This is a genomic window from Mesorhizobium sp. 1B3 (assembly GCF_050958605.1).
GTDB lineage: Bacteria > Pseudomonadota > Alphaproteobacteria > Rhizobiales > Rhizobiaceae.
In genome coordinates this window covers 343,890-399,574 of the sequence record NZ_JBJHDO010000002.1, presented here as the reverse complement: position 1 = coordinate 399,574, position 55,685 = coordinate 343,890, and the positions used below count along the sequence as shown (strand labels likewise).

57 protein-coding genes (1 of these 57 only partly in view) are annotated in these 55,685 nt (G+C 62.8%); 29 read left to right on the top strand and 28 right to left on the bottom strand.

Features of this window, described 5'->3' with window-relative positions; translation table 11 throughout:
- Window positions 1-246: the beginning of a YbjN domain-containing protein gene (locus ACCO56_RS06970; protein ID WP_433638987.1), read on the bottom strand. 255 nt of this gene lie to the left of the window's left edge; the window shows 246 of its 501 coding nt (coding positions 1-246); the start codon lies at window positions 244-246; its stop codon lies off the left edge, out of view.
- Window positions 247-562: 316 nt separating this feature from the next.
- Window positions 563-877, bottom strand: coding sequence for an accessory factor UbiK family protein (locus ACCO56_RS06965; RefSeq protein ID WP_433638984.1), 315 nt, complete (start codon window positions 875-877; stop codon window positions 563-565).
- Between the two features lie 162 nt (window positions 878-1,039).
- Here ACCO56_RS06965 and lgt point away from each other — a divergent pair, with 162 nt between their 5' ends.
- From lgt to ACCO56_RS06935, 6 genes are all read left to right on the top strand, one after another.
- Window positions 1,040-1,906 (top strand): prolipoprotein diacylglyceryl transferase, encoded by an 867-nt coding sequence (gene lgt, locus ACCO56_RS06960; protein WP_433638982.1) that lies wholly within the window; start codon window positions 1,040-1,042, stop codon window positions 1,904-1,906.
- 87 nt (window positions 1,907-1,993) lie between these two features.
- Window positions 1,994-3,064, top strand: coding sequence for a class I SAM-dependent methyltransferase (locus ACCO56_RS06955; RefSeq protein ID WP_433638979.1), 1,071 nt, complete (start codon window positions 1,994-1,996; stop codon window positions 3,062-3,064).
- A gap of 192 nt (window positions 3,065-3,256) precedes the next feature.
- Complete coding sequence (pgeF, locus tag ACCO56_RS06950) at window positions 3,257-4,036, top strand: peptidoglycan editing factor PgeF (RefSeq protein ID WP_433638978.1); 780 nt, start codon at window positions 3,257-3,259, stop codon at window positions 4,034-4,036.
- Between the two features lie 2 nt (window positions 4,037-4,038).
- A complete protein-coding gene (locus tag ACCO56_RS06945) occupies window positions 4,039-5,190 on the top strand; it encodes a M24 family metallopeptidase (RefSeq protein ID WP_433638977.1) in 1,152 nt (383 codons plus the stop codon).
- 37 nt (window positions 5,191-5,227) lie between these two features.
- Window positions 5,228-5,815 carry a hypothetical protein gene (locus ACCO56_RS06940; protein ID WP_433638976.1) on the top strand — a complete coding sequence of 196 codons (588 nt, stop codon included), beginning with the start codon at window positions 5,228-5,230 and terminating at the stop codon, window positions 5,813-5,815.
- Between the two features lie 140 nt (window positions 5,816-5,955).
- Window positions 5,956-6,891 carry a ribose-phosphate pyrophosphokinase gene (locus ACCO56_RS06935; protein ID WP_433638974.1) on the top strand — a complete coding sequence of 312 codons (936 nt, stop codon included), beginning with the start codon at window positions 5,956-5,958 and terminating at the stop codon, window positions 6,889-6,891.
- A 28-nt stretch (window positions 6,892-6,919) separates the two neighbouring features.
- On the opposite strand, the gene chrA is transcribed toward ACCO56_RS06935, so the two are convergent.
- From chrA to ACCO56_RS06920, 3 genes are all read right to left on the bottom strand, one after another.
- Entirely contained in the window at window positions 6,920-8,245 is a 1,326-nt protein-coding gene (gene chrA, locus ACCO56_RS06930) for a chromate efflux transporter (RefSeq protein ID WP_433638972.1), read from the bottom strand.
- The gene (locus ACCO56_RS06925) at window positions 8,242-9,060 is read right to left on the bottom strand and encodes a chromate resistance protein ChrB domain-containing protein (RefSeq protein WP_433638970.1); all 819 of its coding nucleotides are present in this window, start codon (window positions 9,058-9,060) and stop codon (window positions 8,242-8,244) included. The genes chrA and ACCO56_RS06925 overlap by 4 nt, the downstream gene beginning before the upstream one ends.
- Window positions 9,061-9,214: 154 nt before the next feature.
- Window positions 9,215-10,087, bottom strand: a complete 873-nt coding sequence (locus tag ACCO56_RS06920; RefSeq protein ID WP_433638968.1) for a LysR family transcriptional regulator — start codon at window positions 10,085-10,087, stop codon at window positions 9,215-9,217.
- Between the two features lie 334 nt (window positions 10,088-10,421).
- Here ACCO56_RS06920 and ACCO56_RS06915 point away from each other — a divergent pair, with 334 nt between their 5' ends.
- From ACCO56_RS06915 to ychF, 4 genes are all read left to right on the top strand, one after another.
- Window positions 10,422-10,802 (top strand): hypothetical protein, encoded by a 381-nt coding sequence (locus tag ACCO56_RS06915; protein ID WP_433638966.1) that lies wholly within the window; start codon window positions 10,422-10,424, stop codon window positions 10,800-10,802.
- Window positions 10,803-11,356: 554 nt separating this feature from the next.
- A complete protein-coding gene (locus ACCO56_RS06910; RefSeq protein WP_433638964.1) occupies window positions 11,357-11,989 on the top strand; it encodes a 50S ribosomal protein L25/general stress protein Ctc in 633 nt (210 codons plus the stop codon).
- 17 nt (window positions 11,990-12,006) lie between these two features.
- Entirely contained in the window at window positions 12,007-12,711 is a 705-nt protein-coding gene (gene pth, locus ACCO56_RS06905) for an aminoacyl-tRNA hydrolase (RefSeq protein ID WP_433638963.1), read from the top strand.
- Between the two features lie 87 nt (window positions 12,712-12,798).
- Window positions 12,799-13,902: a redox-regulated ATPase YchF gene (gene ychF, locus ACCO56_RS06900; RefSeq protein WP_433638961.1), complete on the top strand. Its 1,104-nt coding sequence runs from the start codon at window positions 12,799-12,801 to the stop codon at window positions 13,900-13,902.
- 136 nt (window positions 13,903-14,038) lie between these two features.
- On the opposite strand, the gene ACCO56_RS06895 is transcribed toward ychF, so the two are convergent.
- Window positions 14,039-14,245: a YgaP family membrane protein gene (locus ACCO56_RS06895; RefSeq protein WP_433638959.1), complete on the bottom strand. Its 207-nt coding sequence runs from the start codon at window positions 14,243-14,245 to the stop codon at window positions 14,039-14,041.
- Between the two features lie 428 nt (window positions 14,246-14,673).
- Between ACCO56_RS06895 and corA the strand changes: the two genes are divergently transcribed.
- The 5 genes from corA (at window position 14,674) to ACCO56_RS06870 (ending at window position 18,448) form a co-directional block, all read left to right on the top strand.
- On the top strand, window positions 14,674-15,648 hold the full coding sequence (gene corA, locus ACCO56_RS06890) for a magnesium/cobalt transporter CorA (protein ID WP_433638957.1): 975 nt from the start codon (window positions 14,674-14,676) through the stop codon (window positions 15,646-15,648).
- Window positions 15,649-15,754: 106 nt separating this feature from the next.
- On the top strand, window positions 15,755-16,216 hold the full coding sequence (locus ACCO56_RS06885; RefSeq protein ID WP_433638956.1) for a MaoC family dehydratase: 462 nt from the start codon (window positions 15,755-15,757) through the stop codon (window positions 16,214-16,216).
- The gene (locus ACCO56_RS06880; RefSeq protein WP_433638954.1) at window positions 16,213-16,683 is read left to right on the top strand and encodes a MaoC family dehydratase; all 471 of its coding nucleotides are present in this window, start codon (window positions 16,213-16,215) and stop codon (window positions 16,681-16,683) included. Before ACCO56_RS06885 ends, ACCO56_RS06880 begins: the two co-directional genes overlap by 4 nt.
- A gap of 135 nt (window positions 16,684-16,818) precedes the next feature.
- Complete coding sequence (locus ACCO56_RS06875) at window positions 16,819-17,214, top strand: YciI family protein (RefSeq protein WP_433638952.1); 396 nt, start codon at window positions 16,819-16,821, stop codon at window positions 17,212-17,214.
- 4 nt (window positions 17,215-17,218) lie between these two features.
- The gene (locus ACCO56_RS06870) at window positions 17,219-18,448 is read left to right on the top strand and encodes an RNA polymerase sigma factor (protein ID WP_433639791.1); all 1,230 of its coding nucleotides are present in this window, start codon (window positions 17,219-17,221) and stop codon (window positions 18,446-18,448) included.
- 86 nt (window positions 18,449-18,534) lie between these two features.
- On the opposite strand, the gene ACCO56_RS06865 is transcribed toward ACCO56_RS06870, so the two are convergent.
- The 7 genes from ACCO56_RS06865 to ACCO56_RS06835 form a co-directional block, all read right to left on the bottom strand.
- Window positions 18,535-19,080: an adenine phosphoribosyltransferase gene (locus tag ACCO56_RS06865; RefSeq protein ID WP_433638951.1), complete on the bottom strand. Its 546-nt coding sequence runs from the start codon at window positions 19,078-19,080 to the stop codon at window positions 18,535-18,537.
- Between the two features lie 95 nt (window positions 19,081-19,175).
- Window positions 19,176-20,039: a cytochrome c1 gene (locus ACCO56_RS06860; protein ID WP_433638949.1), complete on the bottom strand. Its 864-nt coding sequence runs from the start codon at window positions 20,037-20,039 to the stop codon at window positions 19,176-19,178.
- 31 nt (window positions 20,040-20,070) lie between these two features.
- Window positions 20,071-21,360, bottom strand: a complete 1,290-nt coding sequence (locus ACCO56_RS06855; RefSeq protein WP_433638947.1) for a cytochrome b — start codon at window positions 21,358-21,360, stop codon at window positions 20,071-20,073.
- Window positions 21,361-21,372: 12 nt separating this feature from the next.
- On the bottom strand, window positions 21,373-21,936 hold the full coding sequence (gene petA, locus ACCO56_RS06850) for a ubiquinol-cytochrome c reductase iron-sulfur subunit (RefSeq protein ID WP_433638946.1): 564 nt from the start codon (window positions 21,934-21,936) through the stop codon (window positions 21,373-21,375).
- 309 nt (window positions 21,937-22,245) lie between these two features.
- Window positions 22,246-22,560, bottom strand: a complete 315-nt coding sequence (locus ACCO56_RS06845) for a DUF6665 family protein (RefSeq protein WP_433638945.1) — start codon at window positions 22,558-22,560, stop codon at window positions 22,246-22,248.
- A 5-nt stretch (window positions 22,561-22,565) separates the two neighbouring features.
- Window positions 22,566-24,434, bottom strand: a complete 1,869-nt coding sequence (locus ACCO56_RS06840; RefSeq protein ID WP_433638943.1) for an ABC transporter ATP-binding protein — start codon at window positions 24,432-24,434, stop codon at window positions 22,566-22,568.
- 75 nt (window positions 24,435-24,509) lie between these two features.
- A complete protein-coding gene (locus ACCO56_RS06835) occupies window positions 24,510-26,411 on the bottom strand; it encodes an ABC transporter ATP-binding protein (RefSeq protein ID WP_433638941.1) in 1,902 nt (633 codons plus the stop codon).
- 529 nt (window positions 26,412-26,940) lie between these two features.
- Between ACCO56_RS06835 and ACCO56_RS06830 the strand changes: the two genes are divergently transcribed.
- Entirely contained in the window at window positions 26,941-27,399 is a 459-nt protein-coding gene (locus ACCO56_RS06830; protein WP_433638939.1) for a tRNA (cytidine(34)-2'-O)-methyltransferase, read from the top strand.
- Between the two features lie 206 nt (window positions 27,400-27,605).
- Here the strand turns inward: ACCO56_RS06830 and ACCO56_RS06825 are convergent, their stop codons facing one another.
- A complete protein-coding gene (locus tag ACCO56_RS06825) occupies window positions 27,606-27,863 on the bottom strand; it encodes a hypothetical protein (RefSeq protein WP_433638937.1) in 258 nt (85 codons plus the stop codon).
- Window positions 27,864-27,973: 110 nt separating this feature from the next.
- Between ACCO56_RS06825 and hemF the strand changes: the two genes are divergently transcribed.
- Both hemF and ACCO56_RS06815 read left to right on the top strand, forming a co-directional pair.
- The gene (gene hemF, locus ACCO56_RS06820) at window positions 27,974-28,888 is read left to right on the top strand and encodes an oxygen-dependent coproporphyrinogen oxidase (protein ID WP_433638935.1); all 915 of its coding nucleotides are present in this window, start codon (window positions 27,974-27,976) and stop codon (window positions 28,886-28,888) included.
- A gap of 127 nt (window positions 28,889-29,015) precedes the next feature.
- Window positions 29,016-29,201 (top strand): DUF1059 domain-containing protein, encoded by a 186-nt coding sequence (locus ACCO56_RS06815; protein ID WP_433638934.1) that lies wholly within the window; start codon window positions 29,016-29,018, stop codon window positions 29,199-29,201.
- 34 nt (window positions 29,202-29,235) lie between these two features.
- Here the strand turns inward: ACCO56_RS06815 and ACCO56_RS06810 are convergent, their stop codons facing one another.
- Genes ACCO56_RS06810 through ACCO56_RS06800 form a run of 3 tightly spaced genes read right to left on the bottom strand, consistent with a single transcriptional unit; the run spans window position 29,236 to window position 31,762 of the window.
- On the bottom strand, window positions 29,236-30,501 hold the full coding sequence (locus ACCO56_RS06810) for a CCA tRNA nucleotidyltransferase (protein ID WP_433638932.1): 1,266 nt from the start codon (window positions 30,499-30,501) through the stop codon (window positions 29,236-29,238).
- Window positions 30,498-31,130 (bottom strand): CoA pyrophosphatase, encoded by a 633-nt coding sequence (locus tag ACCO56_RS06805; RefSeq protein ID WP_433638929.1) that lies wholly within the window; start codon window positions 31,128-31,130, stop codon window positions 30,498-30,500. The genes ACCO56_RS06810 and ACCO56_RS06805 overlap by 4 nt, the downstream gene beginning before the upstream one ends.
- 2 nt (window positions 31,131-31,132) lie before the next feature.
- Window positions 31,133-31,762: a DUF1285 domain-containing protein gene (locus tag ACCO56_RS06800; RefSeq protein ID WP_433639789.1), complete on the bottom strand. Its 630-nt coding sequence runs from the start codon at window positions 31,760-31,762 to the stop codon at window positions 31,133-31,135.
- 137 nt (window positions 31,763-31,899) lie between these two features.
- Here ACCO56_RS06800 and ACCO56_RS06795 point away from each other — a divergent pair, with 137 nt between their 5' ends.
- The 4 genes from ACCO56_RS06795 to ACCO56_RS06780 are packed head-to-tail and all read left to right on the top strand — an operon-like array spanning window position 31,900 to window position 38,737.
- Window positions 31,900-32,907, top strand: a complete 1,008-nt coding sequence (locus ACCO56_RS06795) for an AAA family ATPase (protein ID WP_433638928.1) — start codon at window positions 31,900-31,902, stop codon at window positions 32,905-32,907.
- Window positions 32,908-32,935: 28 nt separating this feature from the next.
- Window positions 32,936-33,853 carry a DUF58 domain-containing protein gene (locus tag ACCO56_RS06790; RefSeq protein WP_433638926.1) on the top strand — a complete coding sequence of 306 codons (918 nt, stop codon included), beginning with the start codon at window positions 32,936-32,938 and terminating at the stop codon, window positions 33,851-33,853.
- On the top strand, window positions 33,850-36,669 hold the full coding sequence (locus ACCO56_RS06785) for a DUF4159 domain-containing protein (protein ID WP_433638924.1): 2,820 nt from the start codon (window positions 33,850-33,852) through the stop codon (window positions 36,667-36,669). The genes ACCO56_RS06790 and ACCO56_RS06785 overlap by 4 nt, the downstream gene beginning before the upstream one ends.
- 1 nt (window position 36,670) lies before the next feature.
- Window positions 36,671-38,737, top strand: coding sequence for a hypothetical protein (locus tag ACCO56_RS06780; protein WP_433638922.1), 2,067 nt, complete (start codon window positions 36,671-36,673; stop codon window positions 38,735-38,737).
- 33 nt (window positions 38,738-38,770) lie between these two features.
- On the opposite strand, the gene ACCO56_RS06775 is transcribed toward ACCO56_RS06780, so the two are convergent.
- From ACCO56_RS06775 to ACCO56_RS06765, 3 genes are all read right to left on the bottom strand, one after another.
- Window positions 38,771-40,237: a Na+/H+ antiporter NhaC family protein gene (locus tag ACCO56_RS06775; RefSeq protein ID WP_433638920.1), complete on the bottom strand. Its 1,467-nt coding sequence runs from the start codon at window positions 40,235-40,237 to the stop codon at window positions 38,771-38,773.
- Window positions 40,234-40,368 carry a hypothetical protein gene (locus tag ACCO56_RS06770; RefSeq protein ID WP_433638917.1) on the bottom strand — a complete coding sequence of 45 codons (135 nt, stop codon included), beginning with the start codon at window positions 40,366-40,368 and terminating at the stop codon, window positions 40,234-40,236. The genes ACCO56_RS06775 and ACCO56_RS06770 overlap by 4 nt, the downstream gene beginning before the upstream one ends.
- 275 nt (window positions 40,369-40,643) lie before the next feature.
- A complete protein-coding gene (locus ACCO56_RS06765; RefSeq protein WP_433638914.1) occupies window positions 40,644-41,162 on the bottom strand; it encodes a GNAT family N-acetyltransferase in 519 nt (172 codons plus the stop codon).
- 288 nt (window positions 41,163-41,450) lie between these two features.
- Between ACCO56_RS06765 and ACCO56_RS06760 the strand changes: the two genes are divergently transcribed.
- Window positions 41,451-42,437, top strand: a complete 987-nt coding sequence (locus tag ACCO56_RS06760; protein ID WP_433639787.1) for a glutathione S-transferase family protein — start codon at window positions 41,451-41,453, stop codon at window positions 42,435-42,437.
- 97 nt (window positions 42,438-42,534) lie between these two features.
- On the opposite strand, the gene ACCO56_RS06755 is transcribed toward ACCO56_RS06760, so the two are convergent.
- Complete coding sequence (locus ACCO56_RS06755; protein ID WP_433638913.1) at window positions 42,535-43,083, bottom strand: NUDIX domain-containing protein; 549 nt, start codon at window positions 43,081-43,083, stop codon at window positions 42,535-42,537.
- Here ACCO56_RS06755 and ACCO56_RS06750 point away from each other — a divergent pair.
- The gene (locus ACCO56_RS06750; RefSeq protein WP_433638911.1) at window positions 43,082-44,020 is read left to right on the top strand and encodes a metallophosphoesterase family protein; all 939 of its coding nucleotides are present in this window, start codon (window positions 43,082-43,084) and stop codon (window positions 44,018-44,020) included. The genes ACCO56_RS06755 and ACCO56_RS06750 overlap by 2 nt on opposite strands.
- Here ACCO56_RS06750 and ACCO56_RS06745 read toward each other — a convergent pair.
- Entirely contained in the window at window positions 44,010-44,612 is a 603-nt protein-coding gene (locus tag ACCO56_RS06745) for a hypothetical protein (protein ID WP_433638909.1), read from the bottom strand. The two genes, ACCO56_RS06750 and ACCO56_RS06745, sit on opposite strands and share 11 nt — an antisense overlap.
- Before the next feature lie 274 nt (window positions 44,613-44,886).
- On the opposite strand from ACCO56_RS06745, the gene ACCO56_RS06740 reads away from it, so the two are divergent.
- The 3 genes from ACCO56_RS06740 to ACCO56_RS06730 all read left to right on the top strand — a co-directional run bounded on the left by ACCO56_RS06740 (window position 44,887) and on the right by ACCO56_RS06730 (window position 47,462).
- Entirely contained in the window at window positions 44,887-45,321 is a 435-nt protein-coding gene (locus tag ACCO56_RS06740; RefSeq protein ID WP_433638907.1) for a TlpA family protein disulfide reductase, read from the top strand.
- Window positions 45,322-45,330: 9 nt separating this feature from the next.
- Window positions 45,331-46,059: a cytochrome c biogenesis CcdA family protein gene (locus ACCO56_RS06735; protein WP_433638905.1), complete on the top strand. Its 729-nt coding sequence runs from the start codon at window positions 45,331-45,333 to the stop codon at window positions 46,057-46,059.
- Window positions 46,060-46,181: 122 nt separating this feature from the next.
- Window positions 46,182-47,462 carry a rhodanese-like domain-containing protein gene (locus tag ACCO56_RS06730; protein ID WP_433638902.1) on the top strand — a complete coding sequence of 427 codons (1,281 nt, stop codon included), beginning with the start codon at window positions 46,182-46,184 and terminating at the stop codon, window positions 47,460-47,462.
- A 3-nt stretch (window positions 47,463-47,465) separates the two neighbouring features.
- Here the strand turns inward: ACCO56_RS06730 and ACCO56_RS06725 are convergent, their stop codons facing one another.
- The 3 genes from ACCO56_RS06725 to leuA all read right to left on the bottom strand — a co-directional run bounded on the left by ACCO56_RS06725 (window position 47,466) and on the right by leuA (window position 51,945).
- The gene (locus ACCO56_RS06725) at window positions 47,466-48,233 is read right to left on the bottom strand and encodes an alpha/beta fold hydrolase (protein ID WP_433638900.1); all 768 of its coding nucleotides are present in this window, start codon (window positions 48,231-48,233) and stop codon (window positions 47,466-47,468) included.
- 20 nt (window positions 48,234-48,253) lie between these two features.
- A complete protein-coding gene (locus ACCO56_RS06720; protein WP_433638897.1) occupies window positions 48,254-50,020 on the bottom strand; it encodes a tetratricopeptide repeat protein in 1,767 nt (588 codons plus the stop codon).
- A gap of 260 nt (window positions 50,021-50,280) precedes the next feature.
- On the bottom strand, window positions 50,281-51,945 hold the full coding sequence (leuA, locus tag ACCO56_RS06715; RefSeq protein WP_433639784.1) for a 2-isopropylmalate synthase: 1,665 nt from the start codon (window positions 51,943-51,945) through the stop codon (window positions 50,281-50,283).
- A 486-nt stretch (window positions 51,946-52,431) separates the two neighbouring features.
- Here leuA and ACCO56_RS06710 point away from each other — a divergent pair, with 486 nt between their 5' ends.
- A complete protein-coding gene (locus ACCO56_RS06710; protein ID WP_433638896.1) occupies window positions 52,432-53,034 on the top strand; it encodes a TetR/AcrR family transcriptional regulator in 603 nt (200 codons plus the stop codon).
- Window positions 53,035-53,329: 295 nt separating this feature from the next.
- Here the strand turns inward: ACCO56_RS06710 and ACCO56_RS06705 are convergent, their stop codons facing one another.
- Complete coding sequence (locus tag ACCO56_RS06705) at window positions 53,330-53,629, bottom strand: HlyU family transcriptional regulator (RefSeq protein ID WP_433638893.1); 300 nt, start codon at window positions 53,627-53,629, stop codon at window positions 53,330-53,332.
- A gap of 285 nt (window positions 53,630-53,914) precedes the next feature.
- Here ACCO56_RS06705 and ACCO56_RS06700 point away from each other — a divergent pair, with 285 nt between their 5' ends.
- On the top strand, window positions 53,915-54,346 hold the full coding sequence (locus tag ACCO56_RS06700; protein ID WP_433638891.1) for a VOC family protein: 432 nt from the start codon (window positions 53,915-53,917) through the stop codon (window positions 54,344-54,346).
- A gap of 55 nt (window positions 54,347-54,401) precedes the next feature.
- On the opposite strand, the gene ACCO56_RS06695 is transcribed toward ACCO56_RS06700, so the two are convergent.
- Together ACCO56_RS06695 and ACCO56_RS06690 are read right to left on the bottom strand one after the other, a co-directional pair.
- Entirely contained in the window at window positions 54,402-55,058 is a 657-nt protein-coding gene (locus ACCO56_RS06695) for a PadR family transcriptional regulator (protein ID WP_433638888.1), read from the bottom strand.
- A 123-nt stretch (window positions 55,059-55,181) separates the two neighbouring features.
- Window positions 55,182-55,475 carry a GYD domain-containing protein gene (locus ACCO56_RS06690; RefSeq protein WP_433638886.1) on the bottom strand — a complete coding sequence of 98 codons (294 nt, stop codon included), beginning with the start codon at window positions 55,473-55,475 and terminating at the stop codon, window positions 55,182-55,184.
- Window positions 55,476-55,685: the final 210 nt, after the last annotated feature.

Genomic DNA, 55,685 nt, shown 5'->3' with positions numbered 1-55,685 from the left:
AAGACGCAGGATCTCGAGTGTACGGGCCTCCGGAACCTTGATGTCGAAGGCGCAGGCAAGATGCAGGGCTTCGAAGTCCTCCATCCAGGAGAAGGAGACGTGATAGTCGGTCCAGCTTCCTGCGACCGAGATCGAGATCTCGTCGTCACCGTTCCGCTCGAAGGACCATTCATTTGCGTCCGCAACCTGCTCGATCACGTCCACGGGATGGGAATCGCGTGCAATGTCGAGTTCAACGAGTTCCATCAAAAATTTTTCCTGTCGTTCTGGGAGCGCCGGCTCCACTGGAGGGCACACGACAACAATTAAAAAACGCGGACGGGAGAAGGGTGGTACGATACGAGGTTCCCCTGCCGGGCCTCCCGTCGCCCGGCGCATGATCCCGTTTCCGAATCATGCAACAAATTCAGTCTATTGATGGAGAGTCGCGGCGCCAGCCCCTTTTTGCTGCGGGCGGCTGTCGGATGTGGATAGCGGCCTCTGTGCTCAATTCAGGCGGCTACCGTAAGCGATTCATGGCAAAGCGTTTTTCGACTCTGCGCAGATGTGGAAAAGTTCCAGATTATTTTTTTGTGCGAGGCCTGGATGTGGAGGAAGAAGCCGCCTTCGCGGGCGCCGGGCCATCCCGCTCTGCGAGACGAGCCTCCAATTCCCCGATGCGCGCGGCCAATTTCTGGTTTTCCGCGCGCGCCTTCAGCGCCATCTCGCGAACCGCCTCGAACTCCTCCCGCTGGACAATCTCCATCGAGTTGAGCAGACGCTCGGCCTGGGCACGAAAGGCGGTCTCGACTTCGCGGCGCACACCCTGAGCAGCGCCGGCCGCGTCGGTCATCAGCTTGGCGAATTCATCGAGAATGCGGTTCGGTCCGTTGGACATGGCAGAAACCTCGCGTGCTGTTGAGCACGTAATAGGCGAAATGGCGGATTGCAAGGAAGAAGCGGCGTGATGGATCGAATCGGGCTTGCTTGCCCGCCCGATCGCCTTGACCCCGCCAAAACCCTGCCGCATGGTCCGCGCCGACCCTGCCCGGAGACTGCATTGAGCGAATATCTGAGCCTGCCGCTTGCGGCCTTGCCCTTCCCCAATATCGATCCGATCATCATCCAGATCGGTCCTTTCGCGGTGCATTGGTATGGCCTCGCCTATATCGTCGGCATTCTGTTCGCCTGGTGGTACGGCAAGCGCCTTGTGACCAATCCGCGGCTGTGGCCCGGCGGCGAGCTTCCCATGAAGCCGACCGATCTCGACGATTTCGTCGTCTGGGCCGCCGTCGGCGTCGTGCTCGGCGGGCGCATCGGCTACGTCCTGTTCTACGATTTCGCCCGCTATCTCGCCAATCCGCTGGACATCTTCGCGGTCTGGCAAGGCGGCATGTCCTTTCACGGCGGCTTTACCGGCTGCACGATCGCAATGATCCTCTTCGCGCGCTCGCGCGGCATCGCAGTGTGGACCATGTTCGATGTCATCGCCGCGGGCGTGCCGGTCGGTCTCGGGCTGGTCCGCGTCACGAATTTCATCAATTCGGAGCTATGGGGCCGGGTCACGGGCGTGCCATGGGCGGTCGAGTTCCCGAATGGTGGCCCCTTCACCCGTCACCCCAGCCAGCTCTACGAGGCAGCCCTGGAGGGGCTTATCCTGTTCTTCGTCCTGCGCATCCTGACCCACAGCCTTCTAAAGCTGAAGCAGCCGGGATTCGTATCGGGCGCGTTCGTCACCGGCTATGGCCTCTCACGTATCTTCGTTGAGTTTTTCCGCGAACCCGACGCGCAACTCGGCTATCTCGTCGGCGGCTGGCTGACCATGGGCATGCTGCTTTCCGTTCCGATGGTGCTTGTCGGCGTCTGGGCCATGACTGCCGCATCGGCCCGAAAATCGGCAACGATTCTCGGAAAGCATGATGCGTAGTCTCGGTACGAGAGAGCGTCCTTTGCGCGTCCGAATGGACGCGCGGCGTTGCATGGCGCAACGCGCCTCGACGACACACGAACGGGCATGAAGGACCTCAAGGCTCGCATCGTCGATCTGATCGGCATGGAGGGACCGATCCCCATTGCCGACTATATGGCGATCTGCCTCTATGACCCCCGGCAGGGCTATTACACGACCCACGATCCGTTCGGCAGTGGCGGCGACTTCATCACCGCGCCCGAGGTGAGCCAGATGTTCGGCGAGCTGATCGGCGCCTGGGTGGTCGCCGCCTGGCGCGCACTAGACCGACCGTCCCCGCCCATCCTCGCCGAGATCGGTCCCGGCCGCGGCACGCTGATGAAGGACATGGTCCGCACGATCCTGCGGATCGCGCCCGAACTGCACGCTCTCGCCGATTTCCGCCTGGTCGAGGTCAGCCCTCGACTTGCCGAGGCGCAGGCGGACACCCTGCGGGATATGCCCGGCCGCTTCGGCTGGCATAGCGATATCGACGAGCTCCCGGGCCAGCCTCTCTTCATCGTCGGCAACGAACTCTTCGACGCGATACCGATCCGTCAATATGTGCGTACCGCGGATGGCTGGCGCGAGCGCTGCGTGACGGTCGACAACGGCAATCTCGTCTTTGTCGCCGGAGCCGGCTCCCTGGACGAAAGCCTGCTGCCCCCCGGAGCGGCCGACGCGCCCCACGGCGCGATCGCCGAGATCGCTCCGGCACGGTCCGCGCTGATGGAGAAAATCGCAAGGCGGCTCGCCGGCGACGGAGGCGCGGGCCTCTTCATCGACTACGGTCATTTAACCCCGGCCATCGGCGATTCCTTCCAGGCGCTGAGCCGCCATGCCTATGCCGACCCGCTCGCCGAGCCCGGCAAGGCCGATCTCACGACGCATGTCGACTTCGCTGCCCTCGCCGCCTCTGCCCGCGGTGTCGGCCTCCATGCCCAACTTGCCACGCAAGGCGACTTCCTGTTGCGCATGGGTCTGCTCGAACGCGCCGGCCGCCTCGGCGCGAAGGCGGACCTGGCCGTCCGGGAGCGCATATCCCAAGCCGTCGAAAGGCTTGCCGGTCCGGATCAGATGGGAGAGCTGTTCAAGATCATCGCCGTCTCTACGCGCGCTCTGCCCCCATTCGTCTAAGCAGTTTTCGGAAAAGTGTCCCGCGATTTTCGGGCAGAAATCTGCGGCAAAGGAGGAAGCTCACCCGGTGAGCGTGGCGGAGCGCGCCCGCCTGGTTAGAACGATTGACACTCTCCCCACCCCTGCCCCACTGTCCGCTCGCGGGAAAGCACCGGCTTGACGAACGCAGTCCAGACGTGAACAAGGCAGCCCATGCAGCTTGACCCAGTCCGATCATCCTTACTCGATCAGGCGGCCGCCAGCGGTATCCGTCACGGCTTCTTCACCCGTGCGGGCGGCGTGTCGGACGGCATTTACAGAGGCCTCAACACGGGCATCGGTTCGAATGACGACCCGCAAAAGGTCCGCGAGAATCGCCACCGCGTGGCCGAATGGATGGGGGTCGCGCCGGACGCGCTGCTCAGCGTCTATCAGATCCATTCGCCCGATGTGCTGATCGTTCGCGAAAAATTTACCGGCGAACGTCCGAAGGCCGATGCCATGGTTACGGATCGGCCCGGCCTTGCGATCTGCGCGTCGGCCGCCGATTGTGGCCCTGTTCTCTTCGCGGACAGGGAAGCGCGCGTCGTCGGTGCCGCGCATGCGGGCTGGAAAGGGGCTTTGACCGGGGTCCTGGAGAACACGGTCGCTGCCATGGAGAGCCTGGGCGCGAGCCGCGACAGGATCGTGGCCGTGCTGGGACCCTCGATCAGCCAGAAAAACTATGAAGTCGGGCCTGAGTTCGTCGCCCGCTTCCTCGAGGCTGACGCCGGGAACCACATGTATTTCGTCCCGTCCGGTACAGCGGACCACGCCCTGTTCGATCTTAACCGCTACACGGTCGATCGCCTGAAGAAAGCCGGTGTCCAGGCGGAGGCGCTCGGCCGCTGCACCTATGCCGAGGAAGAGCTCTTCTATTCCTACCGTCGTACCACTCACCGCAACGAGGCCGACTACGGGCGGCAGATTTCCGCGATAGTTTTGGAGACCTGACGATGGCGCTGCATTTCGAACGAAGCGAATTCGACGCGCGGCGCGACCGGCTGCTGATCGAGATGGCCGCCAAGAAGCTCGACGCGATCCTGCTTTTCGCCCAGGAAAGCATGTACTGGCTCACAGGCTACGACACTTTCGGCTTTTGCTTCTTCCAATGCCTGGTGGTGAAGCTCGACGGCTCGATGACCTTGCTGACGAGATCCGCCGACCTGCGCCAGGCGCGTCACACCTCGATCCTCGACAATATCGTCGTGTGGACCGACCGCGACAACTCAAATCCGGCAATCGACCTGCGCAACCTCCTCAACGATCTCGGCCTGCTCGGCGCCCGCATCGGCGTCGAATACGACACGCACGGCCTGACGGCCTTGAACGGGCGCAGGGTCGACGAGCAACTGCAGACCTTCGGCCAGATCGCCGACGCATCAAGCATCGTCAGCCGGCTTCGCCTGTTCAAGAGCCCTGCTGAAATCAAGAAGGTCGAGAGGGCCGCCGCCCTTTCGGACGACGCCCTGGATGCCGCACTGCCGCTTATCGTCCAGGGCGGCGACGAGGGCGCGATCCTCGCTGCCATGCAAGGCGCGATCTTCACAGGTGGAGGCGATTACCCCGCCAACGATTTCATCATCGGCTCGGGTCCGGACGCGTTGCTGTGCCGTTACAAGTCCGGCCGCCGCAAGCTCAACAAGAACGACCAGCTCACGCTTGAATGGTCGGGCGTCTTCAATCACTACCACGCGCCTATGATGCGCACCGCGCTGACCGGCAGGGCCACGAAGCGCCACCAGGAATTGTTTGAAGCGGCGCGAGACGCACTCCTCGCGGTTGAGAAGGCCATGGTGCCCGGCAAGACCTTTGGCGACGTTTTCGAAGCTCATTCCCGCGTGATGGAGTCCCATGGACTGACCAAGCATCGGCTGAACGCCTGCGGCTATTCGGTTGGCGCACGCTTCGCTCCGTCCTGGATGGACATGCCCATGTTCTATCAGGGCAATCCGGAACCGATCGCGCCGGACATGACGCTCTTTGCCCATATGATCGTCATGGACTCCGAGACCGAAACCGCGATGACGCTAGGCCGGACCTATCTCACCACCGAGTCCAGCCCGAAGCCGTTCTCGCGTCATGGTCTCGACTTGATCGTGCAGTGAAACCATAATGACAGCGGATAGCGGAGACTCGCGAGGAATGAGCCGAACCGTCGCCATGGTGGTGGCGTTGCTTGCCGGCGTTCTGCTTGCCGCGTGCACGACTTCCGACGTGCTCGAACCCTCCTCCTTGACCGGGACGCAGCAGCCGCCCGCCTCCACGACGCCCTCTCCGGCCATCTCCGCACCGGATGCAACGGCCGCGACATCGTCGACAACGGCTTCCGGGCAAACAGCGCCGGGGCAAGTCGCGGCGATCAACAGCTCCACCAAAATCCAATTCGCCCCAATCGTCGGTTCGACCGTCGAAGCGGTCACGCCGCTGACGGAGCGCATCGCGCTGAAGGCCCGGGAGCGCGGCATTGGGCTCGCCCGATCGGACGATCCCACCGCGACTCACGTGCTCAAGGGCTACCTCTCCGCGATTTCGGAGGGCAACGGGACCACGGTCATCTACGTCTGGGACGTGCTCGACGCTTCGGGCAATCGGCTGCACCGCATCCAGGGGCAGCAAAAAGCGACCGGCAAAGGCGAAGGCTGGGTAGCCGTGTCGGGCGAAACCATGCAGTCGATCGCCGACGTGACCGTCAATCAGTTGGCCACCTGGCTGGCCGGCCGGTCCGGCTAGCACGGTGCGAACCCTATCGGGATTTCGCTCTCGTCGAGATTCTTGGGATTTTCAGGCCGAATGCGTCTCTTCGCCGCTTGCAATGGCGGCGAAGGAGACTAAAAGCCCCGTCATCTGGGCGGGTAAGCCAAGGACTCTTCATGAAACTCTTTGCGGGTAATTCCAACCGGGTTCTGGCCGAGGCTGTCGCCCGCTATCTGAACATTCCCTTGGGCAAGGCCAGCGTCCGTCGTTTCGCCGACCAGGAAATCTTCGTCGAGATCCAGGAAAACGTGCGCGGCGAGGATGTATTCATCCTCCAGTCGACCTCCTTCCCGACCAACGATCATCTGATGGAATTGCTCATCATGATCGACGCGTTCATGCGCTCCTCGGCACGGCGTATCACTGCGGTCATCCCTTATTTCGGCTACGCCCGCCAGGACAGGCGCGCCTCCGGGCGCACCCCGATCTCGGCCAAGCTGGTCGCTAACATGATCGCACACGCCGGCGCCAATCGCGTGCTGACGCTCGATCTCCACGCCGGCCAGATCCAGGGCTTCTTCGATATCCCGACCGACAACCTCTTCTCCGTCCCGGTCATGGCTCGCGACGTGAAGGCCAAGTACAAGCAATTGTCGAACGTCATGGTCGTGTCGCCCGACGTGGGCGGCGTGGTCCGTGCGCGCGCGCTCGCCAAGCGGGTCGACGCGCAACTGGCAATCGTCGACAAGCGTCGCGAACGACCAGGAGAATCCGAGGTCATGAACGTCATTGGCGACGTCAAGGGGAAGGACTGCCTGCTCTTCGACGACATCGTCGATTCCGGCGGAACGCTGTGCAATGCCGCGGACGCACTGCTCGCCAAGGGCGCCAGCAGCGTCACCGCCTACATCACGCATGGCGTGCTGTCGGGCGGAGCCATCGCGCGTATCACCGGCTCCCAGCTTCAGGAACTGGTGATCACCGATTCCATCCAGCCGACCCAGGCGGTCATGGACGCCCACAATATCCGCGTCGTCTCGATCGGCGACCTGATCGGCGAAGCGATCTCGCGCACGGCCCAGGAAGAATCGGTTTCGAGCCTGTTCGACTGAGCGCAGCGTACTAGCGGATCCGTCTCGGCTATCCCATCGCGAGTTTCCAGCCCATGCCTGCCAGCGCAGCCGCTGCCAGGACGGCGATGAGGTTTGCCCTGAAGACGATCAGCGCTATGCCGGCCGCCAGTGCGATGAGCATGCTCCCGGGATCGAAGGTGGGCAGATCGGGAATTGCGAATATGAACGGTCCCACCTCGATGTCCCGGACGACGCCGAACAGAACGTGCAGCGCGAACCACAGAGCCAGATTGGCAATGATGCCGACCACGACTGCCGTGACGGCGGCGAGGGCGCTGGCCAGCCAGCGTACATTGCGGACGGTCTCCACATAGGGCGCACCGGCGAAGATCCAGAGGAAGCACGGCACGAAAGTGAACCATAGCGTAACCACCGCGCCGGTTACGCCGCCGGTGAGCGGATCGAGGCCGGAAAGACGCGCACCTCCGAGAAAGCCCACGAAGACCAGTACGAGGATCAGCGGTCCAGGCGTGGTTTCGGCAAGGCCAAGCCCGGTGAGCATCTCGTCCGCCAGCAGCCAGTGGTGGACTTCGACCGCTTGCTGGGCGACGTAGGCCAGCACGGCGTAGGCCCCGCCGAAAGTCACCGCTGCCATCTTCGAGAAGAACAACGCCTCCGCGGCAAAGACTTCGAAGGTGCCGGACATCGATGAAAGTGCCATGAGGGGGAGCAGCCAGATCGCCAACCATATTGCCGATGTCTTCAGGAAACGTCCGAGGCTCGGCCTTGCCCATTCGGGTATCTCGGCGGCTGCTTCGGATCGTTTGCCGTCATCCGTCGCATCAAGCGCCATCAAGGCGCCGCAGAGGACGGCGCCGAGTATGATCAAGGGAAAGGGCAGCCGCAGAAAGGCGATAGCGACAAAACCGGCCATGGCGAGCGCCAGCGCGAAGCCGTGACGCACTGAGCGCCGCGACATCCTGATCAGGGCCTCGAGCACGACGGCAAGCACGGCGGCCTTCATGCCGAGGAGCAATCCCTGTATCAGCGGCACGTGACCGAACTGCAGATAAATGGCCGATAGGGTCGTGATCACGAAAGCGCCGGGCAAGATAAACAGCAGTCCGGCGACAAGGCCGCCACGCACCCCGTGAAGCAACCAGCCGGAATAGATGGCGAGTTGCATTGCTTCCGGCCCAGGCAGGAGCATGCAGTAGTTCAGTGCATGAAGGAAACGCGCTTCGTCGAGCCAGCCCTTTTCCTCGACAATCACGCGGTGCATCAGGGCAATCTGCCCGGCCGGCCCGCCGAAAGAAAGAATGCCGATCCTGGCGAAAACACGCGTGGCTTCTCCCAGCGTGACCGACCCGCGCGAATCGATGGGCGCGTTCATGCCGACACCGAGGGCGAAGGCCAGTTATGATGCTCGTCGACGGCATAGCGACACCAGCCGTAAAGCGCATCGTAGATCATGAGGCCCTTTTCCAACTGTACCCGATCGTCCCTTTCGATCGCCGAGAGGCCGAGCGAAAGGGCGAGCAGCCCCGCGGCTTGAGACTCCAGATCGAGCCGTGCAGTGTCCGCCCCGCGCACGATGCGCGCGAGATGCTGGAGTGGAGCATCGCCAAGGCCAAACTCCGTAAGGAGCGTGTCAAAGCTGCATGTGTCGCCCCTATGCGAATAACGGACGCCTTCCACATCGAACGGGGTCGCACCGATCTCATCGGCAACATCGCGGACCCACTCGGGCGCGACGAAGAGAACGGTCGCGAAAGGATCGATGAACCGCCGGATCAGCCACGGGCAGGCGATCCGATCTATCTTCGGCCTTTCCCGAGTGACCCAGACGCTACCGTCCGCCGAGGTCACGTCGACTCCTGGCGCGTTCATCTTGACGAGCGTTCCCCCTGCCCCGGCGAAGGCCTCGATCCCGCCTTCAAGGAGCGCCACGTCGGCGCCGGCTTCGGCAAGACATGCCGCGGCTAGGGCGCTGACATTGTGGCCGTGGGTGCAATAGACGACGAGGCCCTTGCCCGCCGGCATGCTCGGATACCATTCGGCCGTTTTGCAATGGTCGCGCCAGACCGCGGCCGCGATACGGGTTGGCGCGGAACGGAAGGTTTCGGCGCGTCGCACATCAACGATGATCGGGCAATCTTCCGCTCCGATCAGTGGGATCAACTGTTCCGGTGATATTGTCCGTGGCATGGCAACCTCCGCAACATAGCGAAGGCGGAGCTTGGGCCGAAGCCTAGCGGGGAGTCCACCATGCCCCCGAGACTGGAATTTTAGCGAATTGAGCAGCCGCGGACAAGCAACAAATCCCGGACCAGTGGGCTGAATTTGGAAGTTATCCGCCTGTCTACGGCAGTTCCGCGGGACGTGCCCGGAACGCCTCGCGGATGGCGTCGGCCATGCCGTCCACCGCGGCCCCCTTGGAGCCGCGGTTACGGTGCAGGACGACATTGGAGGAATCGATCGTGTCGAAGCCGTCCGCGACCGTCAGTTCGCGACATCCCGAAGGGATGTTGCTACGCGAAACAGGCGCGATCGCGAGACCCGACTCCACGGCGAGCATCAATCCGGCGCTGTTGTCGCTGCGGCAGGCGACCCGATAGTCGATCCCGCACCGTTCCAGCGATTTGATCGCGAACTCCCGGGACCAGCGGGAATTCTCGTAGAGCGCGACCGGAACCGGGTTCCCCTCATGAATACAATGGACATTCGAAGTCACCCAGACCGTCGGGTCGTTGAGCAGGATTTCACCCCGCTTTGAAGGGCGCCATTCGAACACGACCGCGAGATCGAGTTTGCCCTCCTTGAGTTCGGCCATCTGATGCGCCGAATGGCCGTACCGGGTCGTAACCTCGACATTGCGATGGAGCTTGGCGAAGGCGGCGAGCGCCCGCGACAACACCGAATATCCATATTCCTCGGGGATGCCGATGCGCACCGGCCCCTGCAGGGGAGGAGCCGCGATTGCGGCCGAGGCTTCCTCGAGCATTCCGACGACCCGCCGCGCATTGACCAGCAGCTGATCCCCCTTGATGGTGAGCTTCACCCCCCGGGAGCCGCGTTCGAAAAGCGCGGCGCCGACCGTTGCTTCCAGACGTTTCATCTGCATCGAGATCGCCGACTGGGTGCGGCCGACATGCTCAGCCGCACGGGTGAAATTGCCGGTATCGGCGATCGCCACGAAGGTGCGCAGGAGGTCGCTGTCAAGCAGGGCTGGCATGATAAGCCATAACAAAATCAGATACCGCGCATCATTCCAATTCGTTCCAGGAATGTCAATCGAGACGCGACCAGCGGCCGAAGCGGACACGCTATGATTGCGCATCATGGTTGGTGGCGGCCTTGCTCTCGCTAAGGTCGAGCCGCATCACATGCCGTCGCGAACCCGCCCGCCTACGGCGGTGAAGCCCCGCCCCTTGAACAGATCGACAAACCCCCATGAACCGGAAGCTCGGCGAATCCGGATCGACGGGATATCCTTCGAGCAACTGGGCGCCGCGCTTCCTCCCCAGGTCGATCGCGGCGTCCAACAGTCGCCTCGTGGAGGATGCAACATGTTGGAAGGCCGATTTCACAAGCGCCTGCAAAAGAAAGCTCGGAAAGGATACCGGGGGTGGCCGGTAGCAACGATCGCCTTTTATGGTCCGAATCTCAGCCAGGCGACAAAGGTCGCCGTTGGCATCGTGCAATCCGAGAATGAAGGGGTCCGAGATTTACGCGCCTGGAAAGTGGCCGAGGGTGACGTCCGCGCCGACCCCGGCATTACCGGCGAGATACTTGAATTCCTCGAGAAGCATCAGGTTCGGACAGTCGCGATGAGTGACGGCATCATCGGGTGCCCTCACGAGGAAGGAATCGATTACGAAGGCGAGTGGTGTCCAGTTTGCGAGTTTTGGCACGAACGAGATCGTTTTACAGGACAGAAGGTCAAGTGAAGCGAGCACGACAGATTGAGGTGGTGATAGTCGGGCTCGCCGGACCGTGGGGCATAAGAAAATCGAATGACAGACATCATTTCAATTCGCTTGGAAAATGCCCGAGCCTGCGTGACAATGCTGACGGGAAACACGGGACGGTTGCGTGATGCGGCTCGACGATCTGCCGGCAATGAACAGGCGCCATGTCGGATATCCCCGGAACGACCGCCTGTTGCGGGATGCGGGGCTCAGTCCCGACGAGGCCTTCGGGCCCGCCAAAGCGTTTTGGTTGGAATGGAAAAGCCGACGCGAGCCTTGGCTGCTTTGAGTAAACCCAGCCATTGATGGTCCTCACTCCCCGCCGCGCCACGTCGCGGCGGTCTTTTTTTCTAGAGAAGAGCTGCATCGGGCGAAATCTTGCGCTTCACCGCCCCTTCCGCTATAGAGCGGCCACCCGCGTAGACACCCTTGGAGGCAACGCGGAGGAAGGCCGCCTCAACCGGCGGCTTTCAACGTTTACGGCAAAGCCTCGGCTGCCGCGAACGCTCCATAACAACGCGAAAGGAAATGCCATGAGCGAAACTTACGAGCTCAAGGCCGAAGCGCGCGAACGGGTCGGTAAGGGGTCCGCCCGGGAAGTTCGCCGCAACGGCAAAGTGCCTGCAGTGATCTACGGCGACAAGCAGCCTCCCCTGGCGATCGCCCTGAGCTACAAGGATATCTTCTACAAGATCCACGGGGGTGGTTTCCTGACCACCGTCGCCACGATCGACATCGACGGCAAGAAGATCCAGGTCCTGCCCAAGGACTACCAGCTCGATCCCGTCCGTGACTTCCCGCTCCATGTCGACTTCCTGCGGGTCGGCAAGAACACCGAAGTCAACGTGCAGGTGCCCGTCCACTTCATCAACGAAGAGAAGTCGCCCGGCATCAAGCGCGGCGGCGTGCTCAACATCGTCCGCCACGAAGTGGAGTTCCACTGCCCGGCCAATGCGATCCCGGAATTCATCACCGTCGATCTTGCCGGAGCCGAAATCGGCGATTCCATCCACATCTCGGCGGTGAAGCTGCCGGCTGGCGTGAAGCCTGTCATCACCGACCGCGACTTCACGATCGCAACCGTCGCCGGCTCTGCCGCCATGAAGCCCGCGGCCGAGAGCGAAGAAGCTGAAGCTGAGGAAGCGGAAGGCTCGACCGAGGAATAGACTGGGAGGCCGGAACCGTGCTGCTCTTTGCCGGTCTCGGAAATCCCGGCCCCAAATACGCCAACAACCGGCACAATGTCGGTTTCCTGGCGGCGGACGCCATCGCCCGTCGCCATGGTTTTTCCCCCTGGTCGAAGAAGTTCCAGGGAGAAATCGCCGAGGGGAAGCTCGGCGATGAAAAGGTTATCCTGCTGAAGCCCCAGACCTTCATGAACCTGTCCGGCCAATCGGTCGGCGAGGCGATGCGCTTTTTCAAGCTGGGACCTTCGGCGCTCACCGTTCTCTACGACGAGATCGATCTCGTCGCCGGCAAGGTTCGCGTCAAGACAGGGGGCGGCGCTGGAGGGCACAACGGCATCCGCTCGATCGACGCCCATGTCGGGAAGGACTATCGTCGTGTGCGCATCGGTGTTGGGCACCCCGGTGTCAAGGAGCTGGTGCACGGCCATGTGCTGGGAGATTTCTCCAAGGCCGACAAGGGGTGGCTGGAGCCGCTGCTCGATGCGATCGCCGACAATGCCGATCTCCTGGTCAGGGGCGACGACAACGGCTTCATGAACAGGCTGAGCCTCGCCATTCCCGGCGACAAGGCGCGGCCGGAAAAGCCGGCAACAAAGGCCCAGAGCCACATCCGGCAAGCACGGCCGCAGCAGCCTGCCGCCAAAATGCCAGAGACCGGCCCCATGGCGGCCATGCTCAAGAAGCTGCTCGGAAAGGATTGACGGCCTTTTCCGAAGCCGGGCTTGACGGGCCTCGCTCCGTTCCCCATAGCCCTCGCTAAAATCGAATTCCCGATAGGACCGGATCACATGGGTTTCAAATGCGGCATCGTCGGCCTGCCCAATGTCGGCAAGTCGACGCTCTTCAACGCACTGACCAGAACTGCGGCCGCCCAGGCCGCAAACTATCCATTCTGCACGATCGAGCCCAACACCGGCGAGGTCGCAGTGCCCGATCCCCGGTTGGAGAAGATCGCGAGCGCGGCGAAATCGAAAGAAATCATCCCGACGCGCATTTCCTTCGTCGACATCGCCGGCCTGGTGCGCGGCGCGTCGAAGGGCGAAGGGCTCGGCAACCAGTTCCTCGCCAACATTCGCGAGGTCGACGCGATCGTCCACGTGCTGCGCTGCTTCGAGGATGACGACATCACCCATGTCGAAGGCCGCATCGACCCTGTGGCCGACGCGGAGACCGTCGAGACGGAGCTGATGCTGTCCGATCTCGAAAGCCTGGAGCGCCGTATCGTCCAGATGCGCAAGCGCGCCACCGGCAAGGACAAGGAGGCGATCACAGTTCTGCCGGTCATGGAGAAGGCTTTGGAACTGCTGCAAGCGGGCAAGCCGGTGCGCGTGATGCTCGACGGCATCGCCACCGAAGATCTCAGGATCCTGCAGGGCCTGAACCTTCTCACCTCCAAGCCTGTGCTTTACGTCTGCAACGTCGCGGAGGCTGACGCCGCAACAGGCAACGAGCATACCGAGGCGGTCGAGGCGATGGCCGCCGCCCAGGGCGCGCGCAGCGTCGTCATCTCCGCGGCCATCGAAGCCGAGGTGGCGCAGCTTCCCGACGAGGAGGAGCACGAATTCCTCGCGGCGCTCGGCCTCGACGAACCGGGCCTGGACCGGCTGATCCGTGCCGGTTATGAACTGCTCAACCTGATCACCTATTTCACCGCTGGGCCGAAGGAAACGCGCGCCTGGACAATCGTCCGGGGCACCAAGGCGCCGCAAGCCGCAGGTGTCATTCATACCGATTTCGAGCGCGGCTTCATTCGCGCCCAGACGATCGCCTACAACGACTTCGTGACACTGGGTGGAGAAGTGCCGGCGAAGGAAGCCGGCAAGGCTCGCGATGAAGGCAAGGAATACGTCGTTCAGGACGGCGATGTCATGCTCTTCAAGTTCAATACCTGAAATACTGCGTCCTGCATGTCCTTGGAAGGAGCGGCAATCCGATGCCGCTCCTTTTGTTTGGGCCAGCCAACGAGCCTCAAGAAAAAAGCTGGCCCGAAGCCAGCTCCTTTCGAAATGGGTGGGAGGTGACGTCCTGCTACCGCGCCTGTTTCTTCAAGCTCGTCTTGTGCAGCAGCTTGTAGAACGGGCACACTCCGAACAGGCCAGTCAACAGCGGCACGATGCCGATCAATCCGAACCAGCGCAGCGGCGCCTCGGGTGCGAGGAAAATCATCGTAAGCAAAACCACGCCGGCAAGAGTGCGCGTCGCCCGCTCGCTGAAACCAACATTCTGTTCAAACATATGAAATTCTCCGGAAGGCACTAAGAGCGCCGCACGTCCTTGCGGACGCACGATGGCGCTTTATCTCTCTGTCTTGGCCGCATCTGCCCGCAACCAAGTGAGGTCCACCCGGCTGCGATATGCTGTAATTACCGACTCATCGGCCCGCCCAAACGATGTCAGCGCCGCCGCAGATGGGGGTGTTCGCGCCAATTCGCAAGGGCCGGCCCGCAACCGCACATAAATGTGAAAGCGCCTGTTGCCGGGCAACCATACCTCAGCGATCAACCCACAGGGGGATGCCTCCCGCGTCGCAAGACACGCGGCTTGACGCGATCCGCCGCGGGGGCTAACCCGCGCAGATCGGCTGAATTTCGCTGCAAAATATCTGTCGCAATCCTCAACTAAGCGACGTCGAGCGCCTCATCGAAGCCCAGGGAGAGATTTCCATGCTCAAGGCATTCGTGGTGGACAACGAGCGTCTGCACATGGTCGATGGCCTCGCCGCGAACGCGGACAAGGTGGTCTGGGTCGATCTCGTCAGCCCGACCAGGGAAGAGGAGCAGGCGATCGAAAAATGGCTGGGCGTCGGTGTCCCCACCCGCGAGGAAATGGAGGAGATCGAGATCTCCAGCCGTCTTTATGCAGAGGATGGCGTCTACTTCATGACCGCTACCTTGCCCGCCCATACGGACAGCGATGAACCGGTGATCGCGCCGGTAACCTTCGTGCTGGCAGGCAAGCGATTGGTCACGATCCGCTATCACGAACCGCGCGCCTTCCAGACATTTCCGATGCGAGCGGAAAAGGCGTCGATCGGCTGCACATCCGGCGAGACGATCCTCGTCGGATTGCTGGAGGCTATTGTCGATCGCCTCGCCGACGTCCTCGAACGTATCTCGCGCGACATCGAGGTGCTGTCGAAGGAGATCTTCTACCCCACCGAGACCAAGGCATCCAAACGCAACGTCGGTTTCCTGCTGCTGCTCAAGCAGATTGGCCGGAAGGAATCGCTCACTTCAAACATGCGCAACAGCCTGACTACCTTGCAGCGGCTGAGCGGTTTCTTGGCCAACGCCACCGGCCAGGCGAAGGACGGCAAGGATGTGCGCGCCCGGGTCAAAACCCTGTCCCGTGACGTCGCCTCGCTGGCCGACCACGCCTCGTTCCTGTCGCAGAAGATCACGTTCCTGCTCGACGCCACCCTTGGGATGATCAACATCGAGCAGAACGCCATCATCAAGATCGTGTCGGTGGCCGCGGTCGTGTTCCTTCCGCCGACGGTCGTCGCTTCAATCTACGGCATGAATTTCGATCTGATGCCGGAACTTAAATGGAGCCTCGGCTATCCACTCGCGCTCGGTTTGATGCTTGTCTCGGCGGTGTTTCCGTTTTGGTATTTCCGTCGGCGCGGATGGCTGTGAGCGCGATAGGACAAGGATCGTTCGCGGCTATGCCACCCTCGCCTTCGCCTTGCCTTCGTGGCACGCCCGGTCCATGGTAATCGTACAAGTTTGAACAGGATGGGCCATGACCACCAAGAAATGGGCCTTCGAGGATTTCGAGGAAGGCGGCACGATCACGCTCGGCAGCAAGACCGTGACGGCGGCCGAGATCATCGAATTCGCGAGCGAGTTCGACGCTCAACCGATGCATCTCGATGAGGAGGCCGGCAAGGCCAGCATCCTCGGCGGCCTGTCGGCCTCGGGATGGCATACGTGCTGCGTATTCATGCGCATGATGTGCGATGGCTTCCTGCTTGATTCCACGTCCCAAGGCTCTCCGGGCCTGGACTATGTGCGCTGGAAGAAGCCGGTCCTGGCGGGCGACACTCTCACTGGCCGCAGTCGCACGATCGCCAAGCGTATCTCGAAATCGAGGCCCGGCCTCGGCTTCGTCACCGTGCAGAGCGAACTCGTCAATCAGCGCAACGAGATCGTTCTGGAACTGCAGAATACCGGCATGTTCCTGACCCGCGAGGCAGCGGCATGACCCTCGACGAGTTCTTCGGCATAGGCGTGACGACCACGCTCGGCACCCACATATTCGAGCCGGAAGAGATCAAGACCTTTGCTGGCAAGTTCGATCCGCAGCCCTTTCATCTCGACGAGAAGGCGGCGGAGCGAAGCGTGTTCGGGCGACTTTGCGCCTCCGGCTGGCACACCGCCGCCACCTGGATGAAATACAATCTGATGACCCGCGCCGACCAGGAGCTGAGAAGGTGGGCCGGCCCTGGCCCGATGCCCGAATTCGGACCCTCGCCCGGCTTCAGGAATCTGAAGTGGCTGAAGCCGGTCTATGCCGGCGAGGCGATCACTTTCACCCGAACCGGCATCGAGCACCGGGCTGTTGCTTCTCGGCCGGGATGGCGGCTGCTCACCATCCTTGCCGAAGCGTTCGACTCCTCCGGCGATAAGGTCATCGAATTCACCAGCGCCGTGTTGGTGAAGGTGGAATAGCGCGACTGCAGAACGCGGCGCTTGCGGACCGGCAGGCGCCGCGCGAAAATTCGTCTTCCAATGTCCGAATTTGCCAGGTTCAGCCGTCATTGGGCCGAGCGATCACGACCCGCTCGCAACCGAAAGGACAGGACGATGCACTACTCGCTTCTTTTCTATCAAAGCCCCGAGGAATTCTCGGCACGCGAGGACCCTGAACAGCGCGACGTTTTCTTGGGTTCCTTCGTCCCTTACATGAAAGCGCTGCAAGAGGCCGGGATTGTCGTCACCGGAGCTGGCCTGGAGCCTCCTAAGACAGCGACCAGCGTGCGGCCAACAGCAAGCGGACACCGCGTGCAGGATGGCCCTTTCGCCGACACGAAGGAACAGCTTGGCGGTTTCTTCATCATTGACGTTCCCGACATGGATACCGCGCTGAAATGGGCGGCGCGTTTTCCCGCCGGACCGCATGGCGGTGTCGAAGTTCGACCCGTCCTGCCACCGAACACGCACGCCGAGATGCTGAAATCGGTGGAGGCAGCGACCTATTGACGTGATGGGCAACGTCCACGACGTGGTGGAGCGAGCGGCCCGGGAATCTTACGGCCGCTTGCTCGCCTTCCTCTCCGCCCGCTCGAGCGACATCGCGACGGCGGAGGACGCTCTGATCGACGCCTTCGAAGCGGCTCTCGCACGATGGCCGGAAAGCGGAATCCCGGAAAGGCCGGAGGCTTGGCTGCTCGTTGCGGCGAGACGCAGGCTTATCGACGCGGCACGACGTCAGCAGACGCGCCGGCAGTCACTGCCGGCGCTGATCGCCGCGGCTGCCGAAGCTGAGGAGCTTTCGTCCGGCCCCGGAGGCCTCGGAGACGAACGACTGAAACTCCTCTTCATCTCGGCCCATCCGAAGATCGATCCCACGATCCGTACCCCGCTGATGCTGCAAACGATCCTGCGGCTGGACGCCGCCCGGATCGCATCGGCCTTCTGCGTCAGCCCTGCTGCAATGGGACGCCGCTTGTCGCGGGCAAAGGCAGTCATCCGAACCTCCGGCATTCCCTTCGAAGTCCCCACCCCTGATGACCTTCAGCCACGGCTCGACGCCGTCCTGGAGGCGATCTATGCGGCTTATGGCAGCGGTTGGGATGATGTGGCGGGCGACGATCCGCGGCGCCGCGGTTTGCCGGAAGAAGCGCTACATCTCGGGCGATTGGTCGCCGCGCTGCTTCCAGCCGAGCCCGAGGCGCACGGCTTGTTGGCACTGATGCTCCATTGCGAGGCCCGACATCCGGCACGACGGGATGCCCAGGGTTCCTACGTGCCGCTCGCCGAACAGGACTGCGGGCTCTGGTCGCAACCGCTGATCGATGAGGCCGAACGTGAGCTTGCCCATGCGGCTGGTGCGGGACGGATGGGCAGATTCCAGCTGGAGGCCGCGATCCAGTCCGTGCACGCCAGTCGCGCGAAGACGGGGCACACCGATTGGAACGCGGCGGTCCTGCTTTACGAGGGGCTTGTGCGCATCGCTCCGACAACCGGCGCGGTGGTCGGCCGCGCTGCGGCCATCAGCGAATTGCGGGGCGCACAGGCTGGGCTGGCGCTTCTAGCGGAACTTCCCGAGGCCGCTTCCAGGATCTATCAGCCTTACTGGGCGCTCCGCGGTCATCTTCTCAGCAGGGTTGGTCGCGTGGATGAAGCGCTCGAAGCCTATGAGCGCTCGATCGGCCTATGCGATGACGCCGCAATGAGGGCTTTCCTGTACGGAAGGACGCGCGAGCTCAGATAGAGAAATTCCAGCAAAGTGCATGGCGTTTTGTGCCCAGAATTGCGTAAGAACAAATGGGCAGAGCGTTTCCGCGGTTTTAAGAATGGTCAGTGCCCGTCGAAGGCGACGAGCGTTCGCACCGGCACGTCGAGCGCCTCGAGCTTCTGCCTGCCACCGAGATCCGGCAGGTCGATGACGAAGCATGCCGACACGATGTCCGCTCTCATCTGGCGAAGCAGCTTCACAGCGGCTTCCGCCGTACCGCCCGTAGCGATCAGATCGTCGACGAGGATGACCCGCTCGCCCGGAGCCACCGCATCCCTATGCATCTCCATCTCGTCGAGTCCGTATTCGAGACTGTAGGCAACCCGCACGGTCTCGTGCGGCAGCTTGCCTTTCTTGCGGATCGGTATGAAGCCGGCCGAAAGCTGGTGCGCGATTGCCCCGCCGAGAATAAAGCCGCGTGCCTCGATGCCCGCGATCTTGTCGATCTTGAGACCAGCCCAGGGCTGGACCAGTTCGTCCACGGCCCGCCGGAAGGCACGCGCGTCGCCGAGCAGGGTCGTGATGTCCCGAAACAGGATACCCGGCTTTGGATAGTCCGGAATCGTGCGGATGGCGGAGAGCAGCGTATTCTCGATGGGCGATTTCATGGCAGGGATCCGGTTCGCGACATTCATGCCGTTTTCCAGTTCGAATGAAAAGGGCGCCCGTCAGGCGCCCTTCCAAAACAATATCCGGTTTCCGCTCAATGCGGTGTGCCGGCCCAGACCTTGCGCTTGGTGAGATAGACCAGCCCACCGAACAGGATCAGGAAAACAATGACCCGGAAGCCGGTCTGCTTGCGGTCCTCAAGATGAGGCTCGGCCGCCCACATCAGGAAGGCCGCGATGTCGCGTGAATACTGCTCGACCGTCTCTGGCGAACCGTCCTCGTAGGTCACTTGGCCGTCGGAAAGCGGCTTGGCCATCGCCAGCGACTTACCCGCTATGAAATACGGGTTGTAGTGCGTTCCTTCCGCGATCTCCATGCCGGCCGGGGGCTGCTCGTCATAGCCCGTCAGCAGGGCGTGGATGTAGTCCGGTCCGTTCTCGGCATACCCGGTGAAGATATCGAAGACGAAGGTCGGGAAGCCACGTTCCACACCACGCGCCTTGGCGATGAGCGAGAAGTCGGGTGGCGCCGCGCCGTTGTTGGCGGCTGCCGCAGCGATCGCATTCGGAAACGGTGATGGGAAGTAGTCCGTCGGCAGAGCCGGACGTTCGAACATTTCACCGTCGGCGTTGGGCCCGTCCTGGACAGTGTATTCAGCCGCGAAGGCCTTCACCTGGGCTTCCGAGTAACCAAGGCCTTCCAGGCTGCGGAAGGGGACAAGGCTCATGGAATGACAAGCGGAGCAGACTTCCTTGTAGATCTTGAGACCGCGCTGAAGCTGGCCCCTGTCGTAAGTGCCGAACGGCCCGGCGAAGGACCAGTCCTGCTGCACCGGCTTGTGGATCGGGAAGTGGGTCGGCTCGGCAGCGCTGTGCCCAGCCTCCTCCGCCGCATTCACCGCGCCTGCCGCAGCGAGCACGAAGCCGAGCGCCGCCAGTCCGCTGAGAATCTTCTTCATGAAAACAGTCCTCTCAAAGATTCTCTACGTTTCAACTCTTGGCTTCCGCCGCAGCGGTCGCAACCGGCGTCTCGCCCTTCTTGGCCAGCACCGCCTCGGTGATCGAGTTGGGCAGGCGACGCGGCGTCTCGATGAGGCCGAGCACCGGCATGATCACAAGGAAGAAGGCGAAGTAATAGAGCGTGCCGATCTGGGCCATCACCACATAGGAACCCTCCGCCGGGCGGGATCCCAGCCAGCCCAGGAAGATGGCGTTCAGGAAGAACAGCCAGAAGAACAGCTTGTACCAAGGACGGTACACCGCGGAGCGAACCCTGGAGGTGTCGAGCCAGGGGACGACGAACAGCACCGCGATGGAGCCGAACATGGCCAGCACGCCGCCCAGCTTGGAGTTGATCGGGCCGATATTGAAGGTGATGGCGCGCAGGATCGCGTAGAACGGCAGGAAGTACCATTCAGGCACGATGTGTGCAGGCGTCTTCAGCGGGTCCGCGACGATGTAGTTGTCGGGATGGCCGAGATAGTTCGGGATGTAGAAGACGAAATAGGCGAAGACGGCGAGGAACACGACCATGGCGAACGCGTCCTTGGTGGTCGCATGCGGCGTGAACGGAACCGTGTCGGTCTTCGACTTTACCTCGATGCCCGTCGGATTGGTCTGACCCGTCACGTGCAGCGCCCAGACATGGAGCACCACGACGCCGGCGATCATGAAGGGCAGCAGGTAATGAAGCGAGAAGAAGCGGTTGAGGGTCGGATTGTCGACGGCGAAACCGCCAAGCAGCAACTGCTGGATCCATTCGCCGACCAAGGGGATGGCGGTGAAGAAACCGGTGATGACGGTCGCGCCCCAGAAGCTCATCTGTCCCCAAGGCAGCACATACCCCATGAAGCCTGTCGCCATCATCAGCAGATAGATGATGCAGCCCAGGATCCACAGCAGTTCGCGCGGCGCCTTGTAGGACCCGTAATAGAGACCACGGAAAATATGGATGTAGACGGCGATGAAGAAGAACGAGGCGCCGTTGGAATGGAGGTAGCGCAGCAGCCACCCCGAATTCACGTCGCGCATGATCCTTTCGACCGACTGGAAAGCGATCCCTGTATTGGCGGCATAGTGCATGGCGAGCACGACGCCGGTCAGGATCTGCGCTACCAGCATGATCGAAAGGATGCCGCCGAACGTGTAGGCATAGTTCAGATTGCGCGGAACTGGATAGGCGACGAAAGAATCATAGACGAGCCGCGGCAATGGCATGCGCGCATCGATCCAGCGCCCGATACCGCTCGTCGGCTTATAGGTCGAGTGTCCACCAGCCATGGAAATGCCCCCTTAGCCGATCCGGATTTTAGTGTCGGAGATGAATTCGAATGCCGGCACGGCCAAATTCTCCGGCGCCGGCCCCTTACGGATACGACCGGCGGTATCGTAGTGCGAGCCGTGGCAAGGGCAGAACCAGCCGCCGAAATCGCCGGACTGGCCGAGCGGCACGCAGCCGAGATGGGTGCAGACGCCGACCATGATGATCCAGTTTTCTTTGCCTTCACCGGCAGAGCGGTCCGCATCGGTGGCCGGGGCGTCGGATGCGATATTGGCGTTGCGCGCAACCGGATCCTTGAGATCGGCGAGCGGAACAGCCTTGGCCGCCTCGATCTCCTCAGGCGTGCGGTTACGGATGAACACCGGCTTGCCGCGCCATTTGGCCGTCAGCGACATACCCGGCTCGAGCGAGGAAACGTCCACCTCGACAGAGGCCAGCGCGCGCGTGGAAGCATCGGGACGCATCTGGTCGATGAACGGCCATGCCACGGCGCCAGCGCCGACAACACCGGCCATGCCTGTCGCTATATATAGAAAATCTCGCCGGGTGGGCTCCGTCGTATCGTGTGCGCTCACGGGACTCTAATCCTTTTCCCTCATGATCGCCGGCGGTCGAGCCTTCCCCCGCTCACCAACGCCGGCCCGACGGCGCATGGCGAACGGGCTAGCGAATACCTCCGGCATTGTCGGGCTGGTTTATGCGTGAAGAATGCGCTTGTCCAGACGCCTGACGGCCTCAGGGCAGATTGTCGCGGGCTTTATTCCCAGCCCGGATTTTCTGGCCTTGCGCCGATCTGACAGACGGCGCTCGCATCGTCGAATCCGGTGCTCGGCACAATGGCGGCAATTGCCGCTTTGGCCGGAACAAGACACCAACGACCTGCATCACTTGGCGCCCAGCCGGACGAGGACCGCCTTCGGGATGTCGTACTCACGAATCACGGCCTCATGGCGGCGCATCCCGCATAATTCGCGCTGGATGAAATAGGCATGTACGGCTTCGGCGGCATCGCGTAGGAGGCGCGGCCTCGCCTCACTCTCAAGCGCCTCGGCACGCAGAAGTGCGAGCGTCTCCTCGACGCGCCGGCCGGCACGGCCAAGAGCCGAGGCCATTTCGCCGGCGATCTCGTAGTCGAGCACGTTCGACCCGCTTTGGGAGGATGTACGACCCGAAGAGAAGCTTGGCGGGCGCAAAGCCATCTGCCCTACTCCGCCGCCAGGCTTTCGGCAAGGAAGCCGCCGGATTGGCGCTTCCAGAGCTGCGCGTAGAGTCCGCCTCTGGCGAGCAGTTCGTCATGGGAGCCCTCTTCCACGATCCGGCCTTGGTCGAGCACGACCAGTCGGTCAAGGGCAGCGATGGTGGACAGTCGATGCGCTATGGCGATCACGGTCTTGCCTTCCATGAGCCGATAGAGGTTGTCCTGGATTGCCGCCTCCACCTCGGAATCCAGGGCAGACGTCGCCTCGTCGAGGATCAGGATCGGCGCATCCTTGAGCATCATGCGCGCGATCGCGATACGCTGGCGCTGGCCGCCTGAAAGCTTGACCCCGCGTTCCCCGACATGAGCGTCATACCCGCGGCGCCCCTTGGGGTCCTGCACATCCATGATGAAGTCGTGGGCCGCCGCCCGTTTGGCGGCTTCGACGATCTCGCCTTCCGTCGCGGTGGCCTTGCCATAAGCGATGTTGTCTCGGATCGAACGATGCATCAGCATGGCGTCCTGGCTGACCACCCCGAACTGCGCCCTGAGCGACGGCTGTGTCACGGAGCGCACATCCCGCCCGTCGATGAGGATGCGCCCCTGCTCGACATCAAAGAGGCGCAGCGCCAGATTGACGATTGTCGTCTTCCCGGCCCCTGACGGACCGACAAGCGCGACGCGCTCGCCCGGCCGGATATGGAGGTTGAGATCCTCGATGATCCCGCCGCCCTTGTCGTAGTGGAAGGAGACGTTCTCGAACCGTATGTCGCCCGCGGCGCGGGGCATGACGACGGCATCCGCGGCGTCACGGATCGCCGGCCGGACAGAGAGCGTGCCGGTCGCATCCTGGATGGTGGCGTAGTTGCGTATCAGGCCGTTGACGTTGAACATCATCCAGCCCGACATCTGGTTGAGCCTGAACACGAGGGCGAGTGCCGCTGCGATCGCTCCCGTCGAGATGTTGCCTTGTGTCCAGCTCCACACGGCGATGGCGCCGATCGCGCTGACCATGGTACCGTTCAGGAGGGCGACGGAGGACCGTACGGTCGTGATCGCACGGGTCAGGCGGAAGACCGCTCCGAGAAAGCTCTCCATGCCATCCCGAATATAGGCGTGCTCGCGCCGCCCGCTGTCGAAGAGTTTGACCGCGACGATGTTGGTGAAGGCGTCCACCAGGCGGCCATTGAAGATGGAACGCTGGTCGGCCGTTTCACGGCCGGCGCGCCGCATCTTCGGCAGAAGGAAACGGACGATCGCGAGATAGCCGATGAACCAGATGCCGACGACCAGCCCCATCAGCGGGTCGAGCGATACGAGGATGGTGATGGCGAGAACCACGAAAGTCAGAAACGACCACATGGTCTGCAACACATTAATGATGAAATCGCCGACGGCCTCGCCGCCCTGCATGATCTTGGTTGCGATACGGCCAGCAAAATCGTTCTGATAGAACGAATAAGGTTGCTCTATCACGCGCCGGAACGCCTGCCAGCGCACCATCGAATAAAACCCCGGCACGATGATCTGCTGCTCGACCACGGCCGAGGCGACCAGGATCGCCGTGCGCGCCACGAGCACCAGCAGGAGCAGCCCGAGGAGCTGCGGCCAATGGTCGGCGAAGAGCCGCGCCGGGCTCGATGAGTCCATGAGGTCGATCAGCCAGCCGACCGACCAGTACATCGCCGCGTCGATTGCACCGGCAAGGCCGCCCACGATCAGCAGCAGGACGAAGGGCCATTTCGCTTGACGGGCGAAATAGAAGATGAACTCCCAGGCCGAGGCCGGCAGCACCTCCCGATCCGTATCGTGAAACGGGTCGATCGCGCCTTCGAAGCGCCGCCACAAGCTTTCGGGGAATTCGTCGTCGTTCATTCCTGCGCCTTTTTCATCCGGCCGGAGCGGACTCCAGCCGAAATGGATATAGGAACGCCAAGGTGATTGGCCGCATCATTCTGCGGCCTCCGTCTTGATCGCCTCGCCGATCTCCTTGCCTTTCGTGGCCACGGCTTCGATAGGCTCCTCGTCATGCAGCAGGAAACCGCCGGACTGGCGCTGCCAAAGCTGGGCGTAAAGGCCGCCCTTCTCGACCAGAACGTCGTGAGGACCTTCCTCGACGATCCGGCCATTGTCCATCACCACCAGCCTGTCCATGGCCGCGATCGTCGACAGGCGATGCGCGATCGCGATCACCGTCTTGCCCTCCATCAGCCGATAAAGGTTCTCCTGGATTGCCGCCTCGACTTCCGAATCGAGCGCCGAAGTCGCCTCGTCGAGGATCAGGATAGGCGCGTCCTTCAGCATCACCCGCGCGATCGCGATGCGCTGCCGCTGTCCTCCGGAGAGCTTGACGCCGCGCTCGCCGACATGGGCGTCGAAACCCTTGCGCCCCTTGGCATCGGCAAGCGACGAGATGAAGCTTGTCGCTTCGGCGCGCCGCGCCGCCTCGACCATCATCTCCTCCGTCGCGTCAGGCCGCCCATAAAGAATATTGTCGCGCACCGAACGGTGAAGCAGCGAGGTGTCCTGGGTGACCATGCCGATCTGCGCCCGCAGCGAATCCTGCGTGACCGACGCGATCTCCTGCCTGTCGATCAGAATGCGCCCGCCTTCGAGGTCGTAGAAGCGCAGGAGCAGATTGACGAGTGTCGACTTGCCGGCACCGGAACGTCCGACCAGCCCGACCTTCTCGCCCGGCCGGATGGAGAGCGACAGGTCCTCGATGACGCCCTTGCCCTTGCCATAGTGAAAGCGGATGCGGTCGAATTCGATGCCGCCCTCGGCAACCTGAAGCTGACGGGCATCCGCCTTGTCTTCGACGAGACGCGGCAGTGAAATCGAGCTGATGCCGTCCTGCACGGTGCCGATATTCTCGAACAGGGCGGACATCTCCCACATGATCCATTGCGACATGCCCCACAGCCTGAGGACGAGACCGATCACCACGGCCACCGCGCCGATCGTCACGGCCTCGTTCAACCAGAGCCATATGGAGAGCGTCGCGACCGACGCGAGCAGCATCGAGTTCAGAAGGTAGAGCCAGGCGTAGAGGCCGGTGACCAGTCGCATCGTCCTGTAGACCGTGTCCATGAAGATGCCCATGCCCTCCCGGGCGTAGGAGGCCTCACGGCGCGCGTGCGAGAACAGCTTCACCGTCTGGATATTGGTGTAGCTGTCGACCACGCGGCCTGTCATGACCGAGCGCGCGTCGGCCTGCTCTTCCGAGACCTTGCCGAGGCGCGGAATGAAAAAGCGCAAGAGCAAGATATAGCAGACGAGCCAAACGGCGAGCGGCGAGGCAAGGCGCCAGTCAGACGAGCCTACGATGAGCAGCATGCCGAGGAAGTAGACGACGACATAATTCAGCACGTCGACCAGCTTGATGACGCATTCGCGCACGGCGAGCGCGGTCTGCATCAGCTTCGTCGCGATGCGGCCGGCGAACTCGTCCTGATAGAAGGCCATGGACTGCTTCAGCAGGTAACGGTGCACCTGCCAGCGGATGCGCATGGGGTAGTTGCCCATGAGTGTCTGCTGGTTGATCAGCGAATTGATGAAAACGGTTGCCGGCAAAAGCACCAGGACGACAAAGGCCATGCCGGCGAGCTTCCACCCCTCCGTCTGCAGGAAGGTTTCGCGGCTTTGAGCGGAGAGCCAGTCGACGATCGAGCCGAGGAAACCGAACATCCAGACCTCGGCCATCGCCACGCAGGCAGTGAGCGTCGCCGAGACGGCGATGAACGGCCACGCTCCCTTCGTGTAATGTAGACAGAAGGCGATCAGCGTCCTGGGCGGTTCGACCGGCTCCTCGAGCGGGAACGGATCCAGTTTCGTCTCAAACCAGCGGAACATTTTCTGCTCTTTCGAATGTCGTTGTGCCCATGCGGGCACCGAAAATCAAACATCTGCGGCACAGCCTTGTCGGCGCTTGCCCGCTCGGCTTCACATGCGCTTCCGACCGCCTCTCGCCAAGGAGCGGCCTGAGCACTCCTGACAGATCGGTGGCTGCTGCCGCCTCCGGCGGGTTCGTGGGCTCCTCGCGCTGAGCCACAGACCTGGGCGAGACGGCGGGCTTATTTCGAAAACTGGCAGGCATCTTTGATTCCTTCGAATGCGGAAAGTATTTCCGGCGGGAATCGGGGTGATGCAGCCTTCAGAAAACGCGTCGAACCGAAACCGCCGTCAGGCTAGGCGCCAGCCGCATGGGCGAGCCGATGCGCTACGTATCCGGTAGATATTCATCGCCGCCTCCTTCGGTTCGAGTTGACACTGCACGTTCTGTAGACGATTTCGCCGGAGATGGCCATGCCCCAGAACGGTATTCTGCAACCTGCCGTCGGTCGTGTCGCCTGAAAGACACTCCAGGGAAAGGCTCGAAAACGTGGCGAGAGGCCTCCGCATCGCGCTCTATCAGCCCGATATCGCCGGCAACACGGGCACGATCCTCAGGATGGGCGCGTGCCTGGGCCTGGCAGTCGACATTATCGAGCCTGCCGGCTTCGACATGAGCGATCGCGCGCTGAAGCGCGCCGGCATGGATTATCTCGAAATGGCCGCTCTCACCCGCTACGTGAACTTCGCGCGCTTCGAGGAATGGCGCCGCAACGAAGGCCGCCGAATGATCCTGTTCTCGACCCGTGCATCGCGACCCTACACGCAATTTTCGTTCGCCGATGGAGACATCCTACTCTTCGGCCGCGAATCCGCGGGGGTACCGGACAACGTGCACGACGCAGCCGACGCGCGGCTCGTGATCCCGATGAAGGGCGGCGGGCGAAGCCTCAATCTCGCGCTTTCCGCGGCAATGGCGGCCGGCGAGGCGATCCGGCAGGTCGGTTGAACGGCGCCTCCAGCTGATCAAGAGATAGAACCGGAGGACCATGCCATCGGCAAGGCGGGATCGTCCGGAAAGTCCTGCCCAACCGCGCATGCAGGGCCTCCCTCGTTTGGTATCGAAGGATTGCTTCATACGACCTCAACCTAAATTGAGGTCAAGTGTCGACGTTGGATGCTGCCACCGGGTCCGTGCCGGCTCCAAGCTTGATTTTAATCGGCGGCCGGAAGCCGGCGCATCGTGAATTCGATCACGTCGCCCGGACGCTCGGCCCAGCTTTCGATTTCCGTCCAGTAGGCCTGCTTCGGCCAGCGGTCGAACCACTCGCGCGCCTTGTCGCGGGCGGCAGGCCGCGGCAGCACGAAGGTTTCGCGGACAAAGCCATCGCGCGGCAGCCGCGTCTTTTCCGCGCGAGAGCGGTCTAAACGCTTCTTCAGCCCATCCAGCGGTGGTCTCGTGGGGGCGCGCAACGAAGAACTCCTTGACCCATCCACTGAAGAGATTAGGGATCGCAACCGGAAAAAACGAGTCCTTTGGTGCTTGCCGCCTGTTTCGGCCGCGCCCTTTCGCAAGGAAACCCATGGAACGGCCAGAAATCCCGGCTGGTCTGCCGGATGACATCGAGCAAAAAAAGACACGGGCGCGCACCTGGTTCGAGGATCTGCGCGATCGTATCTGCACGGCCTTCGAAAACCTCGAGAACGAGGTGCTGGGCCCGCTCGCCTCCTGGACGCCCGGCCAGTTCGAAAGGACACCCTGGCTTCGTGACGAAGGCAAGGGCGGCGGCGGCACCATGTCGATGATGCATGGCCGGGTTTTCGAAAAGGTCGGCGTCCACACCTCCACCGTCCATGGCGAGTTCTCTCCGGAATTCCGCAAGCAGATGCCGGGCGCCGAGGAGGATCCACGCTTCTGGGCGAGCGGAATTTCGCTGATCGCCCATCCCTGGAACCCGAACGTGCCCGCCGTTCATATGAATACGCGCCTCGTCGTCACCTCGCGCTGGTGGTTCGGCGGCGGCGCCGACCTGACGCCGATTCTCGATCGTCGCCGGGTGCAGACCGATCAGGACGCGATGGATTTCCACCGTTCCATGCAGTTCGCCTGCCAGAAGAACCCTGCCGTGGCCGATTATCCGCGGTTCAAGGCCTGGTGCGACGAGTATTTTTATCTTCCGCACCGCGACGAGCCGCGCGGCATCGGGGGCATCTTCTTCGACTGGCAACATTCGCCAGAGGAAAAAGGCGGCTGGGAGGCCGATTTCCGGTTCGCGCAGGATGTGGGGCGCTCCTTCCTGGTCGTCTACCAGCACCTGGTGCGAAAGAACTTCAACCAGAATTGGACTGACGCCGAACGCGAAGAGCAGTTGGTGCGCCGCGGCCGCTATGTCGAGTTCAATCTGCTATACGATCGTGGCACGATCTTCGGTCTGAAGACCGGCGGCAATGTCAACTCGATCCTGTCCAGCTTACCGCCGGAGGTCCGTTGGCCTTGAATTTGATCAACATTCGGAATTGACTGGCAAGGGCAACCATTCACCGGTTTCGATGTTATATTGCTCCCGGAGCGGACTTGCCTGTCTGAGCGCCGCTCCGGACCTGGAATGAGGAAGGAGACACGCCATGAAGGAATTTCAATGCGGCTCGCTCGTACCCGGTTGCGACTGGCACACGCGCCACGAGGAGGAAGCTGAGATCATGCGCCGTGTCGTGGAGCACCTGCGCGAGACGCATGGCGAGACCATCATTCGCGAAACGATGATCGAGGCGATTCGTTCGCGCATCGAAAAGGTGCGTGACGCCGCCTGAAACAGGGCGCGCGGCCCCGGCCGTTCTTCGATGACTAGGATCGTGGGCGGCGGGCGGCCCGCTCGAGCAGCACGTTGCGTTCCAAGGTAAAACCCGACTCGACCCAGGCTGTTTCGAGTTCGCCGAGCAGCTTGCCAATGTCTGGACCTTTTGGCACACCGAGCGCCAGAAGATCTCCCCCATTAATGGGAAAGGCGGGTTTTCGCCATTTTTGCGCAAAACGCAGCAGGCGCGAATATCCTCCGGCTTCGACGAGCGCGGCGTCGTCCTGAACGGCGCGCCAACGTGCGGCGGCAAGGTCAAGCCTCAAGCGGTCCACGAGACCCTGGCGGTCACCGCGATAAAGCGCTTTTGCGAGCATTGCCTCGCTCGTCGTCGACCCAAGTCGCGGCGCAGTCGCCCAGCCGGCGAGCCGCTCCGCTTCCGCATTCGAAAGCTTCAGCCGCTCCGCCAGTGTTGCGACACGGGCCGGATCCGGCGGAACCAGGGCCTCCAGCCGGAGCACCGCATCCGGTTCCCAGCCGAGATCGGCGCCGGCCTTGACCACGCCATGGATGGCGTCGATGCCCCATTTCTCGCTCTCCGGCAGAACCTTCGTCAGCACCCCGGCCTGGCGCATCCAAAGAAGCGCCCGCGAGGGATCTGGAGCAGCGAGCAACTTCTTCAGTTCCGTCCAGATCCGCTCGACCGACAGCCTGTCCAGCCCATGCTTGAGCCGCGCGCAGGCCTTCAACCCTTCCGCGTCTGGCCGGCCGGCCCCATACCAGGCGAAAAACCGGAAAAAGCGCAGAATGCGCAAATAGTCTTCGTGAATGCGCGTCTCCGCATCACCGATGAAGCGCAGCGTCCGGCTCTCAATGTCGGCCACGCCACCGACATAGTCTATCACTGTGCCATCGGCATCGGCGTAAAGCGCATTGATGGTGAAGTCGCGCCGTGCCGCGTCCTCTCGCCAGTCGCGCCCGAACGCCACCTTTGCCCTGCGCCCATCCGTCTCGACGTCGGCGCGAAGCGTGGTAACCTCGAATGGCCGCCCGTCGGCGATCACGGTGATTGTGCCGTGCTCGGCGCCCGTGGGGACTGCTTTGAAGCCGGCAGCCTGAGCCCGGCGAGCCGTCTCCTCCGGTGAGGTCGTCGTGGCGATGTCAATATCCGAGACGCTTGTGCCGAGCAGCGCGTTGCGGACCGCTCCCCCCGCGATACGCGCCAGATCCCCGCCTTGCGACAGCGCCGCCAGGAGCTTCTGCAGGCGCTCGTCGGACAGCCACTGTGCTCCGGCGATCGAAACCCCGACGCTCACGCATAGAGCCTTTCGTAGAGCGTGCGGATGATGCCCGCTGTGACGCCCCAGATATACCTTTCGCCATAGGGCATGGTGTAGAAGAACCGTTCTTTGTTTTCCCACATCCGGCTATCCCGGCTGTGATTGGCAGGATCCATCAGGAACGACAAAGGGACCTCGAAGGCATCGTCGACCTCATCCCGGTTTATGGTCAGGAAGAAACCCGGGCGCACGACGGATAAGACCGGTGCGATCCGGTAGCCGCTGCCCGAAACATAATCCGGCATGCGCCCGATCACGTCGACGAAGCTGCGATCGAGGCCGATTTCCTCTTCGGCTTCGCGCAGGGCTGCCTCTTCGGGCGAGCCGTCGGTCGGGTCGATTCGACCGCCGGGGAAAGCGACCTGCCCTGAATGGCTTCTCAGTTGCTCGGCACGCTTGGTGAGGAGCAGGGTAGCCTGCTCGCCATGATCGACGACGGGGACGAGTACAGCTGCATCGCGCAACGGCCTTTGGAAAAAAAGCGGCTCTATGCCGGGATTCCATCGGTGATCGCCATAGTCGGCACCGCCCTCGAGACCGCGCTCCAACGCCGCGCGGATGCGAAAATCCTTTGGGGAGAACAGCTTGGCCGGCGCGTCGTCCATATTCAGGCGCTCAGCTCCCTGAGCTTCTCCATCGGCATGATCGGATAGACCTGCCCGTTGGAGCGCACGGCGAACATCGACATGCCGCCGACATCGATCTCTTCGCCGTGCTCGACGAGCTCATACATGACCGGGCGCGCAACCAGCGCCTCGAGGCGTCCGCGCACCAGCACATAGGGTTTCAGGCCTCCGGTCTCGTCTTCGTCCACGAAACGAAGCGGATGGTCCGGCCCCACCTCGACCACGTCGCCGACATTGGTCCGGAAGGTGATGACCCGTTCATCGCCGATACCCGACACATTCATCTCCACGACCACGAAGGGCGCGTCGACCACGCGGATGCCGACTTTTTCCACCGGCGTGACGAGGTAGGTTCGACCATCCTCGTCCTTGCGCAGCACGGTCGAAAAGAGCTGGACCAGCGGCATGCGCCCGATCGGGGTGCCCAGATAGAACCAGGTTCCGTCGGGACGGATCTCCATGTCGAGATCGCCGCAAAAATCGGGATTCCAACGCTCTACGGGAGGAAGACCTTTGCCGGCCCGGGCCGCACGCGAGATGAGCGCCTCCAGCCCCTGGGCGTCGGAGGCCCCCGTCAGACTCCTGTTGGCGTCGTCCTGTTCGGCGGTCATGGTCACGAAATAGTCACTGTTGTCGCGCTTGTCAGCAAGGAAGGGTGATTTAAGTTCACCGAAGTGACGCCGCCAAGGTGCGAGCCGAGGATCGTGCCTGGGACCGGGTGTCCTGGACGAACAAGGGGATCCGCCTGATGAGCGTGATGATCAAGGAAGCGGCGATCGGCGAGCGCGAGATGATCGCGGAGGCCGAAAAGGCCCTTGACGATATCTCCAAGGTCCGCGAGGGCGTCGGCCGCGTGATTTTCGGCCAGGAAAGCGTGGTCGAGCGCTCGCTGGTAGCGTTGTTGGCCGGCGGCCATGCCCTGCTTGTCGGCGTTCCCGGCCTCGCCAAGACAAAGCTGGTGGAGACGCTCGGCGTCGTGCTCGGTCTTGACTCTCGTCGCGTGCAGTTCACGCCGGACTTGATGCCCTCCGACATCATCGGTTCCGAGGTGATGGAGCAGGACGAGAACGGCCGGCGATCGTTTCGCTTTATCCCCGGCCCGATCTTCGCGCAGTTGCTGATGGCGGACGAGATCAACCGGGCGAGCCCCCGCACGCAGTCGGCGTTGCTCCAGTCGATGCAGGAATATCACGTCACGGTGGCAGGCGCGCGCCATGACCTGCCCTCTCCCTTCCACGTGCTCGCCACCCAGAATCCGTTGGAACAGGAAGGCACCTATCCCCTTCCCGAGGCTCAGCTCGACCGCTTCCTGATGCAGATCGATATCCTTTACCCCGATATCGCGGCGGAGCGGCGGATCCTTCTCGAAACGACCGGTGTCGAGGATGCCAGCCCGAAAAATGTGCTCGACCCCGCCCGGTTGAAGGCGATCCAGCTGCTGATCCGCCGCATGCCGGTGCCGGAAAGCGTGGTCGAGGCAATCCTGAACCTGGTCCGTTCGGCACGCCCCGGCCAGGGCAACGTGGAGACGGACAAGCATGTTGCCTGGGGCCCCGGCCCCCGCGCCAGCCAGGCGCTGACTCTATGCGCCCGTGCTCGCGCCCTCTACGACGGGCGGCTCGCCCCTTCGGTCGACGACGTGCTGGCCCTGGCTGAACCGGTGCTCCAGCACCGCATGGCCTTGACGTTCGCCGCCCGCGCCGAAGGCATGAGTGTGCGGGACGTGATCGCCCGACTGGTGAAGGCGCAGGGCTGAACATGACGGCATCGAGGCCACAGGCTTGATGGCGCGGATCGGTGAAGCCACCGCCCCGACTGCCACGCGTGAAGCGCTTGCCCGCGGCCGCATACGCGCGTCGCTCGTCCCGGATCTGCTGGTCGAGGCGCGCCGAATCGTCAACACGGTAATCGCCGGCTGGCACGGACGCCGCAAGCGCGGCATCGGCGAGAATTTCTGGCAATTTCGGCCCTATGTCGAAGGAGACGCTATCGCCCGAATCGATTGGCGCCGCTCCGCGCGCGACGATCACACCTATGTGCGGGACCGCGAATGGGAGGCTGCCCATACGGTTTGGCTGTGGGCCGACCCGTCGGCCTCGATGCTCTATAAATCGAGCGGAGCGGCGATTTCCAAGGAATCGCGCGCGCTGGTGCTCATCCTGGCACTCGCGGAACTCCTGTCGCGTAGCGGCGAGCGCATAGCCTGGCCGGGCCTCACAGATCCGTTCACCGCGCGCAGCGGCGCGGAACGGCTGGCCGCGCAACTCGCCCAGGCGTCGGTTTTACCGTCTAGGCCCGATCTTTCCGGCATACGCCGTTTTTCCGACATCATCATCGCCAGCGACTTCCTCGATCCTGTCGAGGACACCAAGGCCTGGCTCGACGTACTGGCACGACATGGGGTACGCGCCCATCTGATCGAGGTCGCCGACCCCGCAGAGGAGACCTTCCCTTATGCCGGCCGTACGGAATTCACCGATCCCGAATCCGGCGACAAGTTGACGGCTGGCCGTGCTGAAACGCTCGGCGAGGAATATCGCCTGCTCTATGCCGCACGCCGGCAGGAGCTCGCGGGATGGTGCAAGCGGCTGGGCTGGAGCTACACGGTCAACCACACCGACCGGCTGGCCTCCGACGCCCTGGTGCGCGTGCACATGGCCATGACCGCCGACAGCGGCTATGCCGCGAGGACGGGCGCATGAGTTGGCTTTCGTTTTCCTTCGGCGCGCCGATGGTCCTGTGGGGCCTGCTTGCCCTGCCCGTGATCTGGTGGCTGTTGCGGTTGACGCCCCCGATGCCGCAGAGAGAGGTCTTCCCTCCTCTCAAGATCCTGGCGCGCGTGCTGAGACGCGAGGAGACACCGCACCGCAGTCCTTGGTGGCTGACACTGCTTCGCCTGCTCATGGCCGCTCTCATCGTGCTCGCGCTAGCCGAACCTGTCTTCAATCCACGCCAGGAGTTGCCTGCCGGCGGCCCGGCTCTAGCGCTCGTCGTCGACAATGGCTGGGCGAGCGCGCCTGACTGGGACCGACGCATAGCCACCGCGGAACGGCTTGTCGACGATGCCGCCGCCAGCGGCGTCCCGGTGTTGCTCGCCTTCACTGCAGAAAGACCCAACGCCGACATCGGTCCGTTCGATCCGGAAGCGGCACGCGACCGGCTGCGCGCGGCCGCGCCGCGCCCGGTGCCGGTCGATCGGCCTGCCGTGTATGCTCGCGTCGCGGCGGCGCTGCAGGCCATACCCGGCGCGAGCGTGGCCGTGCTGTCCGACGGTCTCGCCGCCGAAGGCGATTCACAGGCATTCGATACGCTCCTGGGGCACGATCCGTCTCGTCTTGTGTGGGCGGTGCCCGACCGGCTCGGTCTTGCCGGCTTGACTGGAGCCGAGAACGCGGTGGAGGGCTTCACCCTGACCGCGATCCGCGCGCCCGGTGATCCCGGGCCGCGCAACGCGACCGCGGGAGCCTTCGACGACAAGGGCCGGCGCATAGCCGATGCGACCCTTACCTTCGGCCCGGGCGAGACGACCGCTACTGGACGCATGGTCGTGCCGTTCGAGTTGCGCAACGATTTCGCCGCCATTGCGATCGACGGCGAGCCGCAGGCCGGAGCCGTCCGCGTTCTCGACGAAAGCTCGAAGCGCCGACGCGTCGGCCTTCTCTCCCAGGCCGAGGCCGATCAGGCGCAGCCGCTGCTGTCACCGCTCTATTACATCCGCCGCGCCCTCGAACCCTTCGCGGATCTCGTCGTGCCGCCAAGTTCCGACCTTGCCGAAGCAATCCCCCAATTGCTGGAGCAGAAGCCGGCGATGATCATCATGGCTGACATCGGCACCATTCCGGCAAACGCGCACGAACAACTGACCGAATGGCTGCACAATGGCGGTACGCTTGTCCGTTTCGCGGGTTCGCGCATGGCCGCGGCGGAAAACGACGAGGAGTTGCTGCCCGTACGCCTCCGTCTCGGCGAGCGCTCCCTGGGCGGCACCTTGTCCTGGACCACGCCCCAGCCGGTCAGCGATTTTCCCCCGACAGGCCCCTTTGCCGACCTGACGCCGCCGAGGGAAGTCACGGTGACGCGCCAGATCCTGGCCGAACCGACACCCGACATCGTCGAGCGAACATGGGCGAACCTCGCCGACGGGACACCTCTCGTCACGGGTGCCGGTCGTGAGAAGGGTACTGTCGTCCTTTTCCATGTGACACCCGAGGCGACATGGTCGACCTTGCCGATTTCCGGCAGCTTCGTCGACATGCTTCGGCGCCTCGTGCAGATGTCGCGCAATCAGGGCGCGGCTGCCGCCAGCGGCGCCGCAAGCGCGGGAGCGCTGCCTCCTTATCGGATGATCGCCGCCAATGGCGCTCTCGTGCCCCCTTCGCCCGATACCAAGCCGCTCGTTCCTGGCCCTGATGCCGAGGTGACGATCGAGAATCCTCCCGGCCTCTATGGCGGCGAGGAAGGCGTGGTCGCCCACAACCTACTCAGGGCCGACGCTGCCTTGACTCCCATCGCTCGGCCACAGCTTCCCGCTCCAGTGACCGAGTTGCGCTATGCTTTCGACGAATCGCGAGACATGAAAGGCCCTCTCTTGGCCGCAGCGCTGCTTCTCATGGTGCTCGACACGCTTGCCGTCCTCTGGATGGGTGGGTTCCTCTCCCGGCGCGCGCGAAAGACAGCACCCGGGAGCGCAACGGCGGCGCTCGTCCTGGTCGCGGCCGGCCTGTTCCTCGGTGGACCGGACCGTGCCGCCGCGCAGGACGCACGACCGACGGATGCCGACGCGGTGGACGCGATCTCCGTCACTCGTCTTGCCTACGTGGTGACTGGCGACGCGGCTGTCGACTCGATCAGCCGCGCCGGGTTGACGGGTCTCTCTCGGTTCCTTGCCGAAAAGACAGCACTCGAACCGGGTGAACCGGCCGGAGTCGACATCGCCAAGGATGAACTCGCCTTCTACCCCCTGCTCTATTGGCCGATCGATCCGTCCGCCGCCATGCCGTCGGACGCGGCCATCGCGCGTATCGACGCCTATATGAAGCAGGGCGGAACGGTGCTTTTCGACACGCGCGATCAGTTCGCCTCGGGCCTCGACGGTTCCACTAGCGCCGCGACGGAGCGCCTGCGCGACATTCTAGGCGATCTCAACGTTCCGCCACTGGAACCTGTGCCGCAGGACCATGTGCTGACCAAGGCTTTCTTCATCCTTCCGGAATTTCCCGGCCGGTTCAACGGTAGCCCGCTCTGGGTGGAGACATCTCTCGACGCGACCAACACCGACAACCGACCGGTCCGAACCGGCGACGGCGTGTCGCCGATCATGATCACCGCCAATGACTTCGCAGGCGCCTGGGCTATCGACGAGAACGGCGATCCCATGTTGCCGACGGTGCCAGCCGACCCCATGCAGCGGATCTACGCGCTGCGGGCCGGCGTCAACATCATGATGTACATGCTGACCGGCAACTACAAATCCGATCAGGTGCACGTGCCGATCCTTCTCGAAAGGCTGGGGCAGTAGCATGAACTGGTCGGTCGCCCTCGAACCGCTCCTGCCATGGATATGGCTCGCCGCCGTGCTGGTGCCGCTGGCGGTCCTGGCCCTCGTCGGGCTCCTATTCAGGCAACGCGGATCAATGCTGCGGCTGGTCGCCCTGGCGGCGCTTGCGGCGGCGCTGATCAACCCGGTCCTGCTGGACGAGGAACGCGAACCGCTGAAAAGTGTAGTGGCGGTTGTCGTCGACCGGAGCCAAAGCCAGGACATCGGCCAGCGGACCGAAGAGACGGATGCCGCGCTCGCGGCTCTGCAGGAGAAGCTTGGCAGGTTCAAACAATTCGACGTTCGTGTCGTCGAGGCGGGCAATGCGGACGCCGCCGACGAACGTACGCAGACGAGGCTCTTCGGCGCGCTGGAAGGCGCCTTGCGCGACGTGCCACCTTCGCGCATCGCCGGCGCGGTGATGATCACCGACGGCCAGGTCCATGATGTCCCGCAGAGCGCCGCCAACTTTCATGCACCGCTGCATGCGCTGGTCACCGGTCAGGAAGACGAAAAGGACCGCCGCATACGGTTCGAGAGAGCGCCACGCTTCGGTATCGTGGGCAAGCCGCTCGAAATGACATATCGCATCATCGACAGCACGGGAGAAACCGGCACCGCCCACGTGCGGGTCTCGATCAATGGCGAGCAGGTCTCCGTCGAGCAGGCGCCCATCGGCCAGGAGATTCCGCTCGACATCACCATTCCGAACGCGGGACGCAACATCGTGGAACTGTCGATCGAGCGGGTGCCCGGCGAATTGACCGACACCAACAACCGCGCGATCGCCCTCGTGGACGGAATTCGGGAGAACCTTCGGGTGCTTCTGGTCTCAGGCGAGCCCCACGCCGGTGAGCGCACATGGCGCAACCTGTTGAAATCCGACGCTTCGGTCGATCTCGTCCACTTCACCATCCTGCGGCCGCCGGAGAAGCAGGACGGGACGCCGATCAACGAATTGTCGCTGATCGCCTTCCCGACCCGCGAGCTGTTCGTCGAGAAGATCAACGACTTCGACCTGATCATCTTCGATCGCTATCAACACAGGGACGTGCTGCCGATCCTCTATTACGACTACATCGCCGAATATGTCGAAAAGGGCGGCGCGCTTTTGATCGCAGCCGGGCCGGAATATGCCGGCGAGCAGTCGATCTCCAAGACCCCTCTGATCGCTGCGCTGCCCGGACTCCCCACGGGCGAAGTGGTCGAGCAGGGTTTCTATCCGCGGCTCACCGAGCTTGGGAAGCGTCACCCGGTGACAAGAGGCCTGGAGGGATCTTCCGTCGAGCCGCCGCATTGGAGTCGGTGGTTTCGGCTGATCGGTATCGACCGACCCGAGGGCGAGACGGTGATGAAGGGCCCGGACGATCGGCCGCTGCTGATCCTCAACCGCAAGGGCGAAGGCCGCGTCGGCATGTTCCTCTCCGATCAGGGCTGGCTGTGGGCCCGTGGCTTCGAGGGCGGAGGCCCGCATGTCCAGCTCTATAGGCGCATCGCCCACTGGCTGATGAAGGAGCCCGAGCTGGAGGAGGAACGTCTCACCGCCGCCGGCCGCGGAATGACGCTCGACATCAGCCGACAGACCATGACCGACGACCCGGGCCCGGCACGGGTGATCACGCCGAGCGGCAAGACGCTCAACGTGCCGCTTTCGTCATCTACGCCCGGCCTTTTCACGGGCAGTGTGGAGACCGACGAGATCGGCCTTTACCAGGTGGGCAATGGCGACCTCTCCGCGCTTGCTCATGTCGGTCCCGTCAACGCTCCCGAATTTGCGGACGTCGTTTCCACCGAGGAGGTCCTGCAGCCCTTCGCCGAGGCAACGGGCGGCAGCGTGCGCCGGCTGCAAGGTACGACTGGCCTCGACGTGCCCGATATCGTGCCGGTACGCAGCACAAGCTCGACGACAGGAGGCGACTGGATCGGGCTGAGGACCACCAACGACAGCGTGCTGAAATCGGTAAGCCGCGTGCCTCTCTTCGCCGGCTTCCTGGGCCTTGGCCTGCTTCTGCTCGCGTTCGGCTCTATGTGGTATCGCGAGGGGCGGTGATACGGTCCGCTCAAAGGTTTTAGCGGGCTTGCTTCATTGCGAGGGCTGGGACGGTGCACCGGAGCCCCGTGGCATCCGTACGCCGGCGAAAGCGACCGCGATGACCAGGAACGGGCTCACGATGCTGAAGATCGCATAGGGAGCGTAGCTGAGCGTCGCCACCCCCAGAGTCGCGGCCATGTAGGCTCCGCAGCTGTTCCAGGGAACGAGCGCGGAAGTCGGCGTGGCGGCACCGCCGACGGCACGCGAAAGGACGACAGGTGCGAAGCCGCGCTGTGCGAATGCCGTTTTGAACATCCGCCCCGGCAGAACGATGGCAATATACTGGTCGGCCGTGACGATATTGGTCGCGAACACGGCCGCGACCATGGATGCTATCAAAGCGCCGGCGGATCTGACCATGTCGATGACCGGGGTAATCAGTTTGTCGAGCACGCCGGCTTTCTCGACCACCCCACCGAAGGCAAGCGCGGTAACGATCAGCCAGACCGTGTTCAGCATGCTGGCCATGCCGCCACGCGTCAGAAGCTGGTCGATATCCGGATAGCCTGTGCCTGAGACATACCCGCTCGCCAGGGCGAGCCAGACCCCCTTGATGTAGGCGAGCCACGTCGGCAGGTCCTCGCGTCCGGCGAGCCTGGCGAAGGCGACCACGCGCTCAGGCGCGACGACGGCGGCGAGCACACCCGCCACGAGCGCGCCTATGAAGATCGTGGTGAACGGTGGAAGTTTGAGCAGCGCCAAGACCACGACGACGACGAGCGGCAGGAACAGCAGCAGGGACATGTCGAACGTGCTTTGGATGGCGGCGACCTTGTCGCTCGTGTCGAATTCGGCGGGTCTGCCGAGCAGCCAGAAGAAGGCGAGCGCGATCGCCAATGCCACGGCGGACGTGAGGGCGGTCTCGCGGACATGTTGATAGAGGTCGACGCCCGCGATCCCGGCGGCGAGATTTGCGGAATCCGACAGGGGCGAGGTCGTATCTCCGAAATATGCGCCCGAGATCACTGCCCCTGCGGTGATGGCCGGGTCCATGTCGATGTTGAGTGCTATGCCCACGAGGCCGATGCCGATGGTACCGACCACGGTCCAGGAACTGCCGATGCAGAACGAGACGACGGCGCAAATGAGAGCCGCGGTCATGTAGAAATAGGCAGGGCTGAGCAGTTGCATTCCATAATAGACCATCGCGATAAGCGTGCCGCTGAGCGCCCAGGTGCCGATCAGAGCGCCCACCGAGAAAAGAATGAAGATGGCGCCGATACCGGAACTGACACTCTCGATCGCCGCCGCATGAAGCGCGGCCAGCGAATGGCCGCGCCGCCAAGCTATAAGCACCGCGATCATGGTGGCGACGACAAGCGCGACCTGAGTCGGTCCCGCCGCTCCGGCCTCGCCGAACAGGTAGTAGGAGAGAGCGATCAGGACGATCAGGCTCGCGACGGGGGTCAGCGCCTCGATGAGTGTGAGCGGTTGAGGTTCGTCCGATGCTGTGGTCAAGTTTGTTCCACCTTGTGCATGGTCCCCGCTGCCCTGGACAGGAGCGCGCCCTTCCTCCCACGTTCACCCGCATCCAGCCGGCCAGTCACCTCGACCAGCCGGCCAGTCACCTCGACCAGCCGGCCAGTCACCTCGACATCCTGAGCCGCGTATCGGCCCGGGATCGTCGCCGCTCAGGGCATGGGCGAATGACGCTTCTTTGATAGAACCGTGCTTCCGACACTCACTCATATTCTTGTACATCGGCGAGAACTATAACTCGGTCGGAGTTGCCGATGGATGAGTTCAGAATCCCACACTTGTGCGTTGGATGCCCAATATGGTGGGCGGGCCATGTGAGATGAGAAGAAGGCAGGGGATGAGAGGCGACACCCACGCCGACCGTCCAAGCCGTAATGCGGCTCCCCTACGCCGGCACTTTCAGACGATCCTCGTGATCGACCATACCTGACAGGAGCGCGACGGTGCCGGGCTTGATCTCGACCGCGAGCAATCTCGCGAGATCGACCGGCCGCGGCATGGAGATCTGGCCGCGAGGAATGCGCTTGAAGCCGAGAGGACCGTAATAAGGTTCGTCGCCCACCAATATCACCGCGCCGGCGCCAGCCTGTCCGGCCGTCTCCAGCGCCATCTTCACCAGCCGCCGGCCGATGCCGATGTTCTTGTATGCCGGCTTCACCGCGAGCGGCCCAAGCATCAGCGCCCTGCCCTCGCCGGCAGCGACGCGTGTCATTCTGACGGACGCCACGACCGCGCCGTCATGCATTGCAACGAAGGACAGTTGACGCTCGTGCGGCCCACCTTCACGGATGTGATAGGCAGCGCGAACAAAGCGTCCCGGCCCAAAGGCTTCCGCGTTGATCTCTTCGATTTCAGGATCGTGCGCCGGAGCTTCCGGCAGATACGTCACGTCGTCGGCATTCATGGTCTTCTCGTCCGTTCGATCTTGCGAATTGGTCGACCGCAGCGCCGGATGGCCCCGCGGGTTCAGCGCTCGTTCAAGCGCTGGCGCCAATTCGTCGTCGGTCGATCCGGATCATGAAGACAGGTGACATGATGAATCCCGCTAGCATCCATTTGCGGCCTCGTCCATGGGGCCGTTAAAAAATTTTGCATCGAACCCGGCATGTTGACGATGCGTTCATCCCATGCCCCTGGCGATACCGCCCTTTCCGATTACATCAGGGGCGAGAATCAAAAGGGAATCGAGCTGATGGGATTGCTTGTCGAAGGGAAATGGCACGACGTCTGGTATTCAACCGAGGAGACGGGCGGCCGTTTCGAGCGTTCGCGGTCACAGTTCCGCAACTGGATAACCCGTGACGGCTCTGCCGGCCCGAGCGGCAAAGGCGGCTTCAAGGCAGAGCCGGGCCGCTATCATCTCTATGTCTCGCTTGCCTGCCCATGGGCCCATCGAACGCTGATCTTCCGCAAACTGAAGAGGCTCGAGGACGCGATCTCGATCTCGGTGGTCCATCATCATCTTGGCAAGGACGGCTGGACGTTCCTTGCGAAGGACGGCGGCACAGGCGACCACCTCTATGGCCTGGAGTTCCTGCACCAGATCTACACCAAGGCCGATCCTGCCTATTCCGGCCGGGTAACGGTGCCGGTCCTGTGGGACAAGCAGTGGCAGACGGTCGTCTCCAATGAATCAGCCGAGATCATCCGCATGCTGAACTCGGCTTTCGACGAATGGAGCGACCCTTCGCTCGACTTCTATCCCGAGGCGTTGCGGGACGAGATCGACGCCTTGAACGCGATGATCTATCCGGCGGTGAATAACGGTGTCTACCGCGCCGGCTTCGCCACCAGCCAGGAAGCCTATGAAGAGGCCTTCGACGACGTATTCGCCGCGCTCGACACGCTGGAAGAGCGCCTTTCCAGGCAGCGCTACCTGACGGGGAACCGGATCACCGAGGCAGACTGGCGGCTGTTCACGACGCTCTTGCGCTTCGACCCGGTTTATGTCGGCCACTTCAAGTGCAATCTGCGGCGTATCGCCGAATACCCGAACCTTTCGAATTATCTGCGCGATCTCTATCAGATCCCAGGCATTGCGGAGACCGTCGACATCGAGCACATCAAGAAACACTATTACGGCAGCCACGGAACGGTGAATCCAACCCTGATCGTACCGAAAGGGCCCGAGATCGACTATGGCGCACCGCACGACCGGGCGCGGTTCGGCAAAGCGTAGTGCATCCTTCGAGGTTCGCTTCGCTCGCACCTCGGGATCGGACAGGTTGGCGCTACGCCCCTCATCCTGAGGTGCCCGCGAAGCGGGCCTCGAAAGATCACCAGTATTTCGAGACCGCAGCTCCTTCAAAGACTTCCCTGATGCGTCGCAGCGTGGCGGGCGTGGTCGCATCCGGCAGCCGGTCGAGCGGAAAGAAACGCGCTTCGGCAATCTCGCGATCCCGCAGCTTCGGGGCGCTCTGGCGAAAGCTGGTGACTAGGTAGAAGCCGACATGGTCACGCCGGCTCGACCGCGCATTGTAGTGCATCGAGCGCAGGACCGGCGGCCCTAGGAGCTCGATATTGCCCTCCTCCTCCAATTCGCGCACCAGCGCCTCCTCCATCGTCTCTCCCGTTTCAACGCCTCCGCCCGGCAGTTGCCAGCCTGGCACGTAGGTATGGCGGATCAGGAAGACGGAATTGGAGGCGGCGTCGTGAACGAGGCCGCGGGCGCCGAGCGTCATCGGCCGTCGCAACACGAAATAAAGATGGAAGAGCCTGGCGCGCAAGCCGGGCCAACCCGTCTGGCGGAATCGTGCTTCCTCCTCATCGCTCGTGCGCGACGAAGCCAGTTCAACTCCGGTCGGTCCTGATCTAAGAAGGGCCATGTTCAGGCTTGCGCATCTTTCAGACATCCATCTCGGGCCGCTTCCCGATGTAGAATATTATCAACTCGTCTCCAAGCGGGCGCTTGGTTATGTCAATTGGCACCGCAATCGTCGGCGCTTCCTGCATGACAGTGTGATCGACGCCATCATCGCCGATATGAAGGCGGCCGAGCCCGACCACATTGCCGTCACGGGAGACCTCGTCAACCTCGCGCTCGACATCGAGATCGATATGGCGCGGCAATGGCTGGGGCTGCTCGGCGATCCCCATGACGTCTCGGTCGTGCCGGGCAACCACGATGCCTACGTACCCGGCGCCTTCGACAAGGTCTGTCGCGCCTGGGGCGCTTGGATGACAGGCGACGACAGCGGCCCGCCCGCCGACCGGCGGGCGTTTCCTTACATGAGAATAAGGGGCAACGTTGCGCTCATCGGCGTGAGCTCGGCGCGCGCCACGGCGCCTTTCATGGCGACAGGTTTCTTTCGGGAACGCCAAGCGCGCCGGCTCGCTAGGCTGCTCGACGAGGCGGGCCGCCTCGGCCTTTTTCGCGTCGTCATGATCCATCATCCGCCGCTGCGCGGTGCGGTCTCCCCCCACAAGCGGCTGTTCGGCATCCAACGCTTCCAGAACGTCGTGCACTCTCACGGTGCCGAACTCGTGCTGCATGGCCATTCCCATTTGCCCAGCGAAGGGACGATCGAAGGACCGGGCGGGCAGGCGGTTCCGGTCATCGGTGTCGCCGCAGCCGGTCAGTCTCTGGGCGGTCTCAAGCCGGCCGCTCAATTCAATCTCATGGAGATCTCAGGCTCGCCTGAAAACTGGCGCGTCAAGCTGATGCGCCGAGGGTTGACCGGTGCGGCCTTGCCGCCATCCGAACTTTCAGCGGTCGAGCTCTATCCGGAAGCCGCGGAGAAGCCTGCCATGCTCAGAAGCTAGTCCACAGCGGGGAAAGCCTGTCCCATAGGAGCGTGCCGGTGAGGAGAAATCCGACCAACGCCCCGGCCAGGACAATCAGCAAGGCGGACAGCACGGGCCACCAGGCACGCGAGGACCTGGGTCTATTCTTGTTGCCGCTTTCGCTGCCAGCGCCCGGAAGCACCGGCTCGGCGGCGCCTTCCATAAGCCGCTGGCGCTCGACCAGACGCTCGGCGATGTAACGCGTGACCTGATCGGCGACCGGCTTCATATCGGTGGATTCGGCGAGCACGACCCGGCCAAGTCGTGTGTCCTTGAGGAAACGATAGGTGCGCCGGTCGCGTCCCATGGTAACGTGGCTCACGGCGTCGATCCACAAGCGTGGCTGCAGGCCCGACGAAATGACGAAATCGAAATTCTCGACCTCGCCAGGCACATCCTCGAAGACCGGTTGAAGCTCGGTGGCCAACATTTCGAGGCGCATGCGCTGTGCTTCGCGCATCTCCACGACGACATCATCACGATCGGCGGCAGCGTTTTTCACTTCCCGAATGACGTCGGAAAGTTTTCGCGCCTTGTCGATCGCAGTCACCTTCTCGCTTGCGTCGCTCATCGTCCGGACCTCGCGCTCAGCCGCGTCGGCCCGCAAACGGACGCACGGCACTCCACTGCGCACTTAAGCAAGCATTAACATAAAGCTTCCGGAAAAACACGCAATTCGCCGCCTACCCTCGCCAAGCAAATGCTCGGCCGCCTCCGTTGTGGATGGCGAAGAAAAATCCATGTCGCATCTTCGTCTCGGGGTGAAAACCGGTTCCTTCCCCCCGTCGGTGTTTTGCTCCTATTTCTTATCATGCCACTGCTGCCGGTCGCGCAAGGAAGCTCCTATGCCCTCACATCTGCTTCGATCCGTCTTCTTTGCGGGCCTTGCCCTCGGGATGCCGACGGCTTTCTCCCAGCCGGCGTCCGAAACCACTGCGACGAAGCCGGTCGAAACAGCCGCGCCGCGCGCCGTCGTTGTCGACTTCGAGAACGAGACGGCGCTCAACGCGCTCGCCGCCAAGGGGAAAACCGTAGTGTTCTTTTTTGCAAGCTGGTGTCCGAACTGTCGCGCGACCGTGAGCGAACTCAACGCCCGATGGGCAGACGTCAATCCGGACATCACGCTCGTCGTTGCCGACTACGACAAAGAGGCGGGTCTGAAAGCGAAGTTCGGGATCACCTATCAGGACACATTCGTGTTGCTCGACGAGAAAGGCAATGCCACCAAATTGTGGAACGGCGGAGGCGTCGCCGGCTTGAACGCGAACACCTCGTTCTGATCCCCCTGCATGCCTGTCACCATCGGATTGGCTTTCCTGGCGGGCGTCGTCACCGTCCTGTCGCCCTGCGTCCTGCCGCTGTTGCCGGTGATCTTCGCCACAGCGGCGCAGGAGGGCAGATCCCGTCCGCTGGGCGTCGTGATCGGCTTCGTCGGCAGCTTCACGCTTGCAACGCTGGCGCTGAACTTCCTCGTCCGCTCGCTTGGCCTGCCCCCTGATATCAATCGGATTCTGGCGTCAGCAATCCTGGTCGCGCTCGGACTCCTGCTCGCGGTTCCCCCCTTCCATCATACATTCGAGCGCCATGTGGGCGCGCTCGTCGGCCGACTGCCGAGAGGCAAGGGCGGATCCCACAGCGGGCTCCTTGGCGGATTGGCGGTCGGCGCCGGGCTCGGCTTGGCGTGGAGCCCCTGCGTCGGACCGATCATGGCATCCGTCATCACGCTTGCGCTGAACCAGCAGGTGAGCGCCGGTGCGGCAGCCGTGGCGCTTGCCTTCTCCCTCGGCACGGCGCTGCCGATGGCGGCGGTGCTCGTCGGCGGGCGCGGCCTCGTTACGCGTCTCCGCTGGCTCCAGGCCAATGCTGTTCTTTTACAGCGCGCGATGGGCTCGATCCTGGTCTTGACCGGCCTCGCCATCCTGACGGGCTGGGACAGGTCGATCCAAACGCAGCTCCTGATCTGGTTCCCCGGATGGGAACAGGCGCTCACCGGTTGGGAACCGCGACCGTATCGCTGAACCAGCCCGCAGGAGCTTAGAAAAACGTGCTACAGGCGGCGCGAAATTGGCAATCCTGCGTCTTCAGTTCCGGCAATGCCTGTAGGCAAATCGGGGCATCCTTCCAAGCAGAGGTAGTTGCCATGTCGACCACAACTTTCCGTTCACACCTGCTCGCAGGTGCCTTCGGTGCCATCGCGCTGACCGCCATCCCTTCGGGCCTCGTATCCGGCATAACCGCGGCGCATGCAGAAACGGCGCTGCCGATCATCGTTTCGGCGCTGCAGGCCAAGCAACTTATCGCCGCGGGCGCAAAGATCGTCGACGTGCGGTCCGCCCAAGCCTATGCCAAGGGCCATATTCCCGGCGCGGTGAACCTGCCCTGGCAAAAGCTCAACGTGTCCGAGAGCGACGGCATCCGCAATGAATTCGCGAGCGACGCGACGTTCGAGAAGGAATTCGGCGCCGCAGGGCTGAGCTATGGCGACACGATCCTGATTTACGACACCACTGCACTGCCCGGCCGCGCCTATGTCGCCTTCGAATATGCCGGCCTCGGTGACAAGACACACGTGCTGGACGGTGGCGTCGCGGCATGGTCCGAAGCGCTTTCGACCGATCCCGTCGTCACTTCCGCCACCGACTTCAAGCTCGACCGCAAGAAGGACATCCGCGTCGACAAGAGCTATGTCGCGGGCAAGATCGGCGCCTCCGACGCGATCATCATCGACGGACGCAACGAAGATGCCTATGCCGACGGGCATATTCCGGGCGCCCAGGCGCTTCCCGCCGCGAGCCTGCTCAACAAGAACGCCACGCTGCAGTCGGAGCCCGTTCTCACCGCGCTTCTGGAATCCAAAGGCGTGAAGCCCGACCAGGAAGTCGTCTCCTATTGCGGCAGCGGGGTGGCGGCGGCCAACAACTATCTTGCCCTGAAGAACCTCGGCTACAAGAACGTCGTCCTTTATGACGCGAGCTGGGACGAGTGGAGCCGCGACCCGCGTTCCGGACAACAGGTCTCGCTCGCCAACTATACGTTCGAGGGCACGCCGAACGCCGGAACGGACGGCAGCCCGCAATTCCTCGACGAGAAGCAGGTCAAGGCGCTGGCCGGCGACCCCAAGGTTGTCGTCGTCGACGTGCGCTCGCCCTCCGACTTCGCGGCGGGACACATACCGGGTGCCGTCAACGTCTACTGGGACTCGACGTTCGATAGGGATCGCGTGCTCCTGCCGGCCGAACAGCTCAGGAAAATCTATGCGGACGCAGGCGTCACGCCGGACAAGCGCGTCGTACTGTTCACGCGCGGCGGCCTTCAGCTCTCGCACAGCTATACGGTGCTCAACGTCCTGGGTTACAAGAAGGTCGACTTCTTCACCGGCAAGTTCGAGGGCTGGGAGAACGGCGCTTTCAAGCGAACCTGACCCTCACGGCTCGGGCCCGAGCTGTCGCCGGATCACCTCCACGACCAGCTCGGGCACTTCGTCGATCAGCATGTGGCCGGCGCCGTCGACACGATGAAGCGCGAAGTGCGGTGGCAGGTCGTCCGCCTGATGGATGGGAAGCACGCCGTCCAGCTTGCCCCAGACGGTCGCGACAGGCATGGTCAGCCCCGCCAGCCATTCACGCGGAATGACTCCCTGCTTGCCGTCCCGGCATATCAGCCCGCAGATCTCAATCAGCTTTTCGGTCTGCCCCGGCAGTTCGCGAAGCGCGAAACAGCCACGCTCCATGTCTTGGGATAGCGGGCTGTTGAAGCCGATCATTCTCTCGAGCGCTGTCCGAATCTCCATCTCGGTTCGGGCTGCCGCATAGCGGGCTAGCAGGCGGTGATTGATTTCGGGACCGAAGCCGCCGGGCGCAAGGAGGGTCAGCGAAGAGACGCGGTCCGGCTCGCTCGATGCAGCAATCGTGGCAACAGCACCGCCCATCGAATGACCGACGAGATGGACGCGCTGCAGTCCTCTACGTGAGAGATCGTCGAGAACGGCCTTCACCGCGACCTTGACTGGGCCACCTCCCGACCAAGCGAGCGATTCGCCGTGGCCCGGAAGGTCGTAAGCGATCACTCTCGCCCTGTCGGAGAGCGCACCCTGCACCGCTGTCCAGACCTTGTGCGAGCCGCCGAAGCCATGAAGCAACACGACCACCTGCGAACCTTCGCCGGTCCGGCGCGCAAAAAGCTCGTGATTCACTTTTCCCCCGTTTGGTTGCCTCAACTCGCGCTTCCGAGCCCGGCGGCTCGCAATGCCTGGACGAGCTTTTCGGTAAGATCCGGCGGATAGCTGGATTTCTCCAGCGCGGAGCGAGGATCCTTGATGAATTCCGGGTATGTGTCAGCCAATTCCTTGACCAAAATCTCGGTCTGGCGCTGGTTTCCCTCCCAGTGAGCGGCGATGATGCGAGCGGCGAGGTAGTGCGGACGCTTGCCGGATATCAGCGCTTCCGTCGCGCTCGCTGCCCTCTTCATGTCTCCCAGCATGAATTTGCCGAGGAAGAGAGAGTAGTCCCACCAGCTCGGATGCGAGCTCGAAGCCTCGACCGCCCTTTCCATGATCGGGCTGCCGTCCGCATAATCGCCCGAATAGATCAGCGCATAACCGTAGGCTGCGGCCATGCTGAGATCATAGGTGTTCAGCTCATAGGCTTTTCTCATCCAGCGGATCGACTCGGCCGTATTGCCGTTGCGGCCGAGAATGAAACCATAGGCGCGATGAGCATAAGGGCTGGTCGCGCCGGCGAGAACCCCGCGATGCGCGAAATCCATGGCCTGCTCGAGGGTCGCTCCCGAAGGATAGGCGTAACCATCGGTGATCGTCTCCAGGACAAGTGCCGCAAGCTCTGAATAGATCAGGGGCGATTTCGCACCGGCGTCGAGAAGCCGCTGGAAGCAATCATATGCGGCACGGTGCTTTTCCGGCGTCTGGTCGAGATAGTAGTTGTCGTTGAGGAGCAGACATTCGGTCAGGCCCGATTGCAGCTTCCTCTGCTCGATGAAGCCGTAGATCACGCCGGAAACCGGCACCGTCGAACTGAGCATGTCCGCCACCTGGTCGTCGAGCTCTTCGCGGCTGCTCGCGGACGGGGCGAATTGCCGCGAAACCAGAACGGCGCCCGACGAGCCGTGCTGAAGCTCAACGACAACATTGCCGGCGGCGGGCAACGGGCTGATATCGAAAACGAAATCCCGCCCTGGAGTCTTAGCTTCCGCCCCTCCGGGATTGTGCTCGCGGGCGATGAACTCGACCGTATCGAAGCCTGCGAGCCCCGCCCTAAAAATCGTGGCCAGCTTGGCCGAGTCGGCGTCGGCGGCATCCGTCGATATGTGCACCGTGGGCAGTGTCTCGATCGGATAGGATGGCCCGATGCTGGCCGTGGAAAAGCCTCTCCCCCCACCAGCCATGGCGGCTTCCTGCACACCCTCCTGTGGGAGGGTGATACGCAATACGAGGAAACCCAGCATGGCGATGATGGCGCCGAGCGCCATCCAGAACATGCGCACATGGCGGGCCAATTGTGGACTGAGAGGCGCCTGTTCGTCCGCGACTGGGGACGATTCGCTCGAAGCCGGGATGTCGACCGGCCCTTCGGCGAGAATGATATCCTCCGCCGGCTCGGGCGCGATGGAAGGGCTCGGCGCGGACACGATCTGGTAGGCCGGAACGTAGCTGCCGCGCGGAATGGTGACCCTGACGGGATCACTGGTTCCTTCGCTCGCATAGTACTGATCGAGAAGCTCGCGCAGGCGTCCGGCCTGGACACGCACCACCGCGTCGGTCGACGGGTCGAACTCGGCATCCTTGCCGAACACGTCCATCGCAATGGCGAAGCCCTTGAGGCGCTCGGCCTCGCCCGCCTGCTCGCGGTCGATCAAGTATCGGAGGAGGTTCCGCGCCCGCTCGGAACGGCCAAAGGTCTCGCTGCGGAGCACTCGCTCCAGCATCTCGCGCACTGCGGGGGCGGCAGGCGTGTCGTATTGCAAGCGTCGGATCCTCGATACCCACGCGGAACTATGGCGAAAACCTTATCGCGACTACCAGATGGTATACAACCAGTACCATCCGCTAATTTAGCAGGTGAATGGCGCAATCCCAAGAAAGTTGACGAGAAAAGTCTTGATGGCCCCGCCTTGCCGACCGGCCGGACGTGTCCGGCAAGGCAGCGAGGCGGCGGCATCCAGGCCACCGGCCCTTTTTGTGTCGCGACTATCGCGCGAGGGCAGACCCTCGTTGGGTCTCCCGGCTACCCGACCAAGCGGTTCACGGCCGAAACAACGGCTTCCAGCGACGCCGCCACGATGTTGGTGTTGATGCCGGCCCCGAACAGCCGCCCGCCCGGATGCTCGATCTCCACATAGCTGATCGCAGCCGCGTTGGAACCGCGCTGGATCGAATGCTCGGAATAGTCGAACACCGAAACCGGGATTCCGACGTGACGGGAAAGCGCGTCGACGAAGCCGTCGATCGGCCCGGTTCCAGACCCCGTGATCGTCTTCTCGATGCCTCCGTCCAGGATCTTGGCCTCGACGATCCGCTGGCCTTTCCGTTCGGTGTCAGGATAGGTGTGGTGATCGACGAACTCGAGCCGCGCGCCGGGCTGGTCGACATAGACCTCGAGGAATCGTTCGTGGATGCGCTTGGAGGGGACCTCCTTGCCTTCCGCATCGGTGATCTGCTGGATGTCCTGGCTGAACTCTACCTGGAGGTTGCGCGGCAGGTTCAGGCCGTAATCGGCCTGCAGCACATAGGCGATGCCGCCCTTGCCCGATTGCGAGTTGATGCGGATGATCGCTTCGTAGCTGCGGCCCACATCCTGCGGATCTATCGGCAGGTAGGGCACCTCCCAGATCGGCTTGTTCGCCGTCTTGATCGCCTTCATTCCCTTGTTGATGGCATCCTGGTGGGAACCCGAAAACGCCGTATAGACCAGCTCGCCGACGTACGGATGCCGCTCCGCGATCTTCATTTGATTTGAATACTCGTAGACGTCCTTCATCCGATTGATGTCGGAGCAGTCCAGTTCCGGATCGACGCCCTGAGTGTACATGTTGAGCGCCATCGTCACGACATCGACATTGCCCGTGCGTTCGCCATTGCCGAACAAGGTGCCCTCGACACGGTCGGCGCCGGCCAGGAGGCCCAGTTCGGCCGTGGCCACGCCCGTCCCGCGATCATTGTGGGGATGCAGCGAAACGATCAGCTTGTCGCGATTGTCGAGCTGCCGGCACATCCACTCGATGCGATCCGCGTAGATGTTGGGCGTCGACATCTCCACGGTCGAGGGCAGATTGATGATGAGCTTGTTCTCGACGGTCGGCTTGACGATTTCGGCCACGGCGTTGCAGATCTCCAACGCCACTTCGAGTTCGGTGCCGGTGAAGCTTTCGGGCGAATACTGGAAGCGGTAGCCACCGCCAGCCTTGGCCGCCATGTCGGTGATCATCTTGGCCGCGTCGGTTGCGATCTGCTTGATGCCCGCGACATCCTTCTGGAACACCACGCGGCGCTGCAACTCGCTGGTGGAGTTGTAGAAATGCACGATAGGCGTCTTCGCGCCCTCGAGCGCCTCGAAGGTGCGGGTGATCAACTCGGGACGGCACTGGACAAGGACCTGCAGGTCGACGCCGTCGGGCACATTCCCATGCTCGATCGCCCAGCGTGCGAAATCGAAATCGGTCTGTGAGGCCGAGGGAAAGCCCACCTCGATCTCCTTGAAGCCCATGTCGAGCAGAAGCTGGAACATCCGAGCCTTGCGCTCGTGGCCCATCGGATCGATCAGCGCCTGGTTGCCGTCACGCAGGTCGACCGAGCACCAGATGGGTGCCTTCTCGATACGCTTGTTCGGCCAGGTGCGATCGGTGAGGCCCACCTCGGGATAGGGCTGGTACTTGATCGCTGCCTGCGCCATGTGGCCTGCGGCGCGGATTTGGCTTGTCTCGTTCATCTTCTCGTCTCCTGGCGGCCCGCCATGCACTCGGCCAAGCGCTGAAGCACCGCCTCTATCAGGGATTCATGGATTTGTTGCGAAGGGCAAGGAGCGTCGGCCGGCATCGATCGCCGGGTGCTCCTTGTCAACGAGCCCGGCGATCGCCGATAAGGCCGAGAAGAAGGAGCGTAGAGGAAAGGGCGCGCAACGTCTCGCCCAGCAATGCGGACGGACGGGAGGCCGAAATGTTCGGGCGCGAAGTCATGATCGAGCCTCTTACAGGAGCACGGCCGCCGAGACAAGGTTCTTTTGGCGAACTCTGCCTGAGGATCGGCAAGCCTCCGTCGACCCCGGCGTGCGCAACGCCCAAGCCCGACCGAAGGGTCTTTCAGGCTTCCGGCAGACGGCTTTCTTTTCGCCTTCGATCCCAATAGAGCTTGGATCTTACAGCCTTGGTACAGGACGGGCATGCGACCGAAACCGGCAAGACGAAGCAACCGCGAGCGGACGGAGACGACCCGCGCCGAATTGATTGCCGCTGCGCGCCGCCTGTTCATCGAAAAGGGATATGCTGAAACCGCCACGCCCGACATCGTAGCTGCGGCGGGGCTGACACGCGGGGCGCTCTACCACCATTTCGCGGACAAGCAGGCTCTGTTTCGCGCGGTCGTCGAAAACGAAGCACAAGTGGTGGCGCAAGAGATCGACCGCGCCTCCCCATCAACTCTGCCCCCGCGCGAAGCGCTGGTGCAAGGCGGTGAAGCCTTCCTCGCCGCCATGGCGCAGCCTGGCCGGACCCGGCTTCTTCTGCTCGACGGACCAGCAGTCCTCGGCCGTATCGCGATGGACGAGATCGACGGGCGCCACGCCGCACGCACACTCAGGGAGGGCCTGGCCTTTGCCGCCGAAGCTGATGCCGTGCCGAGAAGCATCCCGATCGACGCAGTTGCGCATCTTCTTTCCTCGGCCTTCGATCGCGCCGCCCTTGCAATTGCCGCAGGCGCTGACCCGACCGACTACAAGGTCGCCCTTGCGGCCATGATCGACGGCATTCTCATCCGAGCGGCCTGACGGGCTGACGCAACACCGTCTTCAGCTTTTCCGGTTTCAGCTTTTCCGGTTTCAGCTTTTTCGGCGCCGTCTTGCCTGGATCGCCGAGATAAATCTCGTGACGGCAGGTCCACGATCTCGAAGCGGCTACGGGCGGATCGAGGGACGCCCTCGGCGTTTTCCGGCTCGCCCGGCGACCATCGTCGTGAACGCGCAGTCGAACATCGCCCCGACCAAGCGAGGCAGCGGCGCCTGTTCACCGACGGCACGAATATTCCTGCCTTTACTTGCGGAGGCGAGTGCTCGTTGTCCAGCGTTAACGGTCGAAGAGCCTTTCGCCCTGCTCGTCGATCAGTTGCTGGGCCTTTCGGATCGACACTTCGACCGCGTCGTCCAATGCCGCGAACCGGTCGGCCCTGATGAAGCGGTGCTCCCTGAGCGTCCCGGCGACTTCCTTGCTGATGGTCCCGCAGGTCTGGAACTGGCCGCCTTCCTTGAAAGGCGTGGCCTTGATCAGAAATCCTTTGTGCTCGATCTCCTTCGCCGCGGCCGCGCTGGAGTCAGCAGGCGACTGTTCAGAGGAACCCAGGCCGAAGAGGCGCTTCAAGAAGGACATTGACGAATCCACATTGCTGGTCAGCCAGACTAGCTTTTTCGGATCGCCGCGTCGAGTTTTGTGCCTTTCTTGGGGTTCGTAACCACTCCTCTTTACTAACATACAATCTGTATGTATGTTAGTGGTGATCCAGGAGGAACGGACATGCGTAAGGCCGCTCCGAGATCGCGCCGCGAAGTCCTTGCGCTTGGTGCCGCGTCACCTGTCGCCACGGCAGTGGGTTTAACGTCGCCCGCGCTTGCTCAAGGTGCAAACATCTCTCCACCGACCCAGAAAGAAAAATCCATGCGCGTTCGAGATCTCTATCCCCTGATCACCACTCCCGCATTGTTCGAAGCTCGGGACTTCTACGTGAAGCACTTCGGCTTCGACGTGCTCTTCGAAGCGAGTTGGTTCGTTTATCTGTCCGGCCCGGGCGAAAGCGAAACACGCGGCGCCACCCTGGCTTTCATGCATCCCGATCACCCGTCGAACCCACCGGGACCGGAGTCCTTTGACGGTCGCGGGATGATCTTGACGATCGAGGTTTCTGACTCGGCGGCGGTGTTCGAGAAACTGTCGCGCGAAGGTGCGCCGATCGTGCATCCGCTGACCGCGGAAGATTGGGGCCAGCGGCGTTTCATGACCCGGGATCCAGCCGGAGTGCTGGTCGACATCGTCGAGCAGACCGCTCCGAAGCCCGGCTTCTGGGAGAAGTATCCCGCCCCGGTGCGATAAACCGGTTCTTTCAAAGGCTGGCCGGACGATCGTCTTCGCCCGGCCAGGGCGTCAGCTACCGCCGGAACAGCGCTTCCAGCGCATCGGCAGCCTGCTCCAGGATCTCGATCGCTTCGTCACGGGTTTCCGGCCCGGCGTCGAGCGCTTCGGCCAAACCGGCACGAAGCCGCCGCCGGACCTGGCGCAGCTTGCGTAGGCCCTCGGGCATTTCGCGTTCACGCGGATCAGGTCCCTCTCCGCCGTCGCGCCAGTCGAACCATTCGCGAGCGCGCGCCATCTTGCGGCCGAAACGCTCGATCTGTTCCAGTGCCTGGTCGGCGACCGCACGGTTTTCGCCAAGATGGGCGCGCCCTTCCCCGGTGATCGAGAAGACCTTCTTGTTGCCTTCGGAAACCGAAGCCGCATAACCCGCTTCTTCAAGGAAAGTGAGCGTGGGATAGACGACACCCGGGCTCGGGCTGTAGATCCCGCTGGTGCGTTCCTCCAGGGCCTTGATGACGTCGTAACCGTGGCGTGGCGCTTCCTCGAGCAGGGCAAGCGTGATCAGCCGCAGGTCTCCGTCACCGAGCATGCGCCCGGCACGGAACATGTCGCCGCCACGCCCGCCGCGACCACCTCCCCTGTGGCCGCGACCAAACGGGCCGAAACCATGGCCGCCCTTGCCGGCCATGAACCAGAAGGCGCGTTCGCCTCCATGAGAGCATCTATGCATGACATACCTCGCGTTGTTTCTTACGATATATCGTAATTAGCGCATTTTCGCGCCGATGCAAGATATATCTTACATACTATCGTAGGAGGCCTGCTGCAGGATTCGCATGAGCCGAAGAGCGCCTCAGCCGAGCGAGTTGATGATTTCGCGGTAAGCCGCCTCCGGAAAAGCCTTCAAGGTGCGGGTTCTCACATTTCCGCCGGAAGCGAGTCCCAGGGCGAAACGCGCCATCACGGCATCGTCCGGCGCTTCGCAGACCGCCACCATGTCGCATTCGCCCATGGTGAGGTAGAACTCTCTGAACGAGCCGCCCATGTCGGAAAGCATCTTTTTGCCGGCGTCGAGCCGCTTCGGCGACTCCCGCACGTTCTTCACGCCCTGCTCGGTCCAGTTGATCAACAGGATGTAGGTCGTCACGTCACACCTCCCTCGGCGTCGTGACGCGCAGCTGGACGCTCTCGGCCCAACGCCGATATGTCGCCCTTCGCCCGATGAGAATATGTCTCTCCCTGGCTCCGCCGGCAAGCAAGCGGAGATTTCATCGGCCAGAAGAGATCACCCCACTTGGAACAGCGTCCGCAGATTCTTACGCCGCGAGCGGAGGACCTCCGCCTTGAGCAATTCAGG

Excerpts from the sequence above, each read along its gene's own strand:
- ACCO56_RS06935 (WP_433638974.1), top strand. The coding sequence starts at position 5,956 with ATGAAACTCTTTGCGGGTAATTCCAACCGGGTTCTGGCCGAGGCTGTC.
- ACCO56_RS06895 (WP_433638959.1), bottom strand. The coding sequence starts at position 14,245 with ATGTTTGAACAGAATGTTGGTTTCAGCGAGCGGGCGACGCGCACTCTT.
- ACCO56_RS06875 (WP_433638952.1), top strand. The coding sequence starts at position 16,819 with ATGCACTACTCGCTTCTTTTCTATCAAAGCCCCGAGGAATTCTCGGCA.
- ACCO56_RS06785 (WP_433638924.1), top strand. The coding sequence starts at position 33,850 with ATGAGTTGGCTTTCGTTTTCCTTCGGCGCGCCGATGGTCCTGTGGGGC.
- ACCO56_RS06710 (WP_433638896.1), top strand. The coding sequence starts at position 52,432 with ATGCGACCGAAACCGGCAAGACGAAGCAACCGCGAGCGGACGGAGACG.
- ACCO56_RS06695 (WP_433638888.1), bottom strand. The coding sequence starts at position 55,058 with ATGCATAGATGCTCTCATGGAGGCGAACGCGCCTTCTGGTTCATGGCC.
- ychF (WP_433638961.1), top strand. The coding sequence starts at position 12,799 with ATGGGTTTCAAATGCGGCATCGTCGGCCTGCCCAATGTCGGCAAGTCG.
- ACCO56_RS06855 (WP_433638947.1), bottom strand. The coding sequence starts at position 21,360 with ATGGCTGGTGGACACTCGACCTATAAGCCGACGAGCGGTATCGGGCGC.
- ACCO56_RS06705 (WP_433638893.1), bottom strand. The coding sequence starts at position 53,629 with ATGTCCTTCTTGAAGCGCCTCTTCGGCCTGGGTTCCTCTGAACAGTCG.
- ACCO56_RS06800 (WP_433639789.1), bottom strand. The coding sequence starts at position 31,762 with ATGACCGCCGAACAGGACGACGCCAACAGGAGTCTGACGGGGGCCTCC.
- pgeF (WP_433638978.1), top strand. The coding sequence starts at position 3,257 with ATGCAGCTTGACCCAGTCCGATCATCCTTACTCGATCAGGCGGCCGCC.
- ACCO56_RS06870 (WP_433639791.1), top strand. The coding sequence starts at position 17,219 with ATGGGCAACGTCCACGACGTGGTGGAGCGAGCGGCCCGGGAATCTTAC.
- ACCO56_RS06910 (WP_433638964.1), top strand. The coding sequence starts at position 11,357 with ATGAGCGAAACTTACGAGCTCAAGGCCGAAGCGCGCGAACGGGTCGGT.
- ACCO56_RS06735 (WP_433638905.1), top strand. The coding sequence starts at position 45,331 with ATGCCTGTCACCATCGGATTGGCTTTCCTGGCGGGCGTCGTCACCGTC.
- ACCO56_RS06920 (WP_433638968.1), bottom strand. The coding sequence starts at position 10,087 with ATGCCAGCCCTGCTTGACAGCGACCTCCTGCGCACCTTCGTGGCGATC.
- ACCO56_RS06945 (WP_433638977.1), top strand. The coding sequence starts at position 4,039 with ATGGCGCTGCATTTCGAACGAAGCGAATTCGACGCGCGGCGCGACCGG.
- ACCO56_RS06865 (WP_433638951.1), bottom strand. The coding sequence starts at position 19,080 with ATGAAATCGCCCATCGAGAATACGCTGCTCTCCGCCATCCGCACGATT.
- ACCO56_RS06940 (WP_433638976.1), top strand. The coding sequence starts at position 5,228 with ATGAGCCGAACCGTCGCCATGGTGGTGGCGTTGCTTGCCGGCGTTCTG.
- ACCO56_RS06880 (WP_433638954.1), top strand. The coding sequence starts at position 16,213 with ATGACCCTCGACGAGTTCTTCGGCATAGGCGTGACGACCACGCTCGGC.
- ACCO56_RS06795 (WP_433638928.1), top strand. The coding sequence starts at position 31,900 with ATGAGCGTGATGATCAAGGAAGCGGCGATCGGCGAGCGCGAGATGATC.
- ACCO56_RS06840 (WP_433638943.1), bottom strand. The coding sequence starts at position 24,434 with ATGAACGACGACGAATTCCCCGAAAGCTTGTGGCGGCGCTTCGAAGGC.
- ACCO56_RS06815 (WP_433638934.1), top strand. The coding sequence starts at position 29,016 with ATGAAGGAATTTCAATGCGGCTCGCTCGTACCCGGTTGCGACTGGCAC.
- ACCO56_RS06780 (WP_433638922.1), top strand. The coding sequence starts at position 36,671 with ATGAACTGGTCGGTCGCCCTCGAACCGCTCCTGCCATGGATATGGCTC.
- ACCO56_RS06925 (WP_433638970.1), bottom strand. The coding sequence starts at position 9,060 with ATGCCACGGACAATATCACCGGAACAGTTGATCCCACTGATCGGAGCG.
- ACCO56_RS06915 (WP_433638966.1), top strand. The coding sequence starts at position 10,422 with ATGTTGGAAGGCCGATTTCACAAGCGCCTGCAAAAGAAAGCTCGGAAA.
- ACCO56_RS06965 (WP_433638984.1), bottom strand. The coding sequence starts at position 877 with ATGTCCAACGGACCGAACCGCATTCTCGATGAATTCGCCAAGCTGATG.
- ACCO56_RS06730 (WP_433638902.1), top strand. The coding sequence starts at position 46,182 with ATGTCGACCACAACTTTCCGTTCACACCTGCTCGCAGGTGCCTTCGGT.
- chrA (WP_433638972.1), bottom strand. The coding sequence starts at position 8,245 with ATGAACGCGCCCATCGATTCGCGCGGGTCGGTCACGCTGGGAGAAGCC.
- ACCO56_RS06700 (WP_433638891.1), top strand. The coding sequence starts at position 53,915 with ATGCGCGTTCGAGATCTCTATCCCCTGATCACCACTCCCGCATTGTTC.
- ACCO56_RS06845 (WP_433638945.1), bottom strand. The coding sequence starts at position 22,560 with ATGGCTTTGCGCCCGCCAAGCTTCTCTTCGGGTCGTACATCCTCCCAA.
- ACCO56_RS06790 (WP_433638926.1), top strand. The coding sequence starts at position 32,936 with ATGGCGCGGATCGGTGAAGCCACCGCCCCGACTGCCACGCGTGAAGCG.
- ACCO56_RS06835 (WP_433638941.1), bottom strand. The coding sequence starts at position 26,411 with ATGTTCCGCTGGTTTGAGACGAAACTGGATCCGTTCCCGCTCGAGGAG.
- ACCO56_RS06885 (WP_433638956.1), top strand. The coding sequence starts at position 15,755 with ATGACCACCAAGAAATGGGCCTTCGAGGATTTCGAGGAAGGCGGCACG.
- ACCO56_RS06750 (WP_433638911.1), top strand. The coding sequence starts at position 43,082 with ATGTTCAGGCTTGCGCATCTTTCAGACATCCATCTCGGGCCGCTTCCC.
- leuA (WP_433639784.1), bottom strand. The coding sequence starts at position 51,945 with ATGGCGCAGGCAGCGATCAAGTACCAGCCCTATCCCGAGGTGGGCCTC.
- ACCO56_RS06765 (WP_433638914.1), bottom strand. The coding sequence starts at position 41,162 with ATGAATGCCGACGACGTGACGTATCTGCCGGAAGCTCCGGCGCACGAT.
- ACCO56_RS06760 (WP_433639787.1), top strand. The coding sequence starts at position 41,451 with ATGGGATTGCTTGTCGAAGGGAAATGGCACGACGTCTGGTATTCAACC.
- ACCO56_RS06755 (WP_433638913.1), bottom strand. The coding sequence starts at position 43,083 with ATGGCCCTTCTTAGATCAGGACCGACCGGAGTTGAACTGGCTTCGTCG.
- ACCO56_RS06805 (WP_433638929.1), bottom strand. The coding sequence starts at position 31,130 with ATGGACGACGCGCCGGCCAAGCTGTTCTCCCCAAAGGATTTTCGCATC.
- ACCO56_RS06740 (WP_433638907.1), top strand. The coding sequence starts at position 44,887 with ATGCCCTCACATCTGCTTCGATCCGTCTTCTTTGCGGGCCTTGCCCTC.
- ACCO56_RS06745 (WP_433638909.1), bottom strand. The coding sequence starts at position 44,612 with ATGAGCGACGCAAGCGAGAAGGTGACTGCGATCGACAAGGCGCGAAAA.
- hemF (WP_433638935.1), top strand. The coding sequence starts at position 27,974 with ATGGAACGGCCAGAAATCCCGGCTGGTCTGCCGGATGACATCGAGCAA.
- ACCO56_RS06860 (WP_433638949.1), bottom strand. The coding sequence starts at position 20,039 with ATGAAGAAGATTCTCAGCGGACTGGCGGCGCTCGGCTTCGTGCTCGCT.
- ACCO56_RS06955 (WP_433638979.1), top strand. The coding sequence starts at position 1,994 with ATGAAGGACCTCAAGGCTCGCATCGTCGATCTGATCGGCATGGAGGGA.
- corA (WP_433638957.1), top strand. The coding sequence starts at position 14,674 with ATGCTCAAGGCATTCGTGGTGGACAACGAGCGTCTGCACATGGTCGAT.